Origin of the sequence: Lactobacillus sp. UMNPBX12 (assembly GCF_002553955.1) — a bacterium.
GTDB lineage: Bacteria > Bacillota > Bacilli > Lactobacillales > Lactobacillaceae > Lactobacillus > Lactobacillus crispatus.
Map to the genome: position 1 here is coordinate 1 of NZ_PCYY01000013.1, position 57,671 is coordinate 57,671.

Genomic DNA, 57,671 nt, shown 5'->3' on the forward strand with positions numbered 1-57,671 from the left:
CCTTACATGTCTGTTTTTAAGCTCTCGTCGCATCTCTCGAAGCGACTTTATTAATATATAATACTTGAATATTAATTGCAAGTATTTTTTTCAATAAAGAATTATGCTCGCTCTTAAAAAGGCGACTTCAATAATATACCTTAAAATTCATTTTTTGACAAGCTTATTTTTAAATGAATATTTACAAAATTCATGTTAAAGTTGATACATCACTACTTTGAGGAGGTCATTAAAATTAAAAAATTTGATTTAACTATTATCGGTGGCGGACCTGTTGGCCTATTTGCCGCGCGATTTGCCCATCTTCATGGACTCAAGACCGTACTGTTTGATTCATTATCTGAAACAGGCGGACAGCCACAAATGCTTTATCCTTTTAAGAAAATCAAAGATATTCCTGCTTACGACTCTATTACAGGAACTGAACTAATCGACAATTTACGACATAATTTAACGGATACAACTATTTTTACTAACCATAAAGTTGAAAATGTCACTAAACAAAAAGACGGCTTTATTATCGATGATATAGTTGCATCCCACAGCATATTGATTACCACTGGTGCCGGTGCCTTTAAACCTAAAGCTTTACCATTATCTATGGATGATGATACTCAAAAAAGGATTCATTACTTTATTAAAGATCCCCAAAAATTTGTCGGACAAACAGTTGGCGTCTTTGGTGGCGGCGATTCAGCATTAGACCTGGCACTAGAATTAGCTAATTATGCCAATGTCAAAATCATTCATCGCCGTAATCAATTTCGCGGTCTTGAATCTAATGTCAAAAAACTTAAGTCTTTAAAAAATGTTGAAATTTTAACTCCCTATCTTCCTAAACAAATCAATTTGGTTGATAATCAACTGAACGTTAATTTAAAAGAAATGGGAAAAGATAGTTTAACTAATATCAAGTTAGACCAAGCAGTCGTTGCATATGGCTTTAAAGCTAATAATCGCTTTGTCAAAAAATGGGGAATCGATTTAGCTGGCGCACAAATTAAGGTGAATTCAACAATGCAAACTAATATCGCCGGTGTTTATGCAGCTGGCGATGTTGTTACCTATCCTGGACGCGTCCCTTTAATCGCTCTCGGTTTTGGCGAAGCCCAGATTGCAATCACCGCGATTATGCGTGATCTTTTCCCTGAAAAAACTTTGACAATTCATTCAACTAGTTTTTAGGAGTTCCAGATGAGTTTAATCGATTTTATTTTGCACATTGATGACCATTTGATCACGATTGTTAACCAATTCGGTGGTTGGTCCTATTTAATCTTATTCGCTATCATTTTTATTGAAACAGGCTTAGTCGTTTTTCCATTTCTTCCAGGCGATTCGTTGATTTTTGCTGCGAGTGCAATGGCTGCTAATCCTAAGTATGGCTTAAATATTTGGCTAGTTTATCTTATAGTAGCATTCGCCGCCATAATCGGTGACAGTATCAACTATGAAATTGGTGCCTGGTCAACCAGAGCTGGTGAAAAACATAGCTGGTTCAATAAATTAATTAATCAAAATAATCGGTTGGCCGCTGAAAAGTTCTTTGAGCGCCACGGACCAATTACGATCGTTATAGGTAGATTTATACCATTTATTCGTACTTTTGTCCCATTCATTTCCGGCGGCAGTAAGATGCATTATGGTAAATTTATCACCTACAACATCTTGGGTGGCTTGCTTTGGACAGGATTGTTCACAATCATCGGTTTCTTCTTTGGCAATATTCCATTTGTAAAGGACCATTTTTCAATGATCGTAATTGCTATCATTTTAGTATCAGTTGTGCCAATCGCAATTGTCGCAATCAAGAAAAAAATATCACTCAAAAAAGAGTTCCACTAAGGAACTCTTTTTTACTTACGTAATAATTTTTCAGCAAAATATAATTCATAAATAACCCCAGCAACGGCAAAACAAGAAGCAAAGAAGCCTTCCGTTAGCACATTGATAATTGGGTCAGTATTAGGATCAAACAGCCAATCACTATTGTTAAACAAAATATGGTGAAAAATCACAAAGAAACTGTCGAAATTGGTTACTGCAAATGGAAAAATAATAATTGGCAATAATAGCAAAATAAGGGCTACTGATTTATCCAAATTAAGCAGTAGCTTTTTCTTTTGTCGTTTAAAAACAAAGTGCACTATGATGCAGATAATAAAAACTAATAGAGTCAGAATAAATAAATGCTTACATTCCGCAAAATGTTCTGCCGCATTAGCAGATGTAGGGAAATTATCCATTTTAAGCTGCTTTTTAAAGGGCCAGAGCAAATAAAACATCAGCTGGTTATAATTATGCATTACCTTAAACAAAGACATGTGAACCGTCTCATATGTCTTTTGTACGATCATAAAAATAAACAATAATGGCCAACTAGCCACAATTGCCCCAATTACACTGCTAGAAACAGCAAACAAAAAATGATAAATCAGCGAAAAAATATTGTTTTTAGTAATCATAATTCAAATTCATCTAGGTTATTAACTAAAATTGTTGGTTGACGTTTATCTGCAATATCCACTTTGGTCGTCACACCTGTCAAAGTCAACAACTGATCTACTCCACTATTAAAGCCAGCTTTAATATCGGTATCGTAATTATCACCTACCAAAAGTGCCTCATCTTTGCTATAGCCAACTTTATCCAAAGCCATTTTTACAATAATTGATTCAGGCTTACCAATATACAGTGGCTCTACTCCACTTGCTGCAGCAACGAATGCACATTGTGAACCATTGCCTGGAATTAGCTCATCCTCTGCTGGTAAATTCATATCGGCATTAGTCCCAATAAAAGTGGCTCCACGTCTAATCGCCCGTGAAGCTACTCGTACTTTATGATAAGTCAGATCTGTATCCATACCGACAATTACATAATCGGGATTTTCTTCATTAATTTCAAACTCTGGATGTTGCAATAATTCACGCCAAAGACCAATCTGCCCAATAATATACAAGCCGATCTTTTCCTTGTGTTCTCTTTGTAAAATATAGCTAGCTGTGGCCATACTTGGCGTATAAACATGGTCCGTATCAGTTTCGATACCGTGTCCCTTTAGTTTATCAACTACCATTTGCGGTGTTCTGGTCGTATTGTTGGTTAAAAACAAATAGTCTTTCCCTGCTTGAACTAAACGATGAACAAATCTTACTCCTGATTCAACTGTTTCCTTACCACGATAAACAGTTCCGTCTAAGTCAATTAAAAATACCCGGTAATCTTTCACTAGTTTCCCTTTCTCTTTTTAATAATAAATGAATGATGCCGTCCAAATTCTTTTTTCACTGCAATTGATTGTTTTTTCTTAAATTTAGTTTGATGAACACGCCGCTTCTTAAACGGATTATTTTCATTTTTATTCTTCCGATAATTTCGACGTCGTGCATGATAACGCTCATTTTTACCAAAATCGCGCTCGCGTCGTTCACGTGATCGCCGTATTTTAGTACGTTGATGCTGATAATAATGTACTGGATGCGTTAATTCCAAGATAAAATAAGGTCCGCCGGGATTACAATATTCCGTTAAATAATCCACGATCGCCATTTCTTTTTTATCAATTGCGGTTCTAGCACCGTCTTTATAAAAGCCTTTCAAGCGTAAATGTTCACTAGAAACGTCCCCCACCAGATAATCATACTGGTCAAGATAAGGATCATATTTTTTACGCAAAGATTCTAAATCAAGTGCGTCTCGCTCATTGACAATGATGCTATAAAGCTGCGCACCAATCTTAATGCTCTTACCATCTTGCACCACGTCAGCAAGTGGGTGTCTAATTGGCTGTTCTTGTTCAAATTTATTTTCTTCAGTCATCTTTTTCACTTCTCGCTGTTAAAGGATATTTTTCAGCCAAATATTTACCAACAACTTCACGTAAAAATTGTGGGAATAAAAACTCATTTTCACCGACAATAGCCAAAGTTGGGAAAAATGGAACTAAGACATAATGATCCAAACAGGCAATTTTATATTCTTTTTGTGGATCAATTTCATGCCCATTGACGTAAACTACACGTCTACGCATATCAACCTTGATCCCTTTGTAATACATCTGACCAAAAATTTTTCCTCGAAAACTCATCCCTTGCAGTGGAAAATGGTCTAGGTAATGCCGATTCTTTTCAATTTCCATCACTAGTCGCCACAAATCATAACCTTTCAAGGTTGAACGAACAACGTGCATTGGATGCGGTAAGGCATTTTGTAAATCATATTGAGTAATTATTCCACTCTTAAACGGGGTCAAGAATAGGCCTGAGCTTAAAATGGCTAAATCTGTTTTAGCAAAATCAGCAATCGCATCAAGAGAAACTTGAACGGCTGCTACTTTATCATCCGCAAATTTTTCAGGTAAATTAGCCACTTTTCGTTCTGATAAAAGTCGCTTACCTTCATCATAGTAGCCCTGAATTACTGCCTTATCTTCCGGTTCTTCTGGCATCGAAGCAGTAGAAATAGTGCGAGGTACTACCTTAATCACGTGATGATCTTCAAGTTCTAGATGAATATCACCCACATAGTTTCCCCATTTACCTGTTTGCGTAATCCAAGTATGCCCCACTTTTTCACCATGTTCAATCAGATCATGGCTGTGGCCTCCTACAATTAAATTAATTTGAGGATAATGTTTAGCTAACCAGCGATCCATTTTTAATCCAACATGAGTCAATAAAATTAAGACATCATACTTGCCTTCAATTTGAGCTAATTCGTGATCCATACTGTCACCTAACATCTTGACATGCCAATGATTAGGACCATAAGTCATTGGATAAGCTGCAGTCAGGCCAATTAAAGCAATTCGCGTCTTTTTCTTAGTAGTTAAAAACATATGGCCGACTGCCCATTTAGGCATTGATTCATCTTCTTCACGCAAATTTGCTAAAACTGTCGGAAAGTCCGCATGATCAAATAAATGTTCCAATACCCAATGTGGATTAGAAATTCCCTCATTATTGCCAATCGTAATTGCATCATAGTTAAACCCATTCATCAATTTGATGTTGGCTTGACCTTCCGTAGCATCAGTTAAAGGATGAGACCGATCCATAAAGTCTCCTGCATCAAAAGTGTAGATATCATCAACCGATTGATCAGCCTGCGCTTTTTTCAAGTAACGTCCGATTTTAGGGAAATGTTCAAAATGTGAATGAAGATCATTGGTATGTAAAATTCGCAGTTGTTCCATTTTTTATGCCACTTTCTAACCAATTCGATTGGCTTTTAAGATCATATTATATGCGTCTAAAATTTTTCCCTTAGGTTTATCCCATTCTACCCATTTTGGATTTTTCCAATCACTTTCATTAGTCAAAGTCTGCAAGTCATAAGTATCATTGATATATTTTTCATAAGCAATCAGTGCCTTAGTTCGAGGAATATTCAGCTGCAGTATTTTGACTTTTTTAATTAAGCCATGATCTGCAGCTAATTCTGCAATTCCATTTTGGTCAATATTAGAGATTTCATAATATCGACTGCCATCATTTCTGGTAACTTCTTCAATTAAGTCCAATTGTTCCATTAAATCTCATCCTTTAGATTTCAATCATACCGATTACTGATAAAAGAATAGTACTATAAATAGAAAAAAATGTGTAACCATGCTATTGTTAAGTATGCGATAGAGGTGTACACATGAAATTTAAAAGCCGACTCGTTTGGGTTCTTTTTTTTAGCTTAGTCTTTTTCATAAATAGTGGTTTTACAGTTGTAGGGCACCGTGGTGATCCCATCAAATATCCTGAAGAAACAATTCAGGCTGACGATTCCGCCTTTAATTCTGGTGCTGATTACGTTGAACTCGATCTCCAGCTCTCAAAGGATGGAGTTCCGGTCATTGCACATGATGATGACCTCTTCCGAGTTACTCATACACATGCAATTGTATCACAAAATAATTTTACAGCACTTAAACAACTGCAATATGACAATGGCGAACACGTTATGTCACTCAGTGAGCTTTTTAAGCATTATCAAAATAAACCAAACACTAAATTTGTCTTAGAGACTAAAATTGATCATGGATTAAATCCGTCCTATGAGTTAGAGGATAGAATCGCACAAATAGTTAAAAAATACCATATGCAGAAAAGAATCATGATTCATTCATTTTCCGCTGCTAGTCTCTTTCACTTTAGAAAAATTATGCCTGAAGCTTATCTAATTTTGATCGTTGGCAGCCTGAAACGCATTAATTTCAGTAATTTACCTCAAGTTAATGCTATCAATGCTTCTTCTGATATTGTGCAAGAGCATCCCTTTTTAATTCACTGGCTTCACAAATTACATAAGCAACTGTTTGTCTGGGCCGAAATGGACGAATCGCCTGCCCTATGGCATTGGCTAATTAATCGGAATGTTGATGGCGTGGTTACCAACTATCCCGCTACTGGTTTTAAATATAAATTAGCCAAAAGTGGCACTAAAAAGTACGCTATTAATAGAACTGGAATTTATTTTGGTAAAACTAAAGCCGCTACAATGATGAATCCGTATGTTCGCATCAAAGAAAAGAAGTACGTGCAACCAGGTCAAAAAGTCAATGTCACTTATGGCGTCCGTGTAGATGATCGCTTATTTTATCAAATTGCTGAAAAAACTTTTATTTCGGCAGAATTCGTTAATTTTGACTTAACAAAGCGAGATATTGCTCCTTATCAAAATAAGAAAATTATCGCTAAACCTAACCAAAAAGTTACAATTTATCGTTATCCTGATAACCAAGCCAAAACGCAGCAAAAATTACCCGCAAATCAATTATTAAAAATTCAAAATTTTAATGGTAGTCCTAAAAACATGTGGATTTATACCAAACTAGGTTGGGTTAAGGCAAAAGATATCTTGTTCTATGGCTTCTTTAGTCAAGACGATTTCAGAGATTATCAGTCCTTACCACGGGTCAGTCAGTACACTAATCTCGTGCTTTTGCCCTATAATCCTAATCAAGCAATTGCGCCAACCACTTTTACACAAAAGCTTCAACAGATTAACAAAATTATCTACTAAAACAAAAAGACCAGTAAACTGGTCTTTTTTGCTTCACTTAATTATTGATTTAAAGTACTTTGCTTTTTAACTAATTCATATGGCAAAACAATATGAGTATCATCTACTTCTTCATTGTTCATCAACTTAGTCAACATTCTCATTGCTACGGCACCCATATCATAAAGTGGCTGCTTAATCGTAGTCAAAGCTGGACGAACAACAGAAGCTAACTGCGTAGCACTGGCGGTCACGATTTCCAAATCTTCTGGCACTTTCTTACCTGCATCCATCGCAGAATTCAAAATACCAACTGATGAAATATCGCGAGTAACAATTACACCATCAACGCCATCTTTAACTAATTGTGGGTATAAATTATAACCATCTGAATAGTCTTTAATATCAGTATAGATTCGAGGAGTGCCCAAATCATTTTCTTCCATGAATTCTTCATAAGCAGGGATTCTGTTTTCGCTGTTAACTACAGCATCTTGATCACCAACTACGATTCCCAAATGCTTCTTACCATCATGGTACATCAAATTTAATGCTTCAGTATCAGCCTTCTTATAGTCAATTGTGACAGAAGCAAAATCATCACGATTATCTTTAGTACCTGCTAAAACCACAGGAGTATCAGTCCGCTTAAAGGCATCAGCTGCTTCATCTGATAAACGGTTAGACATATAAATTACACCGTCAACTTGCTTATTCAGCAAACTTTGAATAACTTGGTCTTCCTTCATCAAGCGGTTTTCAATACTAGTAATAATGATGTTGTATTTATATAAAAGTGCAATATCATCAATACCCTTAGATAATTCTGCAAAGTATAAATTAGTTAAATCTGGGACAATTAACCCTACTGTAGTAGTCCGCTTAGAAGCTAAACCTTGAGCTACAGCGTTTGGTTGATAGTGCAGTCTTTTAATAACTTCGAGAACACGGTCACGTGTCTCTTTTCTAACATTACTATTACCATTCACAACACGAGAAACCGTAGCCATTGAAACCTTAGCTTCCCGAGCGACGTCATAGATTGTAACTTCTTGTTTATGCATCTCTTATCTCAGTCCTTCCAAAAAATTCTTCACTTAAAGATATCACGATGCTGCATAAAATGCAAACGTTTACAGATTTTCTTTCATTTTTTCATTAAGAAATCATGATATACTACAGTCAACATAATTTGCAAGAAAAGAGGACAATATGAACTTAGATAAATTACAACAATGGTTGCAAGACTCCAATAATGATCTTGCTTACATTTCTAATCCAATTACCATTTCCTACTTCACTGGCTACTCAATGGAGCCCCATGAAAGAATCTTTGCTTTAATTGTTTTAAAGGATGCAGAACCTTTTATCTTCTGTCCTGCCTTAAATGTAGAAGAAGCAAAAGCTTCCGCATGGGATGGCGACGTTATTGGCTACCTTGATTCCGAAAATCCTTGGAACATCATAGCAACTAATGTCAAAAAGAGAACTCACGATACCCATAATTGGGCAATTGAAAAAGATGATTTGTCTGTTGCCCACTACCAGCTCTTACGTGGTGAATTTCCTAACGCTAGTTTCACTAACGATGTTTCACCTTTTATTGAAAAACTTCGTCTTTACAAGACACCTGAAGAAATCAAGAAGTTGCAAGGCGCTGGTGCAGAAGCAGACTTCGCTTTTAAGATTGGCTTTGACGCAATTAGAACTGGCGTCACCGAAAGAAGCATCGCTGGACAAATTGATTACCAACTAAAAATTCAAAAAGGTGTTATGCATGAAAGTTTTGAAACCATCGTACAAGCTGGTAAAAACGCCGCTAATCCTCACCTTGGTCCAACTATGAACACTGTTCAACCAAATGAATTAGTTTTATTCGACTTAGGTACCATGCACGATGGTTACGCATCAGATTCTAGTCGAACTGTTGCTTACGGTGAACCTACTGCTAAGCAACGCGAAATTTATGAAGTTGATCGTGAAGCTCAACAAGCCGCAATCGAAGCTGCTAAGCCAGGAATCACCGCTGAAGAATTAGATAGCGTGGCTCGTGACATCATTACTAAGGCTGGCTATGGTGAATACTTCATTCACCGCCTAGGTCACGGCATTGGTAAAAACGTTCATGAATATCCATCAATCGTACAAGGTAACGACTTAGTTCTTGAAGAAGGAATGTGCTTCTCCATTGAACCAGGTATCTACATCCCTGGCTTTGCTGGTGTCAGAATTGAAGATTGTGGTGTCGTTACTAAGGACGGCTTTGAAACCTTTACTCACACTGACAAAGACTTAAAAGTTTTACCACTTAAAGACTAATTTTAGTCATAAAAAAGGAGCTGATCATCACGACCAGCTCCTTTTCTTTTTGACTTTAATTAAGCTTGTGGTTTTTCTGAAGTAGATGCTGCATCAGTATCATCTTTTTCAGCATTGTTCAAATCGTTAACTGACTCTTCAGCATTTTCACTGTCATCGTCATCTTTATTTGAGTCATCGATTACGATGTCGTCAAAATCCTTCAATTCTGAATCATCTTCAACATTCTTAGGGAATGATGCTAATTGATTCTTAACGATTTCAGTACCATTGTCATACTTCTTCTTCAAATCTTGAAGCTTGTCATTATCTTTAATCTTGTTCTTAACGTCATCAACTTGTTCATCACTAACAAGAAGTGAACCTGCGAGAAAACCTGCTGCACATCCTGCAACGGCACCTAATAAGAAACTTGCGAATTTTTTCATGGTGAATTCCTCCTTTATTAATTTTCACCTCTGCGACGCTTGCGTCTTGCAAATGCCGTCGCAGCTATTGAAGAAATAAGACCCGTACGGCTTAAATGATTGCTGCTAAAGCGTTTAGCGATCTTTTTAGATGAATCGTTTAATTCTGATACGCTTTCGCCTAAATCTGCAGCAGCTTTAACAACTGGATCTAACGTCTTCATTTTACCATTAACATCGGTCATTAGGTCATTAGTTTTATCTAACAAATCCGAAGTTTGATCCATCAAGCCATCCATATCTTCAGAAATTTTCTTCATTGACTCGTTAGTTGTTTGAATAGTTGCACTAGTTTCTTTCAACAACTTCGCGGTCCGAATTAGCATTGGAATCGTAAATAATACTAAAATTAAGAATGCAATCGCCGCAATTAAGCCTGCTAAAGCACCATAAGAAATTGTCATTTTCTACCTCCATCAACATCTAAAAAAAGTTTAGCATGAATATCCTTTATTCTCAATTAATGTCTTGTTATTCTTAATTATACCCGTAAGCAATAGAAAGGACACCAAATGAAGATTCCTACTCACATAAATATACAGAAAATTGAAATTGATTGGAGTAAAATTAGCCAAAATTTATTGTCAATTATTTGGCAATTAGCTATTACTTCACTCATTTTTTACCTTTTATCCCATTTTGGTCATAAAATAATTAATAATTACTTAGCCAAGCATAACACAGTTAAGAATAAAAGAACTCGAACTATCACAGCTTTGATTAACAGCGTTTTTCAATATACCCTTATCTTCTTCTATTTATTCGGTATTCTCTCTATTCTAGGTGTACCAGTTGGCACCTTGTTAGCCAGTGCTGGAATTTTTTCCCTAGCTTTAGGAATGGGCGCACAAGGCTTTGTTAGTGATTTGGTCAACGGTTTCTTTATTCTAAGTGAAGACCAATTTGATGTTGGAGATTTAGTTCAGATTGGCACTAATGTTGGTACCGTCGTGCAACTAGGCCTCAGAACTACTCGTCTCAAGGGTTCAGATGGCTCAATTATTTTCATCCCTAACCGCAACATTACCATTGTGCAAAACCTAGCCCATGGCGGTGTAGCACTAGACATCAATTTGGATCTTGATACTAAAAATGATATTGATGAAGTTAACAAGTTAATCAAAGAATGCAATCGCAAGATTCAGCCAGAAAAAAAGACGATTGTTTCTGGACCTACTATCGTTGGTGTGACTGAGCAAACAGGAAAGAAATTTGTTTATTCAATTCACTTTCAAGTTAAACCTGGTAAACAAGCCGCTGTGAGAAATTTGTATTTAAGTAAATATATTCAAATTTTACGAGAAAATAATATTGTTTTTGCAAGTACAGAACGACCTGCAAAAACTACTGCAAAATAAGTAAAAAATAGCTCAGTTCAAATCATACGAATGACCCGAACTGAGCTATTTTTATCTAATCAAACTGTTCTAACCAAGCTGGCAATTCTTGGAGCAATTTTCGCACTGCATTACCACGATGAGAAATCTCATTCTTTTCATCAGTAGTCATCTGTGCAAAAGTTTTTTCTTTTTCTGGAATATAAAACAATGGATCATACCCAAAACCATCTTCACCACGTGGTGCGGCCAAAATACGACCACTGCAAGTACCTGACACAACCAAGTCTTTATCAAATTCACCTGGCATTGAAACCACAATCGTAGTCCAAAACTTGGCCGTTCTTTTTTCATCTGGCACACCGCCTAAATTAGCTAATAACTTTGCGTTATTCTTTGCGTCATTGTGAGCTTCGCCTGCATACCGTGCACTTCTAACACCAGGCTCCCCATTTAAGGCATCAACTATTAAGCCCGAATCATCTGCAATCGTTGGCGACTTGCTAAAGTTAGCTAATTCATGGGCCTTAATCTTGGCATTAGCTTCAAACGTATGGCCACTTTCAATCGGATGAGGCGGATTGTCTAAGTCAGCATTCGTCTTAATCTCGATATCTACCCCAGCTTGTTTAAAGGCTTCTTTTAGTTCTTTTGCTTTACCTTGATTACCAGTCGCAAATAAAATTTCTTTAACCATTATTCATTCTCCGTATCCACATGCTTAGAAGTTAAAGTAGCATCATCCATGAATGTTCTTGCTAAACGATCAAAGCTAGTTGGATCGCCTGTAGTATAATATTCATGACTGACTTTTTCATTACCATCACTAAACAAACCATCGCGCCGCATCACATTAAACGTATACTGTGCAACTTGATCTGCAGGATCCAAGATAGTAACATTTTTATCATTAATTGCTTCTTTAAATTCTTTCTGAATCAATGGATAATGCGTACAGCCCATAATTAAAGTGTCAAAGTCTTTTCCTTGTAAGGGGGTCAAACTCTCTTTAACTACTTTTAAGTTGGTTTCATGATCTTTTTGAGCCTCCACAAGTGGTGCAAGTTTAGGGGCAGCTAATTCCGTTACCTGAATTTCTGGATCACGGAAACGGATCTCTTTAGCATAAGCATGTGATTCTGCTGTTGCTTTAGTTGAAACTACCGCAACTTTTTTATTCTTAGTTGTCCGTGAAGCGGCCAAACTCCCCGACTGAATAACTCCGATAATTTGTGGATCGATTTCTGTTTGAATCGTACTCATAGCCATTGCTGTCGCAGTATTGCAGGCAAAAATTATCAGCTTAACATTTTTCTCTAACAAAAATTGGACTGATTTTCTAACTAGTTCAATAATCTCTTCTTTAGTTCGATCGCCATACGGCATATGAGCGTTATCACCAATAAAAACAGTTGATTCATTAGGCAATTTTTCAATTACTTTTTTTGCAACAGATAGGCCACCTAGCCCTGAATCCAATAATCCAATCGGACGATTATCCATAATAAAACCCTCTTAAAATCAAAAATTTATTTTCTACTTATACTAGTTTACGGTAAAATAAAAAAGAATAAAAGGGATGAACAAGTTTATGACAGAAAACACAGAAAACACAAACGAGCACGTATATTTTATTAACCAACTTTACCGCGATTTCCTTTTGCCAACTATTTTAGGCGATGATGACGCCTCAATTCTTTATTGGGCTGGCAAGAGAATCGCGCGAAAATATGATTTAAGTGATTATGATGATTTAGTTGAATTCTTCAACATGGCTGAATTTGGTAAGCTAGAAAAAGTTAAAGAAAGACGATCATTTACTACTTACGAATTAAGTGGCCAAACTGTCACTGATCGTTTGAATAGCGCCAGCAAGGAATTCTCCCTTGAAGGCGGAATGATCGCGGAAGCATTTCAAAAATCAACTGGTCGAACCACCGAATGTGAAATTAATATTTTAGATAAAGAAAAGAAAGTTCAATTTATCGCTCGCTTCGGTTAAAAGCAAATTGATAGACTATAAATAACCACTCATATATACTTTAGTTAAAATCGCATTTATATATATATTAGATATAGGAGTAGAGCATGATTAAAGAATTTAAAGAGTTTATTTCACGTGGCAATGTAATGGACATGGCAGTTGGTGTAATCATTGGTGCTGCCTTCACTGCTATCGTACAATCTTTAGTAAAAAACTTGATCAACCCCCTACTTGGGATCTTTGCCGGCAAAATTGATTTTTCTAACCTCGTTTTTAAGGTTGGGGATGCTACATTTAAATATGGCAGCTTCATCAATTCTGTCATTAACTTCTTGATCATTTCATTTGTGGTATTTTTAATGATCAAGGCTTTAAATAGAGTAATGCCCAAGAAAGAAAAAGAAGCTGGTCCAACTGAGGCCGACTATTTAGAAGAAATTCGTGACTTGCTAAAAAAGCAAGTAAATCAAAATAAGTGATATATCAAAAAAGCTTGAGGCAACATCGTCTCAAGCTTTTTTTGATTTTTAAATTAATCAGTATATTGATCCAAAATTTGGTTTAACTTTTCTTTTGGAGTGTAACCAGTAATTCGGTCTACAATATTGCCATCCTTCTTTACGATTAAAGTAGGAATAGCCATAATACCCAAATTCTTAGCTGTATCTTGATTTTGGTCAACATCCATCTTGTAGAAGTTAACGTCTTGACGTTCTTCAGATAATTGATCAATTACTGGTGATTGCATCTTACATGGACCACACCAAGTTGCCCAAAAGTCTACTAATGCTACACCATTCTTAGTTTCTTCTTCAAAATTTTGATCATTAATTGCTTCAACCATAATTATTACCTCACATTTTTTCAATTCATTTATTTATATTATAAGTATATTCTATTATACTTACTTTTTGCAAGTAAGACGCTTACTTTAATTGTACAATTGTGGCACCATTGCCACCTTCATTAGCTGGTGCATAATTAAAGTTCTTTACATGATTGCTGCTGCGGAGATATTGCCAAACACCTTTTCTAATCGCACCAGTACCAATACCGTGAATAATCGTAACCGTATCAAGTCCTGCCAGTAAAACAGAATCAATATATCGATCCAAATTAGTCATTGCTTCATCATAGCGTTGACCTCGCAAATCCAGCTCGCTATGAGCATTACTTCTTCTAACCGCACTGGTTGCTCTAACAGTTTGTCTAGGCTTAGTACTTTCGCCCTTTTCAATTCTCTCAATATCGCGATCACTAACCTTAACTTTGATAATTCCCATCTGAACCTCATATTCATGTTCAGATAATTTCTTAGTAATCGTACCTGTCTGACCATATGAGAGGACCTTTACTCGATCGCCTACACTTACATGGTGACGACGTTTTTCACGCTGTAAGACCTTATTATGAGCCAAATTATTAGCCTGACGCTCTAAACTGTTGAGTTCGCCTTTAGCTTCAATAATCTTATTTTCCTTGACGCCCATGTTCTTTTGTTTTTCAAGTTGGGCAATAATCTCATCAGCTTTTTTACGGCGTTTGGCAACAACTTCATTAGCTCGCTCTTGTGCAAAATCAAGCTGTTTTTGTACACGTTGGTTATACCAATCAAGTGCTTGTTGCAACTTTTGCTCCAATTTTTGGCTCCGATCCAAACTGGTTTGCAGACGATTGCGAGCCACAGCAGCTGCCTTGGTTTGCGTATTCAACTTGGTGATCATCTTATTAATATCAGAATCTTCATCTGACATTAAGTTCTGGGCATTTTTGACAACATCTTCACGCATCCCTAGCTTGCGGGCAATGGCAAAGGCATTACTATGACCAGGAATACCAATCTGCAAATGATAAGTTGGCGACAAGGTCTTTAAGTCAAATTCCATTGAGGCATTAGTCGTCCGTGGCCGATTATAACCATAAAGCTTCAATTCAGGATAGTGCGTTGTCACCATGATCTTAGCATCTTTTTTACGCAAAAAGTCTAAGATACTAATTGCCAAACTAGCACCCTCTTCTGGATCAGTCCCTGCACCAATTTCATCAATTAAAACTAAGGTCTCAGAATCAACATTCTTCATGATCGCAATAATATCATTGATATGTGATGAAAAAGTACTTAACGATTGTTCAATTGACTGTTCATCGCCAATATCAGCATAAACTTGCTTAAAGACGCCAACCTTGCTACCTTCTTCAGCCGGGATAAATAATCCAGACTGTGCCATCAATTGAAGCAATCCTGCTGTTTTTAAGGTAATTGTCTTACCACCGGTGTTAGGCCCCGTGATCAGCATAGTATCAAATTCACCACCTAAACGAATGTCATTAGGTACTACCTTTTCTGGGTCAATCAATGGGTGACGCGCTTTTAATAAGTTCAAAGAATGGTCTTGTGTCAGACGAGGCTCACTTGCCTTCATTTCTTTTGCTAACTTGGCTTTAGCCTGCAAGAAATCTAGTTCAGTTAATGCAGCCGCAATATTATTCAAACTAGTAATTTCTTCACGAGCCAAATTAGATAAGTGCTTCAAAATATTACGAATTTCTTGTTTTTCTTGAGCAATTAAATTCTGTTGGCGGTTATTAAGGTTTAAAACGGCTTCCGGCTCTATAAACAGTGTTTGACCACTGGCACTTTGATCATGAACTACCCCACCAAATTTTGCCCGATATTCTTGCTTAACTGGAATAACATAGCGTTCATCACGAATAGTCACAATTTGCTCAGATAAATACTTACTACTATTGCCCTTAGTATAAGCATCCATCTTATTCTTAATTTCCTCTTCATTAGAACGTATATCATGACGCAAACGAGCTAGTTCATGTGAGGCTGTATCTAATACCTCACCATCATAATCAACTGATTTCTTTAATTCTCTAAATAAAAGATCCGGCACATCTAATTGATCTAAAATTTCATCAATTGCAGTTAAATCCAGTTTGTTTGGATCTATTTCTGCCAAAAAGTCATTAATTTCATGAGCTAAACTTAATACTAATAATAAATTACCTAATTCCTTAGCATTTAAATTAGCTTTCACGCTTAAACGTTTAGTACTTGGACGTACGTCCTGAAAGTCCGTTAAAGGAAGTTGTCCCTTAATTCGTAGCAAATTAGTCAAAGCTAAAGTCTGCTTTAACTCATTTTGTACTTGTTCAAAATCACCACTAGGTAATAATTCCTCCGCTTCTTTTTTAGCGGGACCAGTAATCGCTAATTTACTCAAGCGCTTAGTAATTTCGCCAAATTCTAAAATCTCTAATATTTTCTTGTTCATTTTTATCTTTTTTCTAAAACTAACAAAAAGGACCAGCCACAGCCAGTCCTCTTTTTATTATTTACCACTCAAGCGATCATCATCTAAGAAAGTATTTAAAACTCCCTGGACCATGTCCCACTCATCATCAGATTCAATCTCATGCAAATCGCTACTTGTTACATCGCCGGCATCATCGGCATCATAACTGAAAGCTTGCACCTCAATATCTTCATCATCGCCAACAGCGGCTGGATAAAGAAGCACGTAAGATTTGTCATAATCATCTGAATGAAAAGTAAATAATATCTCATACAATTCTTCATTACCTTGATCATCAATCAAAGTAATTTGACGATCTTGATCGTCACCATTAACTTGTGCTGCCATTTTAATCCTTTCGGTGTAAATCTAAATAATTTTGCAAGATGAGCACCGCTGCCATCTGATCAATTACTTGTTTACGCTTCTTGCGATCATGGATCCCTGCATCCTCAACAAGTACTCGTCGTGATTCAATTGTTGTCAATCTCTCATCAGAATAATGTACAGGTAAACCAAACTTTTCCTCTAGTCGTTTGCCGTATGCCTTACTTCTAGCTACGGAACTACCAGAAGTACCATCCATATTCTTAGGTAAACCTAATACGAAACCGTCAACTTCATATTGTCTGACTAGCTTCTTCAATGGACGCATACCAAAGTTATATCTGCTTTCATCAATCTGGATAGTCTCCAACTTCTGGGCAGTAATTCCTAGCTCATCGCTAATTGCTACTCCCACAGTTTTAGAACCTACATCTAAACCTAATAAACGCATTATTTATTCTTACCAAGATAACTCTTAACAAGTTCTTCAATAATCTCGTCACGTTCGTGCTTAAGAATCAAATTACGGGCATCGTTATGCCGTGGAATATAAGCAGGATCGCCAGAAAGTAAGTAACCTACAATCTGGTTAATAGGATTATAGCCCTTTTCTTCAAGCGCATTGTAAACATCTTGCAGAGTATCATAAACATTTTTTCCTTTGTTCTGATTAAAGTCAAAATGCATAGTCTTATCTAGCGAACTCATATTTATTCCTCCTGTCAACAATTTTACTTGAAAAAAAGCTTAAACACAATTAATTAATTCTTAGTTCTTAGAAATTTCGTCAATAACTGCCTTAATAGCATCATTCAAGCCTGCTGGATTCTTACCACCGGCTTGAGCCATGTTTGGACGGCCGCCACCGCCACCGCCAAAGATTGGGGCAGCGATCTTGATTAAGTTACCTGCTTTAAGGCCCTTGTCTAATGCCTTTTGGCCTAAGGCAATAATCATATTAGCCTTGCCAGCATTTTCAGCAGCTAAAACTAAAACATCAGACTTGTTGCCGCTCTTCCAGTTATCAGCAAGTTCACGCAAGTCATTCATCCCGTTAACATCTGCAGTAGCAGCAATGACAGTCAAGTCACCAGCTTGTTTAACGTCATTAAAGATTTGACCAGCCTTAGCAGCATTGATCTTCTTGTTCAAAGTTTCAACTTGCTTTTGAGCATCGTGCAAATCACTTTCAAGTGAATCAATCTTATCGACAATGTTATCTGGCTTGGTTGCCTTAACTTCTTCTTGAATATCATCAAGTAAGTCTGAACGGTTTGCCAAGTATTCATAAGCCTTCTTAGAAGTTACAGCTTCAATTCTACGCATACCAGCACCGACAGCTGATTCTGAAGTAATCTTGAAGATTCCAATTTGGTTAGTATTGTCCACGTGAGTACCACCACAGAATTCACTTGAGAAGTCACCCATTTGAACAACACGAACCTTATCACCGTACTTGCTATCAAAGAGGGCTAAAGCACCCATCTTTTCACCCTCTTCAGGGGTAGTGATAGTAGTCTTAACTTGAATAGCTTCCCAAATCTTTTGGTTAACCAATTCTTCAACGGTCTTAAGCTCACGCTTGGTCATTGGTTCCATTGCAGTAAAGTCAAATCTTAAGTAGTCAGGATCAACTAATGAACCAGCTTGGTGAGTGTGTTCACCTAAGACTTGACGAAGAGCAGCGTGAAGAAGGTGAGTTGCTGAGTGAGAGTGACGTAACCCTTCACGACGTTCCTTATCTAACTTCAATACGTATTCTTGACCCTTTTCAACTGGCAAAATAAGGTCAACAAAGTGTAAGTTTTGGTCGTTAGGTGCGTGTTGGACGTCAGTAACTTCAGCTACTAATTCGCCATTTTGGTTATAAATCTTACCATGATCAGCAACTTGACCACCACGTTCTGCGTAAAATGGAGTCTTGTCAAAGACCAAAGTAGCATGTTCGCCATCGGCCTTATCAACCAACTTATCATCAACAACAATGTCAACTAGCTTTGCATGTGGTTCTTCGTAAGTATCACGTTCAAAGACTGACTTATCCTTAATGTTCATTAAAGTTACATCTTGACGTCCCATTGATTGAAGGTCACCACGAGCTTTACGTGCACGCTCTTTTTGAGCAGCCATTTCTGCGTCAAAGCCCTTCTTGTCAACCTTAAGGCCAGCATCTTGTGCTGATTCAAAAGTCAATTCATATGGGAAGCCGTAAGTATCGAACATCTTGAAGGCATCTTTACCTGAGATAGTCTTGTCCTTTGACTTCTTAGCCTTGTCAATCAAGTCATCAAGCAAAGTCAAACCAGTATCAAGAGTTGATTGGAATCTTTCTTCTTCGTTTTGGATTACGTTTTCGATAAAGCCACGTTGGTCCATTACTTCTGGGTAGTGACTTTCCATAATCTTACCTACAACTGGAACAAGCTTGTAAAGGAAGGCACCCTTGATGCCCAAACGTTGACCGTTCAAGTCAGCACGACGGATCAAACGACGTAAAACGTAACCACGGCCTGAGTTTGATGGAAGAGCACCGTCAGCAATCGCAAAACTTACGGCACGAACGTGGTCAGCGATAATCTTGAAAGCAGTAGTGTCTTCCTTGTTAACGCCGTACTTCTTGTCATCAGTCATTTCTTCAGTGGCGTGAATAATTGGCAAGAACAAGTCGGTTTCGAAGTTTGTTGGAGCATCTTGCAAAATTGAAAGAACACGTTCTAGTCCCATACCAGTATCGATGTTCTTATGTGGTTGATCGACATATTTGCCATTTGGCAAGTGGTTGTATTGTGAAAATACGATGTTCCAAATTTCAAGGTAACGTGCATTTTCACCACCAGGGAAGTTTTCTGGATCATCTTCAGCAACGTCGTTGTTTTCTTGACCACGATCGTAGAAAATTTCGGTATCAGGACCACATGGACCTTCACCAATATCCCAGAAGTTATCTTCCAACTTAACAATATGATCAGCTGGCATCCCTGCCTTTACCCAAACATTAAATGAGTCTTCATCTTTTGGATAAACAGTACAGTAAAGCTTTTCCTTTGGCAAGCCAAGCCAATCAGGACTAGTTAAGAATTCCCATGCCCAAGGAATAGCTTCATCTCTAAAGTAGTCACCAACTGAGAAGTTACCAAGCATTTCAAAGAAAGTTTGGTGACGTGCAGTCTTACCAACATTTTCAATATCGTTGGTTCTGATTGACTTTTGAGATGAAGTAATTCTGTGATTCTTTGGTACAACTGAGCCATCAAAGTACTTCTTCATGGTAGCAACACCTGAGTTAATCCAAAGAAGAGTTGGGTCATCTTGTGGGATTAATGATGCACTTGGCATAATCATGTGACCATGATCCTTGAAGAAGTCTAAAAACATTTGGCGAAACTCTGAACTATTTAGTTTCTTCATTAAAATAAATCTCCCTAAAAATAAATAAAAAACACTATTGCTTTCTTCAAGGACGCTCCACGCGCGGTACCACCTTGATTGCAACAGTGTTTGTTACCTCTTGATATTCTTAATTATGAAACTTAAAGGAGCATTTTTTGACTATTATTAAGCCATTCTCATCTAACTGGCTCTCTCTTTGAAATAATTGATCAAAAAACATATCTTAAGCTGAAATAATTGTACTACAAAATCCGCTTCTGTCAAAGCCCTTGTTCACGCTTGCGCTTTCTCAAACGTTTTGCCTTACGAACCTCATGACGCTGTTCCAACTTACGTTTTTGACGATTATCCTCTTGAATCGCACGCTTAATCTTCTTCTTGTAACCTGGCTTACGCTTTCTCTTCTCTTTTTTAACGTAACCCACCAGCTTGGTATCAAGCTTACGATTCTTGCTTTGACGATTTTCACGACTGCGATAGTGTTTACGTGGCACTAATTCACCATTTTTAATTTCAACGAAGTCAAAATGAACACCCATCTTTTCCAATTCTTCAATTCGGTTCATTTCTTCTTCACGAATTAAAGTTATCGCATGACCAGATAAGCCATTACGCCCCGTCCGGCCAATCCGGTGAATCACGAACTCAATATCACGTGGTATTTCATAATTGACAACCAGACTAACACCATCAATATCTAAGCCACGAGCAGCTAGGTCACTAGCTACCACATATTGATACTGTCCTTGCTCAACCTGACGCAGAGTACGCTTTCTTTCACGTTCAGTTACCCCACCGTGAATTTTAGCTACCTTCAAACCCTGATCTTGCAAATAATTAGTCAACTCATCAACCTTTTGCTTAGTGTTAGCAAAAACCAACGCCAAATATGGTTGTCCCATAGTTAACAATTTGTACAAGACATTCTTGCGATCCTTTGAGCCAATATCAAGCAAATCGTTTTTAATCGTTGGCGCAATAACACTAGGATTATCAATAACGATCTCATCAGGATGAGCCATATATTTGCGTAAAAAGTTAGACAATTTAACTGGAATAGTTGCTGAAAAGGCAGCAATTTGGACATCCTTCGGCAATTTAGCAGCAACTTGATCAATGTCGTTCAAAAAGCCCATGTCCAAGGTCATGTCAGCTTCGTCGATAACAAAAGTTTTTACTTGATCAACTGCAAAAACCTTCTTTTGAACAAAGTCTAACAAACGTCCTGGAGTTGCAATCACCAATTGTGGAGTATTATTTTGATACTTTTCTAATTGACGTTCACGATCAGTTCCGCCCGCAAGATGTGCAATTGAAAAATGCATCCCTGCCGCATCACGGAGCTGCCGTGCTACTTGATAAAGCTGATCGGCTAATTCACGACTAGGCAAAGTAACGATTGCTTGAACATAGCGTTTATCTTCTTCAATTTCATTAAAAATTGGTACTAAATAAGCATGCGTTTTTCCTGAACCAGTTGCTGCTTGCACTACTACACTCAAGTCAGACAACATAGCAGGAATAACTTTCTCCTGCACCTTAGTTGGCTTTTCAAAATGGATCTTCTTTAAACCAGCCTGAATAGCTGGTTTAATTCTTGAATCTATAAAAATATTATTCATGATCTTCTTTAAACTTCTTAGTTACTTCAACGACTTCCGCAAATACCTGCTTTACTTCGTCCATATCCTTAGCGTTAGCACCACTAGCTAATGCATGACCACCACCATCATGCTTAGCAGCTAATTCATTGATTACAGGACCCTTTGAACGGTAATGTACGCGGAAAGTACCATCTGGTTTTTCAACAAAAACATTCCAAGCAAGCACATCTTTAATACGTCCTGGAGTAGATACAGCAACATTTGCTTGATCATCAGTCAAACCTAACTTCTTCAAGTCTGACTGCATCAAAATTGTATAAGCTGCACCAACGGGATCAATTTCCATCTTGTCCATTGCCAAGGCTTGCAATTTTGCCTCATCAAAAGTTACATCAGCAATATTACGAGCGATTTCAGTAATGTTAATTCCAGTAGAAGCTAATTGAGCAGCCACCTTAAAAGTATGCTCTGAAGTTTCTGGATACATGAAACGACCGGTATCGCCTACAATTCCAGCATAAAGTGGGTAAGCAACTTCCTTGGTAATCTTAAAGCCCTCTTCATTCAAGAAGTCTACAATGATTTGGCATGCTGCTGGAGCATCTGGATCTACGTAACTCATATCAGCATATGGATCAACATCTGGGTGGTGGTCAATCTTAATTAAAAAGTCACCCTTATCATACAACTTATTAGAAATTCTTGGTGTATTAGCGGTATCAGTAGTAATTACCAAAGCACCTTCGTAATCAGTTGCCTTGACTTGATCCATGTGGTTAATCCAAGCTAAGTCGCCTTCATCGTTTTCCCCAGCACAAAGAATGCGCTTGTCCGGGAATTTTTCCATTAATGCTCTAGCTAAACCAGCTTGTGAACCAATTGCGTCTGGATCAGGACTAGTGTGGCGGTGCAAGATAATTGTAGGATATTGCAAGATTTTTTCATAAATGTCATCAAAACTACTCATTTTTAATCTCCTCATCTTGTAAAAATATCTGTATCTAGTTTACCAGAAAAATAGCTTTATTTATTAGTCGAACAAACTGATTGATTGATATTTTTTCTTTTCAAAGTCAGTTACAGTGACTCCCAATAAACGAATTCCATCATCTAAAAAGGAACTTGTTGCTTCGAACAAGTCACGAGCCACATCATAAAAATCTAAGTGACTATCAGAAGGTGTTTTCAACTTTTTTCTCTTGGTTACCGTATCAAAATTATTATTTCTTACTTTAATAACAACAGTACCTGCCTTAAAATTGCGTTTTTTTAATGCTGCTTCCAAATGATTGCAATAGTTACGAATATTGGTTAGGGCTTCATCCTCAGTATAAATTGCAGGCTCGTAAGTCCGCTCCATGCCAATTGATTTTCGATTAGCCTCTGAGTCTGTAACAACAGGTCTTAAATCTATTCCACGTGCATGTTGGGCTAAAATATACCCCATTTTCTTAAATTTTTTAATTAAGGTTAAAACCTCAACTTTTTGTAAATCTGCCCCAGTATAAACACCTATCTGATGCAGCTCTTCTTGCGTCTTCGGTCCAATACCAGGAAACTTCTCAATCTTTTGCATTGCTAAAAAGTTCTGCACTTCACTAGGCAAAATTACGGTTCGACCAAACGGTTTGGCGTATTCTGATCCCATTTTAGCTAAAAACTTATTATAGGAAACGCCAAAAGACGAGTTTAAGCCTACTTCTTGCCGAATCCTTTTCTGTAAATCTAAAGCAATTTGAACTGCAGACTCCTGCTCTATCTTTGGATGTGTCACGTCTAGATAAGCTTCATCTAAAGCCACTGATTCAACCTGATCTGTCACATCATGCATAAAAGAATGGATTTTAGCTGACACTGCACGATATTTATCAAATCGTGGTCTAGTAAAAACTATTAGCTCCTTGGGAACCAAACGTACTGCTTGAATTGCGGCCATAGCTGAATGAACGCCATACTTACGAGCTACATAATTGCAAGTAGCCACTACTCCATGTCCACCATTTTGTCGTGGATCTTGCCCAACAATCAATGCCTTATTTTTCCATTCGGGATGCTCCTGCATTTCAACCGAAGCGTAAAAAGCATCCATGTCCAGATGAATAATCCGACGATGGATGTCATTTTGCGGTAATAAATTTTCTTTATTCATAAATCCAATGTTCAGTTGGTGACTCAAAGATTGTATTAGCTTCCTTTGGCCCCATTCTGTATGGCAAATATTGTGCAATGGCCGGATTGCCTGCTTCATTTTCCTTCTGCCAAGCATCTTCAACTGCATCGATAAATTCCCAATAACGCTTCAATTCGCTCCAGTGCGTAAAGTTAGTTGAATCATTGACAAAAACATCATGAAGCAATCTTTCATAACCATCAGGTACCTTAGCCATTTCGGCTTTTGAAAATTCATAAGTTAAGTTTTCACGGCGAATTCCTGGTTGGTCAATTCGTTTGCCATTAATAGTAAAGTAAATTTCACTAGTTGGGTCAATCACGATCGTAATATTGTTAGAATGAGCTTGCCCATATGGATTATTAATATGCTTTAAAACAATGTCAATCCGGTTCTTCTTTTCTTTGAATTCCTTACCCGTTCTAAAATAAATTGGTACGCCAGCAATTGGTCCCTCATTAAACTTAGCTTTACCTGCAACGAAGGTTTCAGTAGTTGACTCTGGATCAACATTTGGCTCTTGCTTATAAGCAAAAGTAGTATCACTACCCAAATATTGACCACGAACAAAGTATTTCTTGACATCATCTGGCGTAGGAATAATTAAACTCTTAAGCAAATCTTGCTTGGCTTGGTGAACACTAGCAGAAGAAAGATCCTTAGGTTCTGGCATTGCTAGCAGAGTAATAATTTGAAAAATATGGTTTTGTACCATATCACGTAAAGCACCTGAAGTATCATAGTAACCTCCACGTGCTTCCACGCCAAGACGTTCTGCCAAGGTAACTTGGATATTCTTAATATACTTGCTGCACCAAATATTTTGAACCATTGGGTTAGTAAAACGCATTGGCATGATATTTTGAACCATTTCTTTACCTAAATAGTGGTCAATTCTAAAAATATCATTTTCATCAAATGAAGCCGTGATTTGCTTATTTAATTCCTCTGCTGAAGCCAAATCATGACCAAATGGCTTTTCAACTACAATTCGATTAAAGCCACTACCAGTCAAGTCTTGGTCATTAATATGCGTTGCTATTGTGCCAAAGAATCTTGGTGCCATAGCCATGTAGAAGAGACGATTGCCTTGTGCACTATAACGATCATCGAGCTCTTGTGCCAAGTTTTTCAAAATCTCATAGTGTTCCACATTAGTTACATCATGTGATTGATAATAAAAATGACTTGCAAAAGCTTTCAACTCATTTTCATCAACAGTATCGTGCGTTTCATGAATAGCATCACTAACCTGCTCACGCAAATACTCATGTGACCAAGGACGACGAGCAGTTCCAATTACTGCAAAGTTATCGTGAATTAAGCCTTGTTCATACAAATTAAACAAAGCTGGATAAAGCTTGCGGTGAGCCAAATCACCACTACCACCAAAAATAATCATTACAACGGGAATATTCTTCATTTCAGATCCCTTTCTTTGAACTAAAATTGTCACTTCTATTTTACAACAAGGATTTTTTTAGCAAAACAAAAAGCGCCTAAAATGACGCTCTTAAGTAATATGATTACTTATCCTCTTTTTTAGTTTCGTATGCTTTTTCTTCCGGCTTTTCTGCTGGAGCTTCAGCCTTAGTTTCAGCTGCAGGAGTTGCTGGTGCAGCAACTGGAATCACACGACGGACAGCCATTCTTTCAAAAGTTAAGTAAATGCCATCTGCATCAACCACGATAGTCTTATCACTGTTGATCTTGTCAACCTTACCATGCAAACCATCAACTAAGATGACTTCGTCACCCTTCTTCAATTTGTCCATCATTTGCATTCTTTGTTGTTGTTGCTTCTTTTGAGGACGAATCATACCAAAGTAAGTGAAAGCGATCAAAATAATAAATAAACCGATCATCATCCAGTTGCTACTTGCTGCAGCACCGGCATTTGCTAAAAATAAAATGTTCAAAATTTCCACCTCATTAAAATTATTTTCTAGATATTATAACCATTATACAGAAAATGGGACTATTTATCACCTGGAATTGGTAATCCTAACTGTAAATATGCTTTATCCGTCACCATTCTGCCACGCGGCGTGAGTAAAATAAAACCATGCTGCAACAAATATGGCTCATATAGTGACTCAATCGTTTCCATATCTTCACCAACATTAGCTGCCAAAGTCCGAATACCAACAGGACCACCATTATATCCTTCGATCATCGTTCTCAATAATCTGCGGTCTGTCTGATCAAGTCCCTCATCGTCAACCTGCAATTGTTTTAACGCGCCTTCAGTAGTCTCGAGCGAAATTGTTTTTTCTCCCTTAACTTCCGCAAAATCACGCACCCGCTTAAGTAAGCGATTGGCAACACGAGGTGTACCACGCGAGCGTCGTGCCAATTCATGGGCCGCCTCAGGCGCAATTGAAGTGTGAAAAACATCACTTGAACGCAAAACAATTTGTTCTAGCTCATCGATAGTGTAATACTGCATGTGCTCTACGATGCCAAAGCGATCACGCAAAGGTGCTGACAATTGCCCAGCCAAAGTCGTTGCCCCAATTAGAGTAAATGGTGGCAGCGGCACGTGAACTGCATGAGTAGTCTGCCCCTCGCCAATCACAATATCGATATAGTAGTCTTCCATTGCAGAGTAGAGTACTTCTTCTACTGGTTTAGCTAAACGGTGAATTTCATCAATGAACAAAACATCCCCAGGATCTAAGTCGGACAAAAGTGCCACCAAGTCGCCTGACTTTTCAATGGCCGGACCACTTGTACTCTTTAAATGAACTCCCAATTCATTAGCAATTACGAAAGCCAAAGTTGTCTTTCCTAACCCCGGTGGTCCATAAAGCAAAACGTGATCTAATGCTTCATCACGTTGGCGCGCCGCCTTAATATAAATGCTCATTTCTTTTTTGACCCGCTTTTGACCTAAGTACTGGTCGAGCGTTTGCGGCCGCAAAGAAAGTTCCATTTGTTGTTCTTCAGGATTCTCAATATCACCTGAAGTTACTTGATCTTCTGCCACCAGTTTCACTTCCTTAAAAAATAATCATCTGTTCTATTATACCAAGATCTACTTTTTAAGCAGTAATGCTAAGCCCTTTTTAATATATTGATCTGCAGTATTTGCAGCAACTTTCTCCAGTTTAGGCGTGATCCGATCCACTTCTTTTTGGGTATAACCCAAAGCAATTAAAGCAAGCAGTGCATCATTTAATGCTGGCGGCACATCCTCACCATTGTCTGGACGATCAAGCCGAGCAACATAATCACCTAATTTACCCTTTAAATCAAGCACAATTTGTGAAGCCGTCTTTTTACCCACACCTGGAAAACGAGTTAGGTACTTAACTTCACCTTGTTCAATCGCTTCCGCCAAAGAATTACTATCCTCAGCTGCCATGATTGCCATTGCACTCTTAGGACCAATCCCGCTAACACTAAGTAGTTTTAAGAACAAGCCCTTATCATCTTGACTTTGAAAACCATATAAAGTAATGCCAGTATCACGCACCACTTGCTCAATAAAGACCTTAGCTTTTTGGCCTTGAGTATAGGCAAAGGGTGTAGGACTATAGACCTTGTAGCCAACGCCCCCGACATCAACTACAACATAGCTTGGTGTAACCACAGTAATCACACCTTCAAAATATTCGTACATTATTCATCCTTCTTAAACATTTTTCTCAATTCATTTTGGCTCATTCTAACTAAAATTATCCGTCCATCTGCATCATGATATGGATCAGTACACTTGCGTAAATCAAGTAAAATTTGCTCAGCTTCAGCTGCAGATAATTTAATCTTGCCAGTAATTTCTCGCTTAGCTTGCATTGCTGCTATCCGGCTAAACAGGTTCTTTGCCTTTCCTTTATCCACATTCAAATAACCATCTAAAATCTTCCGAATTGAATCTTCGACATTATCGTGAATCCAAGTTGGATACGAACGAACAATAAAACTATTTTGTCCAAAATCTTCCAAATAGATTCCAACCTGCTTAATCTGTTCTACTTGATCCTTAATTTGCATAAAATCAAGATTACCAAATTCTAAAATAATTGGTGTTAACAAACCTTGTTGTACTACTTTTTTGGCAGTTATCATGTGAAAAATTTGCTCAAATTTTAACCTTCGTCTAGCAGCAACCTGATCAATTAAAAATAGGTCGCCATTATGTTGGGCAAGTAAATAAGTATCGGTCTGTCCAACATAAACCAAGCGAGGCAGATTATTAGCTAAAGTTTCATCCCCACTTGAAATGACTTCCTGATTAGTCCTAGTTGTAGGAAATGGCGTTAGTGCTTGCTGCAGAGCAACATTTTGTTCCCAGGTCTTAGTAACGATATATTGATCATCTTCACGTGGCTGATTAAGATCAACATATTTCTTTTCACTATCATGCTTTACCGCCTCATTTTGAATATTATCTTCTGAATCATCAGATTCAATCGTTAAAAATTTTGGCTTTTCTTGTTCGCAAATTTCCGGTTCTTTTTTACGAGCTGTATTTACAACATCTTGATTTAAGTTAAAACTAAGCTGATCAACTAGCGTATCACGTTTATTTTCCAAATTAGCAAAAGCGCTAATTTGTTCAACTTTTTCCACAAGTGTATTACTAATTGCACTGGTGATTAAACGACCCAGTTCTTTTTCCTTGGATAAACGAACTTCCTGCTTAGTGGGATGCACGTTAACGTCCACTAACAAAGGATCTACTTTAATTGCTAACACAATAATCGGATAATGCCGCGCTGCTAATTTTGAGCCATAGCCATCCAGAATCGCAGTATTTAATTGAAAATTTTTAATATAGCGGCCGTTTAAGAGAATCGAAATAAAATTGCGTGTAGAACGTGTTAATTCCGGTTTAGACATCAGACCTGTAATCTTAAAATCGCTGTCTTTTGCCTCAAATTTTTCCATTTTTTCTGCGATATGACGGCCATACACGTTAGCAACTGTTTGCTTTAAATTATTATTTCCTGGCGTTCTTAATAAAATTTTGCCAGTATTTGACAAAGTGAAAGACACATGTGGATAACCTAACGCAAGTCGATTAATAATATCCACAATCTTCATAATTTCAGTTCTTGGACTACGCAAATACTTTAATCTGGCTGGCGTGTTAAAGAACAAATCCTTGACTGTAATTTTTGTTCCCTTACGAGCCGCTGCATCTTCTTGGCCTTTTTTATTGCCTCCACTATAGTTAGCTCGAATACCAATTGCGTTTTCAGTTGCAGTCAGAATTTCCACATGGCTAACAGCAGAAATCGAAGCTAATGCTTCTCCGCGGAAGCCTAAAGTGGAAACTTTAAATAAATCGTGTTCATTGGCAATCTTGCTTGTCGCATGTCGGGTAAAGGCTAGATCAACTTGATCACGTGCAATCCCCATCCCATTGTCTTGAACTACAATCTGTTTCAAACCAGCATCTACAAAATCAACGCGAATTCGAGTAGCACCAGCATCTAACGAGTTTTCTACTAATTCCTTAACTACGCTAGCTGGGCGCTCAATTACTTCTCCGGCTGCAATCTGATTAGTTAAAGTTTCCGATAACTCATGAATTTTGCTCATTAATCGTCATCCTTTAAATCTTTTTGCCAATCAGCTACCATTTGCATAACCTGCAACGGTGTCTTATCTGCTAAATAAAGATTAGAAATATCATCAAGTATATCTTGTTGTGCATCAGTTATTGCGGGCTTGTCATTTTGTGTTTCAGTTTCTTCAACACTGTTTTCCACAGGCTCTGCAAATAAATCTAATTGCTGCGAAACTGGTGCTAGTTCACTGCCTTGTGCTTCAAGCCGCTTTAATAATTTAGTTGCCTCTCGCAAAACGTTGCGCGGCAAACCTGCTAATTGAGCTACATGAATTCCGTAACTTTGATCAGCAGGTCCAGGTAGGATTTTATGCAAGAAGATTAACTTGCCATTTTCTTCGGTAGCACCAACGTGAATATTTTTCAGATGATCCAGAGTCTCATCCATCACTGTCAATTCATGATAGTGCGTAGCAAATAATGCCTTAGCACCAACTTTGTCGTGTAAGTACTTAACAATTGCACCAGCTAAAGCCATTCCATCGTAAGTAGCCGTACCACGACCAATTTCGTCAAAGAGAACCAAACTGCGCTTAGTAGCATACTGCAAGGCTTCATTAGCTTCACTCATCTCTACCATAAAGGTACTTTGACCTGAAATTAAGTCATCAGCTGCTCCAATTCTTGTAAAAATTTGATCAAAAATTGGCAAATCAGCACTATCAGCTGGCACAAAGGAACCTACTTGAGCCATGATCGCAATCAAAGCCATTTGTCTCATATAGGTACTCTTACCAGACATGTTAGGACCTGTAATTAAATAAATGTTGGTTCCTTCATCCATTTTGACATCGTTAGGAATATATGAACCAGCCGTCATTACTTTTTCCACAACTGGATGACGGCCGTTAGTCACATTAATATCTTGATTATCTGCGTGAAAAGTTGGCCGGCAATAATTATTTTGTTCAGCTACTGTCGCAAAACCACAATAAACATCCAGCGCTGCTAGTTGCCCACCTAATTTTTGTAAAGCAGGGATATACTTCTTAACGTCCTCACGCAGCTTAACAAATAAATCATATTCCAAGTCAGTTGACCGTGTCTGTGCCTCAAGAATTAGATTCTCATGTTCCTTGAGTTCCGGTGTGATATAACGCTCAGCGTTAGTCAAAGTTTGTTTACGCGTATAACGATCAAGTGGCACCTTAGACTTGTTACCGTTAGAAACCTGAATATAATAGCCAAAGACCTTGTTATAACCGACCTTTAAGTTATCAATACCTGTCTTTTGCCGCTCATCTGCTTCCATCTCAGCCAACCATTTTTTTCCATTGTTCATGGCATCCCGATAGCGATCAAGCTGCGGATCAACCCCACCTTGAATCAGGCCACCTTCAGTAGTCAACACAGGTGGATCCTTCACGATAGTGGAAGTAATCATTTCGGCAACGCCCTTTAATGGATCAATTTTTTTAGCAAAATCGACCAAGATATCTGAATCTGATTGCTCTAAAGCATCTAAAATAACTGGAACGGCCTGCAAAGAACGTGATAATTGTAGTAATTCGCGCGCATTAACGTTACCAAAAGCAATTCGACCAGTTAAACGTTCCAAGTCGTAAACACCTTTTAAGGCATCAACTGCATTTTCTCGTGTAAAGTAGCCATCAAGCAAGGCCTGCACCATTTCTTCACGATGGTTAATTTCATCCATGTTTAATAATGGACGAGCTAGCCACTGCTTAAGCAAGCGTCCACCCATGGCAGTGTGTGTTTTATCCAAAACCCAGAAAAGTGAACCCATTTTTTTGCCAGTTTTGGCAGAAGCAACCAATTCCAAATTATTCTGCACAGTATGTGACATCTGCAAATATTGATTTACTTCATAGCTTTTGGCAATCTGCAAGTGCGCTAAACTTCTCTTTTGAGTTGAAAGCAAATAGCCAACTAACTGACGGGTAGCCTCTTTTTCAGCCCCATTAGTCAAATTCTGTTCAACATAAGAAATTTCAGCATGTTCACCTTCAATTGGAGTAGGACGAGAAATCGTAATGTTGGCCTTGTGCATAAAGTCTTTATTTTGTTCAGATAATGACCCGTTATACACAACTTCACGAGTACGAAGTGACAAGAGCTCATTGGAAACAGCATCGAAACTCTTTAAATGAGTAGCATAAATTTCACCAGTGGATAAATCACTGTAGGCTAAACCAAAGCCACTCTTAGTGGTAATTACTGATGTTAAGTAATTTGAATCTTTAGCATCATTTGGGCCTTCATTCATCATGGTTCCCGGCGTCACTAATTGAATAATTCCCCGTTTAACCATGCCTTTGGCCTTTTTAGGATCCTCAAGTTGTTCACAAAGTGCTACTTTATAACCCTTTTCAACTAAAGTATTTACATAAGTATCCACAGCCATATGAGGCACACCTGCCATTGGAATTGGATTCTTAGTTCTATTTGATCGGTGCGTTAAAGTCAATTCAAGAATCTGTGCACCTTTAACTGCGTCATCTTCAAACAGTTCGTAAAAGTCTCCGACGCGATAAAAAAGAAAGGCATCAGGATATTGTTTTTTAATTTCGTAATATTGCTCCATCATTGGAGTTGTTTTTTCCGTCATTTATGTCTCTTTCCTATTTCGTATTTTAGATAGAGTTACGTACAATATTATACGCTACAAAAAGAAAAACTTCGAAGCTGAACTGATTGTTTAACTTCGAAGTCATTTTAATTATATTTGTTTTTGAACTAGAGTGAGAGTTTGTGCATAAGTTTAGTGCTAAAGCACTGTAAATGAACTTGATTACTTCGTAATCAAGAATTATATATCTAAATGCTAAAGCATTAAGATATATAATTACATACCCATTCCTGGTGCACCAGCTTGTGGAGCTGGGTTAGCTGGCTTTTCTTCAGGAATTTCTGCAACAACAGCTTCAGTAGTAAGCAGAAGAGCGGCAATTGAAGCAGCATTTTGCAAAGCGGTTCTGGTTACCTTGGTTGGGTCAATGATACCAGCATCTACCATGTTTTCCCAAGTATCAGTAGCAGCATTGTAGCCAATTTCGTTTTCTTGCTTGAGTAAGTGGTTCAAAACAACTTCACCATTCTTACCTGCGTTTTCAGCAATTTGACGAACTGGTGCTGACAAAGCTCTTAATACGATTTGGATACCAGTATTTTCATCTGCAGTATCAGCCTTAAGATCATTGATAGCCTTCTCAACGTCTACTAAAGCAGTACCACCACCAGCAACGTAACCTTCATCAACAGCGGCACGAGTTGAGTTCAAAGCGTCTTCAATTCTGTAACGACGTTCCTTCAATTCGGTTTCAGTAGCAGCACCTACGTGGATAACAGCTACACCACCAGTTAACTTAGCAAGACGTTCTTGAAGCTTCTTCTTGTCAAAGTCTGAAGTTGATTCTTCAATTTGCTTTCTGATTGAATCTTCACGTTCTTGAATAGCATCCTTTGAACCAGCACCGTCAACAATAGTAGTTGAGTCCTTGGTTACAGTTACACGACGAGCTTGACCTAATTGATCAATCTTAGTGTCCTTTAATTCAAGACCTAAGTCATCAGTAATCACAGTACCACCAGTCAAAGCAGCAATATCTTGTAACTGAGCCTTACGACGGTCACCAAAGCCAGGAGCCTTAACAGCTACAACGTTGAAGGTACCACGAATCTTGTTCAATACAAGTGTTGGAAGAGCTTCACCAGTAACGTCATCAGCAATGATCAATAATGACTTACCTTGTTGAACAATTTCTTGAAGAAGTGGCAAGATATCTTGAATGTTTGAGATCTTCTTGTCAGTGATCAAAATGTAAGGATTATCAAGATCTGCTTCCATCTTATCGTTGTCAGTTACCATGTATTGTGATAAGTAACCACGATCAAATTGCATACCTTCAACTACTGAAAGTTCAGTATTGATACCACGTGAATCTTCAATAGTGATAACGCCATCGTGACCAACCTTTTCCATAGCGTCAGCGATTAAGTTACCAACTTCCTTTGAAGATGATGAAACTGCAGCTACGTTAGCAATTTGGTCTCTTGATTCAACCTTGTGGCTAATCTTGTGCAATTCATTAACAGCAGCTTCAGTAGCTTTTTCAATACCACGACGAATGCCAACTGGGTTAGCACCAGCAGTTACGTTCTTCATACCTTCATTAGTAATTGCTTGAGTCAAAACAGTTGCGGTAGTAGTACCGTCACCAGCAATATCATTAGTCTTTTGAGCAGCTTCAGCAACAAGTTTAGCACCCATGTTTTCGTAGTGGTCCTTTAACTCGATGGATTTTGCAATGGTAACACCATCGTTAGTGATGTCAGGGTTGCCGTAACTTTGTTCCAAAACAACGTTTCTACCCTTAGGACCAATAGTAGTCTTAACAGTATCAGCTAACTTATTAACACCCTTTAAAAGAGAACGTCTTGCATTTTCTGAGAATTTAATATCTTTTGCCATAGATTATCTATGCTCCTTAATTTACTTAATTATCGTTGGAAATTTTAACTAAATTACTTAGCAATAGCTAAAATGTCTTTTTCGTGAAGGACTAAGTACTTTTCACCTTCGTATTCAACGTCAGTGCCTGAGTATTTATCGTAAAGAACTACGTCACCCTTCTTAACAGCCATTGGAATCTTTTCACCGTTTGATGCGTAAGCACCTTCACCAACAGCTACAACTTCGCCTTCAGTTGGCTTCTTCTTAGCATTTGATGCTAAAACGATGCCACCAACAGTTTCTTCTTCTTCTTTCTTAACTTTAACGATCACGCGATCACCAATTGGTTGTAACACGTTTAGTCCCCCTTATGTTTAATTTTCTTCATTATATTTTTTATTACTTTATTAATCATTAGCACTCTTATTTGCTAAGTGCTAACTTACAAATATGATAATAAACTGTTTTGTGAAAAAAAGCAAGAAAAAATTAGCACTTTTTTCAATTGAGTGCTAATTTTGATTTTTCTTAACTTTTTTAACTAATTACAGTAATCAAACCATCAATAATGCCGTAAGTTAATCCCATTACATAGTACTTCTTATAAGCATCCCAGAAATCATGGCATTCTTTCTTATCTTTACCATCAATAAAAAAATATTTACCACTTTTTCTGCTGCTAAAAGTCTTAACCAAAGCATAGAAAACAGCAACTAGCGCCATAATAATGAAGAGAATGATTGGGATGAAGTAGCCAATAATATTTTGTAAGTTATATGCTACACCTGCTGCAATTACCACTAATAGATAAATTACAGCAACTAGTGGATTGCAGATCAAACGTGGCATTTTTACTTTAACCGACAATAACAGCGATAAAAGTAGCGGCAAGCTTAAGATAATTATTAAAACTAACACGTAAATATTATTGATCTCTTTTAATTGAGACGCAAAAGTATGATCAAGCTTACCCCAGAAAATACTTAGAATACCTACTACCCAATAGACAGCCGTCATAATCCAGACATGTTTAAGCGTGCTGTTCTTTTTCATTCTTATTATCCTTTATTGATTAGCAAAATTATAGCATAGAGCATACTATTTAACGGGGCGAGCATAAGTGATTCGACCTTTGGCCAGCTTATCGCTCAGTGAGCTACCTAAACTAGAGCGGTGCACATCATCTACACCTAAGTTGCCGCCCTCTTCAATAATTTGCGTGTCCCAACCATCATATTTGCCATCAACAATTGCTGCATGTCCGTTTTGACCAACACCATTGCCAGTATTAACAATCACAATATCACCTGGGCGAATATTCTTGGCAGAAATTTTCTTCAAATAGCCATGCGTACTTTTAGCATCTCGTTCCATTGGCAGAGTAAAAAATGGAGCATTTCCTACACGATATCCTGCTCTCTTCATTACGATCCACACAAATCCTGAACAATCAGTTGAACCGTTTTTATTAGGATGACGCCAACTGCCAAAATTAGTTCGGTATGCACCTGTTCCATAAGTGAAATAGCCTAATAATTTACGAGCATTCTTAATCACTCTATTATGATATCCTGAATCATCGAACATCGCTGGAGATGGATCCTCATTAATATTGTCATACCAAGCTATGTCAAAATTCACATCATCAGAGCTTAATTCTGTTGACTGATCTGAATCATCATTCACATCATCTTGTGCCTGATATGCCTCAAGCTTTGCTTTTTCTTGAGCATAATTTAAAACATTATTTTGTTTAATGTATGCGTTAGGACCGATCTTATAATAAGCAGTACCATTAATCGTCTTAGTTCCTTGCACATTAATGAACTTGCCTTCATATAGTTGTGATTCAATTACTGGAACATTACCGGTTTGTATCTGACCACGTGTCTTAAAACTGGTCCTCTTACCATTACTCTTATACACATTAGAAGTAGTTTTAACTACATAATCTGTCTTAGGATTAGGCACTGTTATCGCTGCCTTTATTTTAGAGCTAGTTAGATTAATGCTAAAGACAGTTAATCCAGTTACTAATACTCCAATAACTCCACTTTTTAACTTCATAAAACATACCCTCACTTTGTTTTTCTTTATAGAGAACATTTTACTCAAACTTAAAATTGAAGTGCAACACTTAGTACTAAAAAACGCCAAGAAACAATCTTTCTTAGCGTCTTTTATTCTAATTGTTTTAATTTTTTCTAGAGGAGTAGAAGAAACTAATTGTGTGCAGTAACAGCAATCAACTTGTCGCCGTGCTTGTCACCCGCATCAGTAATTCTTGAAACATTTGCATAGTTGGCAGTGTTAGTAATTACTACCATGACAGTAGTATCATAGCCTGCCTTCTTCACAGCATCTAAGTCAACTGTGCCGAGCTTATCGCCCTTGTTAACTCTTTGACCTTGCTTAACGAAACTTTCGAAGTGCTCGCCCTTAAGGTTTACAGTATCAAGACCAATGTGAATCAATACTTCTGCACCATCGTCTGACTTAATGCCATAAGCATGCTTAGTTTCATAAGCAATAGTCACAGTACCAGTAACTGGTGAATAGATCGTACCATCACTTGGAATAACGGCTGCACCATCACCCATTAACTTAGCAGAGAATACTTGATCATTAACTTTAGTTAAACTCTCAGGAGTACCATCAACTGGTGAAGCAATAACTTCATCCTTTAATGCCATTTGTTCCTTACCAAGCTTTTCAGCCTTTTGAGTTTCTTCAGCATAATCAGTTGCGTCGTTTACTGGAACATCTTGTTCAGCAACTTCTTCCTTCAAATGACCCTTACCATAAACATAAGTAAGGATGAAGGCAACAGCAAAACTAATTAATACGGAAACAACCCACATTGGAATAGTCTTAGGATAAATTGAAAGGAAGCCTAAGAAACCAGCTGAACCAAGAGCGGCTGCAGTAACATGCATCAAGCCCGCAAAAGCAGCAGCTACACCTGAACCAATTAAGGCACAGAAGAATGGGAATTTATACTTCAAGTTAACACCGAAAAGTGCTGGTTCAGTAATACCAAGAAGTGCTGAAACACCTGATGAACTAGCCAAGCCCTTCATCTTCTTGTTCTTAGTTAAGAAGTAAACAGCGAAAGTTGCGGCACCTTGAGCTACGTTAGCCATACATGCGGTAACAAAGATAAAGTCACCAGAGCTGGCTGGATTCTTAGCAAAGGCTGCTAAAAGCTGAGTTTCAACCGCTGGAAAACTTTGATGAAGCCCAGTAGTAACAATAGCTGAATAGGTAAGACCAAAGACACCCATCCCAAAGGCACCAGTAGTGTCATATAGCCAAACGATAACATTGGTAATACCATCTGATACGCCTTTGAAGACTGGCCCAATAATTGTAAAAGTCAAAAAGCCAGTAATCATAATTGAAAGAAGTGGCGTAAAGGTAAAGTCAACAGCTGATGGCAAGTGCTTGTGGAAGTACTTTTCCAAAATTGACAATACCCAAACAGCTACTAAAACTGGAATAACCTGGTATTGATAGTTAGTTTGCGCAACATGCAAGCCAAAAATGTCCCAGAAGTGATTTGCACCAAGGAGTCCAGGTGTCGTCATAATCATTCCGATTGTAGCACCCAAGAATTGGTTAGCACCGAACCGTTTAGCTGCCGACATTCCGACTAGAATTGGCATAAAAATAAACGGAGCTGCTGACATAACTTGAATCATACTTGAAATACCAGCAACATTCGGTACCATCTGAACAACTGACTTTGGTCCAAACAGACCTGGTGAAGTCAAGAAGTTGTTCAAAGCCATCAACAAACCACCAGCAACTAAGGCTGGAATGATTGGAACAAAGATGTCAGACAAAAGTTTAATGAAATCCATTACTGGATTCTTCTTTTTACCTTCAGCTGCAACCTTCTTTAAGTCATCAGTTGATAATTCTTTTAAACCAGTGATTTTAATGAACTCATCGTAAACGTCATTAACATCCCCTGGCCCAATAATTACTTGATATTGACCATTGGTTTTAAAAGTACCCTTAACATCTGGATCATTATCCAATGCTTTTTGGTCGACTTTTGAATCATCTTTTAATACTAAACGCAGACGAGTAGCACAGTGGGCACCGGCAATAATATTGTCACGGCCGACGTCTTTAATTACTCGTTCAGCCACTTTTCTGTGGTCCATATTGATTCCTCCTATGTAAACGTTTTATTCTCAATTCACTAATTATGATAACGCATTCAAAAAATATGTCAATCGTTTGACATAAAATTCTTTATTTCTTTTATTTACTTATGAATTAATAAGTATTTTCCTTTCTGTTAAACGTTTGACATATTTTTCAGACTAACTTAAAATACATGTAAAAAGACAACGCTTTCATGGAGGTATATTTATGGAATGGACAAGAGAAAAACGTTACTTACCTTATCAAGATTGGGACGCTGATACATTAATGCATTTGCAAGCACAAGCCGCAAACTCCCCTTACCAAATGCGCTATCATTTGCATCCTATTTCTGGCTTAATTAATGACCCTAATGGATTTTCCTACTTTGATGGTGCTTACCACCTCTTCTATCAATCATATCCATTCGGTGCAGTTCACGGTCTAAAGTCATGGTGGCACTTCAAATCAACTGACATGGTTCACTGGGAAAACTTAGGCTTAGGTATTGAACCAGACACAATGGCTGATTCACATGGAGCTTATTCTGGCTCTGCTCGCGAAATCGATGGTAAGCTTTTCATCATGTATACCGGTAACCACCGCGATGAAAATTGGGTACGTACTCCTTATCAAATCGGTGCTTGGATGGATAAAAATAATAAAGTTTCAGACAAAACCATCCTATTTAAGAATCCAGATCACATCACCGAACATTTTCGCGATCCCCAAATTATCAAAGAAAATGACACTTACTACGCAATTTTAGGTGCCCAAGATAAAAAGGAAAAACACGGTCACATTGACGTTTGGAAGTCTCAGGATCTAAAGAACTGGGAAGAATTGGGCTTCTTAGACTTTACCAACGAAGACATGGGCTACATGATCGAGTGTCCCAACATCGTCCGTGTTGATGGCAAAGTCGTGGTCATTTTCTGTCCTCAGGGTTTAGACAAAAAAGTAGCAGCTTATGATGACATTTACCCAAATATGTACGTTATTGCTGATGATATTGACTGGGAAAATCATAAGTTAATTAATCCAGGTAAATTACACAATTTGGATCACGGGTTCGATGTTTATGCCACTCAGGCCTTTAACGCCCCAGATGGTAATGCCTACGAAGTCAGTTGGGTTGGCTTGCCTGACACTACTTACCCTACTGATGATGAAAACTGGGCTAACTGCTTGAGTCAAGTGAAGGAACTCCACCTAAAGAGTGACAAGTTAATTCAAACGCCAGTTAAGGCAATAAGCAGTATCCGCAAAAACGAAGCAAGCATATCTAATCAAGTAGTCAGCGATCAAGCCGGCCAACAATTTGAACTTGAATTAACAATTAAGGCTAACCAAAGTGGCACTTTACATTTAGCTGCAAATAATGACTTAAGTAACAGTTTACAGCTCAATTTCAATACCAAAAATGGTAAATTAGTATTAGATCGTGCTCATGCTGGGCAAAAAGTAGCAGTTGATTATGGCGAAAGTCGAGCTATTACGCTTTCACCAAATCATGACCTCAAGCTTGATATCTTTGTTGATCATTCATTAATTGAAGTATTCGTTAATGATGGTGAAAAGGTATTGACTGGACGCTACTTTGCCGATCAGACCAACAAAAAAATTGCGTTTGCTCAAGACATTGACTACACTGGCAAGCTTTGGCAAATGCAAACAATTCTTTAAACGTCAGGTGATACTATGGCAGCAAAATTAAGCGACGTTGCCAAAAAAGCCGGTTGCTCTGTAACTACCGTTTCGCGGGTAATCAACAACCATGGCTATTTAAGTCAAAAAACTAAAGATAAAGTTTTTGCCGCAATGCGGGAATTAAATTATCGTCCCAATTCTATTGCCCGCTCATTACAAGGAAAGAAAATGAAATTAGTCGGTTTGATTTTTCCTGAGATCACTAATCCTTTTTTTGCGGAATTAGTACAGGATATCGAAACCACTTTATTCCAACAAAACTATAAAGTAATCCTATGCAATGCAGGACAAAACAAAGAAAAAGAACGCGAATATCTGCGCATGCTTCAGGCTAATCAAGTTGATGGCATTATCGCTGGTGCGCACAATCTAGGTATCAATGAATACCAACAACTAGGTTTGCCAATTGTCTCTTTCGACCGAAAGCTATCTGATAATGTTCCAATTGTTAGTTGTGATAATTATCAAGGCATCAAGTTGGCAGTACATGACTTGGTTCAAGCTGGTTGTCACAAAATTTACTTTCTGGGCAATGAACACAGAAAAGGTAATCCGACTGACGAACGACTAGCAGCTTATCTTGATGAAGCAAAGGAATGTCACTTTTCAGCCCACATTCGTTCAGTTGCTTTTTCTGATTCTTCCAACATTAAAAATATGAAAATTCATGACATGTTAGTCAATGATCATCCTGATGGCGTCGTCTGCACAGATGATTTAACTGCAGTTTTAGTTTTACAAGAAGCAAAAAAATTAGGCATTAAAGTGCCTAAGGAATTAAAAGTGATTGGTTTTGACGGAACAAAGCAAATTCAAACTTACCATTCGGAACTATCCACAATTGCTCAGCCAATTCATGATATTGCAACTTTATTGGTTAAGTTATTGCTTACCCGAATTTCCAATCCTGACGAAAAATTGCGCCAAAAGAATTATATTTTGCCTGTCAAATTAATCAAGAGTGAAACAACTGCATGAAAAAAAGCCGAAAATCGGCTTTTTCTTTTACTCAAATTTAGTTTTCTTTGTCACTATCTAAGAAATAGATCAACGTTTGCAATTCGGTTGCTAAGTCTACATTTTGTACTCGCACATCAGCTGGAGCTGATAAACGAATCGGAGTAAAGTTCATAATTCCCTTTACACCCGCATCAACCATTTCATCTGTAGTTTTCTGAGCAGCTGTTGAAGGAACTGTCAAAATTGCAATTGTAATCTGTTGATCACTTAGTTGTTGCTTTAAGTCGTCCATGTCATAAACGGGGACACCACTTAAGATACGACCAGTAATCTCCTTATTGATATCAAAAGCACAGGAAATTCGAATATTATTACTGCGCTTAAAGTTGTAATTAAGCAGCGCCCGTCCCAGATTACCTACACCTATTAAAGCAACATTAGTTAAAGTATCTTGATTCAAAATTTTCTTGAAGAAGCTCAATAAATTCTTTACATCATATCCATAGCCACGTTTTCCCAACGCACCAAAGTATGAAAAATCTCTTCTAATTGAAGCACTATCTACTTGAACTGCCTCTGACAGCTCAGTTGAAGAAACCTTATCTTTGCCTTCTTCATTTAAAATAATCAAATAACGGTAATATAATGGTAATCTTTTTGCCGTTGCTTTTGGGATTTTTATTTTTTCCATATAGGAACCCTCCAAACTTAAATGTTTGTGAATGTACAATCAAGCACTTCTATCATACCTGCTATGATAGTACTTATGCAAGTATCTTTTTCACAAATTATCATTTTTTTCACATATTTAACTTAAAAACAAACAATTTGCGCTATATGGTAGAATAGTGGTTAGGTGAAAAATTATGATTATTGCACAAGGACACGATTTAGAACAACAATTTGGGGCCAACACATTATTCAAAAATGTTAATTTTTCAATCGATTACAATGCCAGAATCGGATTGGTTGGCCCTAACGGGGTTGGTAAAACCACCCTGTTAAAAATAATGACTGGTGAGCAAGAACCAACTCACGGCGAATTTACAGTTAATAAAGGCATTGATGTTGGTTATATCGCTCAGGAAAATGCATTAGATGAAAATAAAACCATTTGGGATGAAATGGAAACCGTTTTCGCTCCTTTAATAAAGGAAGGAAAAAGCTTAGTTCAACTACAAGAAAAAATTGCAGATCATCCTGAAGATCAAGAATTGCTTAAGCAATACGATCAAAAGCAATTCAACTTTGAACAAAAAGGCGGTTATACTTATCAATCTGATATCAAGAGTATCTTAAATGGATTTAAGTTTCCTGAAGGTACTTGGCAGAAAAAGATTGGTAGTTTATCTGGTGGTGAAAAAACACGGTTAGCTTTCGTTAAATTACTTTTACGCAAACCTGCTCTGTTGTTATTGGACGAGCCAACTAACTACTTAGATTTAGATACCCTAGATTGGTTGGAAGGATTTTTAAAGAATTACAGTGGTGCAATCCTCGTGGTTTCCCACGACCAATATTTCTTAGATCATTTAGCAACCCAAATTTTTGAACTAGAATTTGGTAAATTAACTGCTTTTAAGGGCAACTATTCAGCCTATGTCATGCAGCGCGAGCAACGTGATAAGGACCAAGAAGCCGCTTATGAAAAGCAACAAGCTGAAATCAAAAAAGATGAAGAATTTATCCAAAAAAACTTGGTTCGAGCAACTACCACTAAGCGTGCACAAAGTCGGCGTAAAAAACTAGAAAAAATTGAGCGGATTACTCCACCTAAACATAAAAATAAGGTACGGATTCATTTTTCAAGCGATCATCCTTCTGGCAAGGAAGTATTAATTTTCAACGATTTGACGATTGGTTATCCCGATAAAACCATGGTTAAAGATATTTCCTTCCAGATTAATAAAGGAGATCGCGTCGCGATTATTGGACCAAATGGAATCGGTAAATCTACTCTGCTTAAGACTATTATGAAGCAATTAACGCCCAAGAGTGGCTCAATTAAGTATGGCGCATCCCTTGAGATTGGTTATTACGACCAAGAATTACAAGGACTAGATCCATCTAAGACTGTATTGGATACTGTTTGGGATCGTCACAAAACCATGCCTGAACGCGATGTACGGTCAATCTTAGCCAGCTTTTTATTCACAGCTAAAGACATTGATAAAACGGTAGGTCAATTATCTGGTGGACAAAAAGCACGGTTAACTTTAACTGTTTTATCACTTGAACATGATAACTTCTTACTGATGGATGAACCAACTAACCACTTAGATATCGAAGCAAAAGAAGTACTAGAAAAAGCTTTAAAAGACTTTGATGGTACCCTGCTCTTTGTTTCCCACGACCGTTACTTTATTAATCAACTAGCTAATAAGATTGTTTTAGTTCGCGATGGGCATGCTAAAGTCTACGATGGCAATTATTCTTATTATCTTGATGAGAAGGCAAAACAAGCAGCTATGGCTGAAAATAGTGCCGCTGAGCCAGAAGTCGAGCCAAGCAAACAAATTAGCCAGCAAAAACTTTCTTACCAAGAGCAAAAGCAACGTGATTCTCAAAAGAGAAAGTTGCAGCGTGCAATTGATAATGCAGAAAAACAAATTGAACAGCTTGAAGAACGAGAGCAAGAAATCCAAACCGAAATGGCCAATCCAGAAATTGCTTCAAGCTTTGATAAATTGGGGCCACTGCAAGAACAGCTTTCTGATGTACAACAGAAATTAGATGAAGCAAATTCTGCCTGGGAAAAGGCAATCGAAGAAATGGACAATTTTGAATAAAAGTATAATAAGTAAGTTCTATGTACTGAGACGTAAAAAGTAGACAATTAAAATATTGGATTAATACAGGCTTGACTTCGATACTCTTTCGGGGTTAAGCCTTTTAATCTGCTCTTTATCCTTTCGTTGTTACAGTATTCGATATATTCCTCGATTGCTTGAGTTAATTCTTGAAGATTATGATACTTGTATTCTTGATCATAGAACATTTCAGTTTTGAGCAGGCCAAAGAAGTTCTCCATTAGCCCATCATCCATGGAGTTGCCCTTTCTGGACATGCTTTGAGTAATACCATGGAGTTTTAAAGCTCGCTGATAACGAGGGCTTTGATACTGACAGCCCTGATCAGTATGAAAAATGCTGTTATTAAGAGCTGTTTCTTTGGCAAAAGCCTTGTCAAGCATTGTCATTACTAAATCCATATCTGGATGTTTGGAGATAGTATAAGAAACTATATCGCCACCGCAGCCGTCTAGAATAGGCGATAAATAAAGCTTTTCATTATTAAGATGAAATTCAGTGATATCAGTATACCATTTTGTGTTAGGCAGGGCTGCGAAGAAATCACGATGAATTAAATTTGGAGCTATTTTGCCAATAGTACCTTTATAGCTTGAATATTTGCGCTTATTGCGCCTGATGCCTTTAAGACCTAATTTATGCATCCAATAGCGAACGGTTTTCTCCGTAACTTTCCAGCCCTTTCTGATTAACTGCAAAGCTACTCTGCGATATCCATAGCGGCCCTGATGATGATTAAAAATCCCATGGATTCTAGCAATAAGCTTTGACCGTTTAGGCTTGGCGGGCTGTCGTTTGATAATCTTGTAGTATGAGCTTCTGGCAATTATAGGTAGCTCAGGGTGCTCTGCAATCGCAGCTAATACATAATTTAAACTAACTTTGAATTCTTGCCTTAGATCCGTAATCACCCTAGCTATTTCTTCTGATCTTCTTGATCCAAGGCACTTAGTTTTTTTACGTATTCGTTCACAATACGCAATCGCAAGTTTTCTTCTTTCAGCTGCTGGATCTCTTTGGAATAGCTTTGGTTTTTAGTAGTTAAAATTTCTATTCCGTGCATATCAATTAATCTAAGCATATAGTCTAAATTAGCTAGATTCATTCTGTACGCTTTAGCCAATTGACTGATTGAGATATTTTCATCTTTCCATTTATGATAAATTTCTATTTTTTGTTCTTTATTAAATTTAGACATAGTAAACATTCTAAGCTAAATAGTGAATTAGTTATCCGACGGGATAATTGATTCACTATTTTTATTCTTTTGTAGAATTAAAGTAGTAGTAAAACGATATGCCCTGAGGTCTTTAGACACTTGATGTCGCATAATAAACTGGCAGTTTTACTTAAGTTTTCAATAGTCTCTTCGAAGAATGTGGAGACTTAGATGTCGAGTTTAGAAAATTAGATCTGATTTCTTAAGTAAATACGTTTTACTACTAAGTTTTGGAGGTTTTTATTATGCAAGTTACTTTTGGAATTGATGTAAGCAAGTCTACTTCTACTGTTTGTGAACTAATTGGTGAAAGCAAAAATGAACTAACCATTACTAATAATCGTCCTGGTTTTATTCAATTACTTCATGAGCTGGCTGCTTTTTCTAAACATCCACAAATTATTTTTGAAGCTACCGGTGTTTATTCACGCAGACTGCAGGCTTTTCTTGAAGACTACGGCTATGAATATGTAATTCTTAATCCTCTTAAAGCTAAAAAAGAAATGGATATGGGACTACGTCATAATAAGACTGATAAAACTGATGCTTATCATTTAGCCTTAATTCAAAGACTATATCATCATCCAATTAATCAACTTCAATCTCAAACTTATAAGCAGCTTAATGCTTTGAGCCGCTTCTATGACCAGTTAACAGCTGACTTAGTAATGGCTAAAAATCGACTTCACCAAGCTCTACAATCGACTTTTCCTGAAATTGAAAATTTATTTTCTTCTGCTAAAGGTAAAAATTACTGGCAAATAGTTGTGCGATATCCTCATTGTGACTTAGTAAGAAGAGAAGATAAAAAACAGCTTATTAACTGGTTAATGAGCTTAAAGGGGATTGCTTTTAAACACGCTCTAAGGACTGCAGATAAATTAATTGAATTAGCTTATCAAGCTTATCCAGTTGTATCTTGCTCTAGCATAGAAGTCGAGCAAGTGCAGTATTATGCACACAGATTGCTTAATTTAAGTGATCAAAGAGAAAATTTAATCGCAAGAATGGTTAAGTTAGCGAAGTCTTTGCCTAATCATGATTTAGAAAACCTAGAAAGCATTCCAGGCTTTGCACAGACCACTGCTGTCAGAGTTTTAGCAGAGTTAGGAGATTTACGCAGATTTAGTAATCCTAATAAAATCAATGCTTTTATCGGAATTGATCCAGGCAGATATCAGTCAGGAGAAATGGACTCTAATTTAAGTATTACTAAACATGGCAATGCAGTCGCACGTAAGTTGCTTTATCGAGCTATTGGACAAATTGATAATGCAGCTAAGACAAATCCGTGTCATATAGCAGATTATTATGAAAGCAAAAAGCTATCCTCTCAAACCAAAGGGTTCAAAAAGATAGCTATTGCTTCAATTCATAAACTAATCAGAACCATTTATGCCCTGATTATCAATGATCAACCATATGATTACAACGTAGCCACACATAACCAAAAAGACTTTAGTCGTAATTAATTGATCAAGTACATTATAACGCTAAGCCCATAAATTAAATATAGAGGTGGGCTTATTTAGTATGCTTTCTAAAAAAATAAATCGCCACTAAAAGATACTCATGACAAAATTTAGGTAAAAAATAAAGCCAAACACCTTATTGCGCTTGACTTTACGTAGAAAAAAATACCTAGAAATAATCGTTCTAGGTATTTGATTTAAAAAGTTATTCTATTTAATTCAACATGCTCTTAGCATATGGCAATTCAAGTGATGGATCAGCATTCAAAGTCAAATCCGCAAATTGACCATTATTATAAAGATTATACGCAGCAGCCCCAATCATTGCAGCATTATCACCACACAACTTAATATCTGGCAAAATCACCTTAGGTTGGTCTGCTTTAGGCAACTTAGCAATTTCTGCACTCATGCGATCACGTAAGCCATGGTTGGCAGCTACCCCACCACCCATGATAAAGGTCTTGGGCTTATATTGCTTAATTGCGCGAATTGTTTTATGAGCCAAAACATCAATTACTGCTGCTTGAAAACTTGCAGCCAGATCATACTTATTCAACTTTTCATGAATCTGATCAGCATGATGACAAGTGTTAATAAAAGCTGACTTGAGTCCTGAGAATGAGAAGTCATAGTCATCATCTTCCATCATTGCTCGTGGGAAGTTAAAGGTATCCTTGCCTTCATGAGCCCAGGCATCGATAGTTTTACCTGCTGGATAGTTTACCCCAAGAACACGACCAATCTTATCGTATGCTTCGCCAGCAGCATCATCGCGCGTATCACCGATAATTTCAAAATGAACAGGATCCTTAAGTAAAACTATTTCAGTATGTCCACCTGAAACCTGTAATGCAAGAGCTGGATATTCAATCTCATCTTTTAGTTGAGCTGCCATAATGTGCCCCATAATATGATCAACACCAATCAAAGGAATACCCGTTGCCATTGAAGCAGCCTTAGCTGCACTTACACCAATTAAAAGAGCACCAACTAAGCCAGGGCCATAAGTCACAGCAATTGCATCGATATCTTTCCAAGTACAATTAGCTTCAGCCAAAGCTTCTTTAGTAATCTGACTAACCACTTCAATATGATGACGACTAGCAACTTCAGGGACTACACCACCAAAGCGTTGATGACTCTTAATCTGCGTTGCTACGATTAAGCTTTCAATCTCACGCCCATTTTTAATGACAGCAGTGGAAGTTTCATCACAAGAACTCTCATAAGCTAAAATGCGAACATCTTTTTTTTCACTCAAAACGTAAACTTCTTTCTTTTAATCTGATGTGGTTTTAACCATAAAACCATGTTCATAGCATCGGTATGAGTATCATGGTAATAGTTTTTACGAATGAAGGTACCTTCAAAACCTAAGGAACGATATAGCTTTTGGGCAATCTCATTATCTACTCTTACCTCTAGACTAACGCAATCACTGTCATTTTCACGCGCCCGATCAATAATCAATTGCATTAAGTAACGACCAATATGCATATTTTGAAAAGCCGGCGCTACTGCAATATTAGTAATATGCGTCTCTTCTGGAGTAAAACGCGCACCAATAAATGCAACTAGCATCGATTCATAATACACTACCAAATAAAGACAATTATGCCGCTTCTCTAGTTCTCGCTCAAATGAAAACTTATTCCACGGTGTCCGACCTGAATAAACTTGCTCCTCTAATACAAGCAGGTCAGGAATATTGTCATCTGTAGCTTGCATAATTTGTAGTCTCTTACCGTTTACATTCGCAATAAACGGGGTAAAACTCATATCAATCCGATTTAACTGTTGATGGAAAAATTGATTAAACTTCTTCAACATAATGACTATCTGGCTCGAATGGTTTGCCTGTCTTTTTATGCCAGTCTACTTCAGCCTGAGTTCGACGCAAGTAACGTGGCAATAATTTATCTGGATCAACTGGAACCGCATTTTCAGCTAATTGTCCAATTAGCCCAGCATGGATGACATTCTCTTCTTCAGTTCCATAAATATATGGAATATTCAAAGCTTTAAATTTTTCATCTTGCTTTTCAAGACCTGAGCCCACAAAAACAATTTTCTTAACTTCATGCTTGGCCGCATAATCTTGAATTGCCTTAATTAAAACGTCGATATTGTAATGACCGTCTGGAATGACATTCTCTGGTACAGCACCGCTTAAATAACCGGCCGCAAAATAATTGTCATTTCTTGCATCTAAACCAGTAATTACCAAAGCGTCTTCTTGAACGCCTTTAGCCAAAGCTTGTAAAGTTGAGATTCCTACAACCTCTTTATCTAAAATGCTGGCAAACATCTTAACAGTAGTGATTCCAATTCTTAGTCCAGTATAAGAACCTGGCCCAATAGCAACTGCAAAACGATCAATATCTTTTAAGCTTAAATCATTATCTTTTAAAATTTCATCAATCAAAGGATCAAGATGTTCGCTATGATTACGCTCATCTCGTTCATTTTTCTCAACAATAATTTGTTGACCATCATTCAAGGCCACGCTCAAATGATTAGTAGCTGTCGAAACACTTAAAATTTTCATTTTATATATTTTTCTCTTTTCGCTTTAAATCACTTTTTTATTTTAACACGAGAAACGGCTTGTAAAACAAAGTAGCTGATAACCATTTGAATCCAAGGAACGATCGTCTCCTTAGGTAAACGTTGGATCAAAGCCGCATTGAAATTCATACCATACATAATATGTAGCCATAAGGTATTCATGCCAATATTGACAATTACAGTCACCAGAATAGTAGAAGCAATGATCCGCCAAATTTTAACTGGCTTATTATATAAAAACAGGGCGTAGATAAATGGGCCTGCCATTGCTGTTAAAGTAAAACCAATGAAAAAGCCACCTTGATTGCCAAAAAGTGCAGATGAAATTAAATCACTAATTCCGCCGCCAATGGTTCCCCAGAGTGGACCAAAAAGATATCCTAGTAAAACGCTTCCGATAAAACCCAGTCCTACTTTAACCATGACTGGACCAAAAGAAAATTGACTTAGAATAATTTTCATTGCAACAACAATACCTAAAAAGACTAGTTGCTGTAAATCCGTTCGTAAAATTTTCTTTGTATTCATTCGACCGATTCCTCCTACTAATTAAAAAAGCATGACTAATAGCGTCATGTTATTACTATATCTTACGCCAACTTAATTCACAGACGGCCTTAACTGTCCCATCTTCTGCTTCAATTGCATGATATGTAGTAACAATATCATCTTGAACCAAGTCCATGCAAGAATTTATACTCTCACCATAATGAACTTCTTTATCAAATTTAATATCAATTGCTGTAACGATATGTTCTTTTAAAAAGTTACGATCCAACATATCAACAAACCAACTGAAATAATGACTATTAGTTACATGATGATTGGTATCCAAATCATCATAGCGTGCGCGATACGGACGAATATGTTCATAATTGTCGCGCGCACGCAAACGTGGAAAACGCGGCATCTTTTTAAGTAGTAGTGCACCCCAATCTTCCATCATTTTAGTATCGGCTGGCACCATATGCCGTTTCTTCAAGTCAAGCATTACCCACTGACTTTTTACAGTTACTAATGGCTTGCCGTCTGCCGTACTAACGCCAAAATCACGATATTCAAAAAAGCGGTTATAGCCACTAGCTTCAGTACTCAAGATAACTTGATCACCGGGTTTAGGTAGGTCACTAATCTCAAAATGATATTGCGTTACGACCCAGCCGAGACCGCGCTTGACCAAATCATCGGTCCCGGCACCGCCTTGACTTAATTGATGCTCAGAAACCTGCATCATTAACTCAACTAGTGCTGGTAATTTTAAACGCCGATTTTCGTCACAATCTTTAAATTCAATTTGATATTCTTCGGTATACTTCATAATTAATCCTGGTGATATTGATCATACAATTCATTCTTAGAAACATGATGCTGCTTGGCTACCTGTTTAATTGCATCTTTCTTGGATTCACCTTTTTCAACCAAGTCATTAACTAAGTCAATTAATTCTGTCCAAGATAGTTGCTGAGGCGCTTCTGTATTAGGTGAAACTAGAATCACAAATTCCCCGCGTGGAGCATTCTCACTGAAGTAATTCGTGACTTCTTCCACACTACCCCGGATAAACTCTTCGTGGATTTTGGTCAATTCACGTGCAGCAACAATTTGACGATCTTTTGGTAGCACACTAGCCAATGTTTTGAGGGTTTTTGCTAGACGGTGCGGGGCTTCATAAAAAATTGATGTTGCTCTATTATCGCGCATCTGTGCAAAATATGTCTTCTGTTCCGACGATTTTCTTGGTAAAAAGCCATAATAAGTAAATGGCTGATTAAAACCGGAAGCAATCAAAGCAGTTGAAAAAGCATTTGGACCAGGAAGTGGTACAACCGGAATATCATGCTTAATGCATTCTTGCACCAACACATAACCTGGATCAGAAATCACTGGCATCCCCGCATCACTAATCTCGGCAATCACAGCCCCTTCCTTCATCAACTTGATCAATTCCGGCGCCCGCTCTTTGGAATTATACTTATGAAAAGAGATCATTTTATTATGAACCCCAATTTTTTCCAGTAAAATCCCACTAGTTCTTGTATCTTCTGCGGCTACATAATCTGCATCGGTTAAAACTTTTTTAGCACGAATAGTAATATCTTCCAAGTTACCAATCGGAGTTGGCACTAAATAAAGCTTTCCTTCATCTTTTGCATAACTGCTTTGACGTTTCATTATCTACCGTCCTTTTTCTTGCCCTTTTTTTCGCCAAAATTGTCCAAAATATCAAGACAAAACATACAATCTGCACTTGGATCACGATGCGAGCCATAGTACATATTGCAAATGTGATACCCTGAATCATAAATCTTCTTCAATGATTCCAAGCCACTCTGCGTTTTAGTCTCAGGTGCAGGCTGATTTGCCGTTAACTTGTCCAGCTTCTCATGGAGTAATTGATTTTCTACCTTCAATTCCGTGTTTTCTTTTAATGTTTCTAAAATATCATTTTCCAAGCTGGCAATCGTCTTGGTCATATTTTCTGTTGTTTCTTCAATCTTTTTCAGTTTTGAATATGGATCCAATCTAAACACCTACTTCCATTTTAAGGCGAGATAATCTAACGCATTTTGTAAATTTACGTTACTCAAACGCATTTTGTCTATTTCAATTAAATTCTTAAGCATTGTCGCCGCCATTATTCTTTTAGCAGGATTACGCAAATCTTGCTCGGCCAATAATTTTAACTGAAGCAAGATGTAACCCTGCTCTGACACTAGCTTAGCATCAGCAGCTAGCTTGTGTGCACTGACAAGTGCTAAGCTGTTGTGTTCCAGCATTTCTTGATAAAAATATTTAATTGCCTGATTCCATTTATCAAGATTACCCAGTTCCTCAATTTCTGCTTTTGAAAAACCATTCTCCAGTAAGACTGCAGTCCTACCACTAGCCCTCTCACCATTGTCAAAATTAATGATCTGGGTCCGTGAACGCACCGTTGGTAAAATCTGATCACTATTGTTAGTAATCAAAATCGTAACTACTGGCGCTACTGGTTCTTCTAGTAAGTTTAATAAGCCGTTTGCTGCAGCTAAAGTTAACTTTTGTGCTTCATTAATAAAGAAGAAACGGCGAGTACTTTCAACTGGGCTTTTGGCTAATTCTTCTTTTAAGGGACGAATTTGATCAATCCCTAGAGTCTGTTTTCCATCAGGCGCTACTAGCAATACATCTGGGTGGTTACCTGACAAAATTTGCCGACAATTTTGACAGCTGCCATCCGGCTTATTTTCACCAGTACAATTAAACAAACAAGCTAGCCAGTGTGCAGTATTCAATGCCCGTGCCTCATCGCTATCAACAAAAAGATAACTATGAGCTAACTTTTTTTGGTCATATGCTCTTTTTAAAAATTGGGTTTGCTTTTTCCCAACATTACTAAGATCAATCATCAGAAGCGTTTAAACTCATCAACTGGAACAACAAAACAAGTTGCACCACCGACTGTCACTTTCAAAGGCTGTGTAATTTCATACCCAGTTGAAACCATATGTGGTGTTGCAATTTCCTCTCTTGCTCGGGACTGTTCCTTAATAATCTTTAATACATCGTCTACTTTATCGTCATCACAACCTACTAAAAAGGTAGTATTTCCTTGACTTAAAAAACCACCTGAAGTTGCTAACTTAGTAGCACGAAAATCATTTTGAACAAAGGCCCGTTGTAAATCATTAGAGTCTTCTTTTTGCACAATTGCAATTACTAACTTCATCTAAATCAATCCTTAAAATAACTCTGGCATTCTTTGCTTTAATGTTGCAATAACTTGAGCAACTACCTGATCAATTGGCTGCGTAGCATCAACAGTTACGAAGCGTTCAGGATACGTCTCTTTTACCTTGAGAAAACCGGCATAAACCTTTTTATGAAAGGCAAGATTTTCTTGTTCCAAACGATCTTCCTGACCCGGACGCAGCTTTTCAATTCGTTTTAACCCTACTTCAGGATCAAGATCTAAGAAAAAAGTAAGATCAGGATCTAATTTATCCGTTGCAAAATCATTAATTTGCTTAACTTCCTGAATTCCTAAATCACGTCCCGCTCCTTGATAAGCTAAAGAACTATCGACATAGCGATCTGAAAATACGACTTTGCCTTCCTTTAAAGCTGGACGAATAATCTCTTCCACATGCTGACTACGTGATGCAGCATATAAAAGCGCTTCGGTCTTATTGTCCATCTTGTCGTTAGCAGGATCTAAAATAATGTCGCGAATTTTTTCTGCAATTTTTGAACCGCCTGGTTCACGCGTCACAAGATATTGTGTCTTAAGCTCTGAACCAATTTGGTTCAATACTTCTTTTAAAACTGTACTTTTCCCGGCGCCATCAGGGCCTTCAAAACTAACAAAATAACCTCTCATAAAATCCTCCATATGTCTATTCTACAGAAGTTTCATAGAGATTAACAGTCCTACTATTTTTTATTTATTCAAAATAAAAAAAGACCAATATTCGGTCTTTTTCTACTGGGTAATAGCATTAGTAATACCACTAAATCTTGTGCCTCGATGACGAGCTTCATTATACAAAAAAGTATACTTTGCCTTTAAGATTCGATTTTGCACATAATTATCTTCGGATAAATCTAAAGTTGTTTGATCGAGATCTTGCTCTAATGCAATTTGATTTTGTAGCTTTTCAATCTCGGCTACCAACTTTTGATCACCCATTGCTTTGATCTTTGCTTGCTTTTTATTAGCCATTATAATGCCGTTCTTCCTTGCACTGCGCGCTTTAAAGTAATGGAATTAGCATATTCAATGTCACTACCAACTGACAAACCAGCGGCCAATCTGGTTACCTTAATACCAGCTGGCTTAATTAATTTGCTGATATACATCGCAGTTGATTCGCCTTCTGGAGTTGAATTAAGCGCCAAAATCACTTCTTTAACAGCATCATTTTTTTGCAAACGCGTAATTAAAGACTTGATATTGATCTCTTCTGGTCCAATTCCATCCATTGGTGAAAGAACACCATGAAGCACGTGATAAAGTCCGTCATATTCGCCCATTTCCTCAAAAGCCATCAAATCCTTTGGTTGTTCAACTACCATAATAGTTGTTTGATCGCGATTAGGATTAGAGCAAATATCACAGACATCTTTTTCGGTAATATTGCCACAGATCGGACATTGATGAATGTCTTTTTTTACTTGAACTAAAGACTTAGCAAAATCATCGACATCCTGATCAGGCATATCCATCGTATAAAAAGCCAACCGAGTCGCCGTTTTTTCACCGATTCCAGGTAGCTTCATATAAGCATCAATTAAATGAGCAATTGGTAATGGATATTGCAATTACATCAAACCTTTCGTGTATTTACCTAAGCTTGCCTGAGTTGCCTCATCAATTTTGGCCAAGCCCTTGTTAACCGCATCAATTACCAAATCTTGTAACATATCTGGGTCGTCTGGATCAATTGCTTCCTTATCAATCTTGATGTCCTTCAACTTGCGGTCACCAGTAAAGGTAGCTACTACTAAATCATCGGCAGACTTACCAGTAAATTCTTGAGCAGTAATGTTTTCCTGCTCTTCTGCCATTTGTGCTTGCAACTTCTTAGCTTGCTTCATCATTTGTTGCATGTTCATGCCGCCCATGCCCATACCACCAAAATTAGGTCTTCTACTCATAATTTTTCTCCTTTATTATTCTATTATACTAATAATCTGCTTATCAAAATTGTCGTCTTTCTCTAGTTTAACTTGTTTATCATCAAAATTAAACTCAGCAGTATGCTTATGCGGTATCTTCACCTTATTAGTTACGCCCATTTTCATCCATTCATATTCTGAATCGATGTGCCCTATATCAATCATTTGATTATTAAGCTGAGCTATCAAATCAGCCACAATCACTTTTGCAGTAGGACTTAACATCAGTAAAATCAACCTATTAGCTGCATTTTTAATAATTTCATCTTCAATAACTTTTTTGCGACTATATGCATTAGTTGGCGGACAAATGAGTCTACTAATTGATCTAGCATTAGAAAACAAGTCATGCCTTCGCCTGAGCGACTATATTTACCTTCTACAATTAAAAGATCATGATCCTGCCAAAGCTGTTTCATTTTAGCAAAATAATCTTTAGCGTGACTTTTATCTACTAAATCAATATATGGCCGTGAAAAGAAAGTAGAAACGTATACATTGTATTGCAATTCAACTTCTCTTAACAAGTCATGATTATTCGGGAAGAAACTATTTTGATAAAAATTACGGCAATAATCATTATAGCGATCTAACTTTTCAAAAACATCAGATAATCCTACTAATAAACGGCGATTGCTGTCTTCTAACAGGAGCTCTTTTAGCGAACCAGCTAATTCCGGTTGATAATCTTGATACGGAATACTTGCTCCTCTAATTAAATCTAATTCTCCATCTCCAAAACGAATCAAAGAATTATGATCTTCTAGTAAGATCTGTAATGTTGTTTCTTTATTTAAAACTTTAATATTATAATCATTGCTCATAGTACTTTAGTCTTTAATATTGACTGCATCCCCAAAAAGATCCTTTGCCTTATTAATCACTTCTGAATCAACTTCTGGTTCATCTGACTTTTCTTCTTGAATCTCAATCTGTTGCTTTTTCTTAGCAAGTAGCTCATCCTTATGGCTTTCAACAAATTCTTTTCTAACTGCCAGCCAATCGTTATCTGGCACCAAGACAATGCCGTAAGAATGTTTAGCAAACTTTTCAATATAGTCCGTTAAGCGCCCTAACAGATCATTATCTGCGCTCGCATTTTCAAACCATAAAGTATATTTGCATTTCATGACAACTTGTTCAGGACTAGCAGCCACTGGTTCTAATACATCAAGCAGTGCTTTTTCAGAGACAGCTAAAACAGATTGTAAATCAGGCCAGACATTCTTAATTGTCTCTAAATCGTTTCGAGTAGCATTTTCAAGAACATGATATACTTGTTTGCGATTTTCTGCCGTAGTTTTTTTGACTTTTCTAACCGGCTTTTTAGTTTGCTTCTCTTTTGGTTTAACAGCAGGCTTAGGAGCCACTTTAGGTACCGCAGTATCCAAGTGAAATACCTGATTTGTTGATAAACTTGGCTTATTGGATACTTCACTAAGTTTTTGTGTTAAATCAACGACTTGCTTCTTCAGCGCTGCTAGTTCAGCCTGCAAATCAGTATTACCTTGTGCAGGTTGAGCTGGTGTTGTCTTAGCTGGGGCAGCGCTTGTCTGCACTGATGCAGGACTACTTGCTTCTACTAAGAACACTTCCAGTGGTATCTGTTGCTGATTAGTATAGCGTAAATCATTCAAGGCATTATTAGCCAAATTAATCAATCGATAATAACTATCTGTAGAAACGCTCTTTATTTTTTCAATAAAGTCTTTTGTTAAAAAAGTTTCCTGTTTATTTTCATCGGTTTTGACGATTAATAAACTCTTAGTAGTTAGATCGATGATTTCATCTAAAATGTTTTTTGAACTAGCTCCTTTAGCCAACTCATCTTGTGTAAGCTGCAAGGCTTGACCTGCATCCTGATTTAACAAAGCTAAAAGAATTTTTTCAATATTTTCTCGATCTGCAAAGCCTGTAATCTGCAAAGCATCATCATAGTTGACGCTTTCCTTCTCGTAACTCAACAGTTGATCCAAAATGCTAAGAGCATCCCGCATCCCACCATCGGCTACTTGAGCAATGACTGCTAAAGCTTTATCTTCATATTTAATATTTTCTTGATCAAGAATGTATTTCATTCTCTTCTCAAGGTCTTCTTTGGAAATTCGCTTAAAATTATAGCGCTGCGTTCTAGAAATAATTGTCGCAGGCACTTTTTGCAATTCAGTCGTTGCTAAAATAAATACTACATGCTCTGGTGGCTCTTCTAATGTCTTCAGCAAAGCATTAAAAGCTCCCATCGACAACATATGAACTTCGTCGATGATATATACCTTGTATTTACCTTCCGTTGGAGCATATTTTACCTTATCGCGAATTTCACGAATTTCATCAACCCCATTATTTGAAGCGGCATCAATTTCCATGATATCTGGCATTGAACCTTGATCAGCTGCAATACAGTTAGCACACTCATTGCATGGTTCACCATCTTGCAAATTAGTACAATTCAATGCCTTAGCAAAAATCTTAGCACAAGATGTTTTACCAGTTCCGCGGGGTCCTGCGAAAAGAAACGCATGGGAAACCTTACCACGTTTAATCGCATTTTTTAAGGTATCGGTAATCGCTTCTTGACCAATCACACTGTCAAAAGTCCGCGGCCGCCACTTACGATATAGCGCTTGATAAGCCATAAATTCTCTTTCCTAAGTAAAAAAGCTCCTAGCTCTCGAAGAGCTAAGAGCTGTTAATATTCTAACAAAAAAGGCACATGCCTGAACAACCTTAGTGCTGCTACCTTCCGGTCCTGACACAATTCAGAGGTCAAACATTGCCCAACAACTATGTTAACGTATTTCAGTAAATATTACCAGCATCTTGTTTTAAAAATTACTGATTTTATACTTCTTTTTGAGCTAATTTAGCTGCTTTTTGTTTCTCACGAATCGCTCTGAAAAAATCTTTTAGCATTTGTGCACATTGATCACGATACAGTCCACGAATTGCATGCGGATGATGATTAAATTTTTCTACGCTAAATAAATCCACAACTGATCCACAAGCTCCGGCTTTTGGATCAAGTGCACCGAAATAAACGTCTTTTATTCTAGAATTAATAATTGCCCCTGCACACATCGGGCATGGTTCCAAAGTCACGAATAAGCTGCAGTCAATTAAGCGCCACATGCCTAACTTACTGCAAGCTTCTTTAATCGCAATCATTTCTGCATGTTGGGTAGCATCTTCATCAAGTTCACGCCTGTTATATCCAGTACCAACTAC

57 protein-coding genes, 1 other RNA gene and 2 pseudogenes (1 of these 60 running past the window's edge) are annotated in these 57,671 nt (G+C 37.5%); 11 read left to right on the forward strand and 49 right to left on the reverse strand.

Features of this window, described 5'->3' with window-relative positions; genetic code table 11:
• Positions 1-192: 192 nt before the first annotated feature.
• Entirely contained in the window at positions 193-1,185 is a 993-nt protein-coding gene (locus tag CP363_RS06370; RefSeq protein ID WP_065989990.1) for an NAD(P)/FAD-dependent oxidoreductase, read from the forward strand.
• 9 nt (positions 1,186-1,194) lie between these two features.
• On the forward strand, positions 1,195-1,845 hold the full coding sequence (locus CP363_RS06375) for a VTT domain-containing protein (protein ID WP_005724245.1): 651 nt from the start codon (positions 1,195-1,197) through the stop codon (positions 1,843-1,845).
• Positions 1,846-1,856: 11 nt separating this feature from the next.
• Here the strand turns inward: CP363_RS06375 and CP363_RS06380 are convergent, their stop codons facing one another.
• The 5 genes from CP363_RS06380 to CP363_RS06400 are packed head-to-tail and all read right to left on the reverse strand — an operon-like array spanning position 1,857 to position 5,533.
• Complete coding sequence (locus tag CP363_RS06380) at positions 1,857-2,465, reverse strand: TIGR01906 family membrane protein (protein ID WP_005721551.1); 609 nt, start codon at positions 2,463-2,465, stop codon at positions 1,857-1,859.
• Complete coding sequence (locus CP363_RS06385) at positions 2,462-3,232, reverse strand: TIGR01457 family HAD-type hydrolase (RefSeq protein ID WP_013085888.1); 771 nt, start codon at positions 3,230-3,232, stop codon at positions 2,462-2,464. Before CP363_RS06385 ends, CP363_RS06380 begins: the two co-directional genes overlap by 4 nt.
• On the reverse strand, positions 3,232-3,822 hold the full coding sequence (locus tag CP363_RS06390; protein ID WP_005720505.1) for a YutD family protein: 591 nt from the start codon (positions 3,820-3,822) through the stop codon (positions 3,232-3,234). The genes CP363_RS06385 and CP363_RS06390 overlap by 1 nt, the downstream gene beginning before the upstream one ends.
• On the reverse strand, positions 3,815-5,197 hold the full coding sequence (locus CP363_RS06395; RefSeq protein WP_089147385.1) for a bifunctional UDP-sugar hydrolase/5'-nucleotidase: 1,383 nt from the start codon (positions 5,195-5,197) through the stop codon (positions 3,815-3,817). Before CP363_RS06395 ends, CP363_RS06390 begins: the two co-directional genes overlap by 8 nt.
• Before the next feature lie 15 nt (positions 5,198-5,212).
• Positions 5,213-5,533, reverse strand: coding sequence for a hypothetical protein (locus CP363_RS06400; RefSeq protein ID WP_005720507.1), 321 nt, complete (start codon positions 5,531-5,533; stop codon positions 5,213-5,215).
• Between the two features lie 113 nt (positions 5,534-5,646).
• On the opposite strand from CP363_RS06400, the gene CP363_RS06405 reads away from it, so the two are divergent.
• Complete coding sequence (locus CP363_RS06405; protein WP_089142867.1) at positions 5,647-7,017, forward strand: glycerophosphodiester phosphodiesterase; 1,371 nt, start codon at positions 5,647-5,649, stop codon at positions 7,015-7,017.
• A gap of 41 nt (positions 7,018-7,058) precedes the next feature.
• On the opposite strand, the gene CP363_RS06410 is transcribed toward CP363_RS06405, so the two are convergent.
• On the reverse strand, positions 7,059-8,060 hold the full coding sequence (locus tag CP363_RS06410) for a substrate-binding domain-containing protein (protein ID WP_013085886.1): 1,002 nt from the start codon (positions 8,058-8,060) through the stop codon (positions 7,059-7,061).
• A 148-nt stretch (positions 8,061-8,208) separates the two neighbouring features.
• On the opposite strand from CP363_RS06410, the gene CP363_RS06415 reads away from it, so the two are divergent.
• Positions 8,209-9,315 carry a Xaa-Pro peptidase family protein gene (locus CP363_RS06415; RefSeq protein WP_005725547.1) on the forward strand — a complete coding sequence of 369 codons (1,107 nt, stop codon included), beginning with the start codon at positions 8,209-8,211 and terminating at the stop codon, positions 9,313-9,315.
• A 59-nt stretch (positions 9,316-9,374) separates the two neighbouring features.
• On the opposite strand, the gene CP363_RS06420 is transcribed toward CP363_RS06415, so the two are convergent.
• Together CP363_RS06420 and CP363_RS06425 are read right to left on the reverse strand one after the other, a co-directional pair.
• Complete coding sequence (locus tag CP363_RS06420) at positions 9,375-9,743, reverse strand: hypothetical protein (RefSeq protein ID WP_005720511.1); 369 nt, start codon at positions 9,741-9,743, stop codon at positions 9,375-9,377.
• Between the two features lie 17 nt (positions 9,744-9,760).
• The gene (locus CP363_RS06425; RefSeq protein WP_005720512.1) at positions 9,761-10,186 is read right to left on the reverse strand and encodes a DUF948 domain-containing protein; all 426 of its coding nucleotides are present in this window, start codon (positions 10,184-10,186) and stop codon (positions 9,761-9,763) included.
• A 108-nt stretch (positions 10,187-10,294) separates the two neighbouring features.
• On the opposite strand from CP363_RS06425, the gene CP363_RS06430 reads away from it, so the two are divergent.
• Positions 10,295-11,140 (forward strand): mechanosensitive ion channel family protein, encoded by an 846-nt coding sequence (locus CP363_RS06430; RefSeq protein WP_065989992.1) that lies wholly within the window; start codon positions 10,295-10,297, stop codon positions 11,138-11,140.
• A 55-nt stretch (positions 11,141-11,195) separates the two neighbouring features.
• Here CP363_RS06430 and CP363_RS06435 read toward each other — a convergent pair whose 3' ends face one another.
• Both CP363_RS06435 and murI read right to left on the reverse strand, forming a co-directional pair.
• Positions 11,196-11,816: an XTP/dITP diphosphatase gene (locus tag CP363_RS06435; protein ID WP_089146245.1), complete on the reverse strand. Its 621-nt coding sequence runs from the start codon at positions 11,814-11,816 to the stop codon at positions 11,196-11,198.
• Positions 11,816-12,622 carry a glutamate racemase gene (murI, locus tag CP363_RS06440; protein WP_089147183.1) on the reverse strand — a complete coding sequence of 269 codons (807 nt, stop codon included), beginning with the start codon at positions 12,620-12,622 and terminating at the stop codon, positions 11,816-11,818. The genes CP363_RS06435 and murI overlap by 1 nt, the downstream gene beginning before the upstream one ends.
• Positions 12,623-12,698: 76 nt before the next feature.
• Here murI and CP363_RS06445 point away from each other — a divergent pair, with 76 nt between their 5' ends.
• Complete coding sequence (locus CP363_RS06445; RefSeq protein WP_005720527.1) at positions 12,699-13,121, forward strand: YslB family protein; 423 nt, start codon at positions 12,699-12,701, stop codon at positions 13,119-13,121.
• Between the two features lie 86 nt (positions 13,122-13,207).
• Positions 13,208-13,582, forward strand: coding sequence for a large-conductance mechanosensitive channel protein MscL (mscL, locus tag CP363_RS06450; protein ID WP_005720528.1), 375 nt, complete (start codon positions 13,208-13,210; stop codon positions 13,580-13,582).
• 53 nt (positions 13,583-13,635) lie between these two features.
• Here mscL and trxA read toward each other — a convergent pair whose 3' ends face one another.
• From trxA to CP363_RS06550, 20 genes are all read right to left on the reverse strand, one after another.
• On the reverse strand, positions 13,636-13,947 hold the full coding sequence (trxA, locus tag CP363_RS06455) for a thioredoxin (RefSeq protein ID WP_005720529.1): 312 nt from the start codon (positions 13,945-13,947) through the stop codon (positions 13,636-13,638).
• A gap of 82 nt (positions 13,948-14,029) precedes the next feature.
• Entirely contained in the window at positions 14,030-16,387 is a 2,358-nt protein-coding gene (locus CP363_RS06460; protein WP_098036019.1) for an endonuclease MutS2, read from the reverse strand.
• A 57-nt stretch (positions 16,388-16,444) separates the two neighbouring features.
• Complete coding sequence (locus CP363_RS06465; RefSeq protein ID WP_005720531.1) at positions 16,445-16,756, reverse strand: DUF1292 domain-containing protein; 312 nt, start codon at positions 16,754-16,756, stop codon at positions 16,445-16,447.
• Between the two features lies 1 nt (position 16,757).
• Complete coding sequence (ruvX, locus tag CP363_RS06470; protein WP_005720532.1) at positions 16,758-17,186, reverse strand: Holliday junction resolvase RuvX; 429 nt, start codon at positions 17,184-17,186, stop codon at positions 16,758-16,760.
• Positions 17,186-17,443, reverse strand: coding sequence for an IreB family regulatory phosphoprotein (locus tag CP363_RS06475; RefSeq protein WP_003549189.1), 258 nt, complete (start codon positions 17,441-17,443; stop codon positions 17,186-17,188). The genes ruvX and CP363_RS06475 overlap by 1 nt, the downstream gene beginning before the upstream one ends.
• A 60-nt stretch (positions 17,444-17,503) precedes the next feature.
• Complete coding sequence (gene alaS / locus CP363_RS06480) at positions 17,504-20,143, reverse strand: alanine--tRNA ligase (protein WP_061204454.1); 2,640 nt, start codon at positions 20,141-20,143, stop codon at positions 17,504-17,506.
• A gap of 242 nt (positions 20,144-20,385) precedes the next feature.
• Positions 20,386-21,747 (reverse strand): DEAD/DEAH box helicase, encoded by a 1,362-nt coding sequence (locus CP363_RS06485; protein WP_005720540.1) that lies wholly within the window; start codon positions 21,745-21,747, stop codon positions 20,386-20,388.
• On the reverse strand, positions 21,740-22,696 hold the full coding sequence (locus tag CP363_RS06490; RefSeq protein WP_023488881.1) for a bifunctional oligoribonuclease/PAP phosphatase NrnA: 957 nt from the start codon (positions 22,694-22,696) through the stop codon (positions 21,740-21,742). The genes CP363_RS06485 and CP363_RS06490 overlap by 8 nt, the downstream gene beginning before the upstream one ends.
• Positions 22,697-22,759: 63 nt before the next feature.
• Positions 22,760-23,878 carry a DNA polymerase IV gene (gene dinB / locus CP363_RS06495; protein WP_023488880.1) on the reverse strand — a complete coding sequence of 373 codons (1,119 nt, stop codon included), beginning with the start codon at positions 23,876-23,878 and terminating at the stop codon, positions 22,760-22,762.
• Entirely contained in the window at positions 23,871-25,322 is a 1,452-nt protein-coding gene (gene zwf, locus CP363_RS06500) for a glucose-6-phosphate dehydrogenase (protein WP_098036020.1), read from the reverse strand. Before zwf ends, dinB begins: the two co-directional genes overlap by 8 nt.
• 103 nt (positions 25,323-25,425) lie before the next feature.
• Entirely contained in the window at positions 25,426-25,818 is a 393-nt protein-coding gene (gene yajC / locus CP363_RS06505; RefSeq protein ID WP_198995783.1) for a preprotein translocase subunit YajC, read from the reverse strand.
• Between the two features lie 59 nt (positions 25,819-25,877).
• Positions 25,878-26,897, reverse strand: coding sequence for a Holliday junction branch migration DNA helicase RuvB (gene ruvB / locus CP363_RS06510; protein ID WP_013085871.1), 1,020 nt, complete (start codon positions 26,895-26,897; stop codon positions 25,878-25,880).
• A 39-nt stretch (positions 26,898-26,936) separates the two neighbouring features.
• Entirely contained in the window at positions 26,937-27,524 is a 588-nt protein-coding gene (gene ruvA, locus CP363_RS06515) for a Holliday junction branch migration protein RuvA (protein ID WP_013085870.1), read from the reverse strand.
• Positions 27,524-29,449, reverse strand: a complete 1,926-nt coding sequence (gene mutL, locus CP363_RS06520) for a DNA mismatch repair endonuclease MutL (protein ID WP_098036022.1) — start codon at positions 29,447-29,449, stop codon at positions 27,524-27,526. Before mutL ends, ruvA begins: the two co-directional genes overlap by 1 nt.
• A complete protein-coding gene (mutS, locus tag CP363_RS06525) occupies positions 29,449-32,025 on the reverse strand; it encodes a DNA mismatch repair protein MutS (RefSeq protein WP_089145334.1) in 2,577 nt (858 codons plus the stop codon). The genes mutL and mutS overlap by 1 nt, the downstream gene beginning before the upstream one ends.
• A 258-nt stretch (positions 32,026-32,283) precedes the next feature.
• Positions 32,284-33,909: a chaperonin GroEL gene (gene groL, locus CP363_RS06530; RefSeq protein ID WP_005720558.1), complete on the reverse strand. Its 1,626-nt coding sequence runs from the start codon at positions 33,907-33,909 to the stop codon at positions 32,284-32,286.
• A gap of 53 nt (positions 33,910-33,962) precedes the next feature.
• On the reverse strand, positions 33,963-34,247 hold the full coding sequence (gene groES, locus CP363_RS06535; protein ID WP_005720560.1) for a co-chaperone GroES: 285 nt from the start codon (positions 34,245-34,247) through the stop codon (positions 33,963-33,965).
• Between the two features lie 181 nt (positions 34,248-34,428).
• Positions 34,429-34,944, reverse strand: coding sequence for a hypothetical protein (locus tag CP363_RS06540; protein WP_098036023.1), 516 nt, complete (start codon positions 34,942-34,944; stop codon positions 34,429-34,431).
• 45 nt (positions 34,945-34,989) lie between these two features.
• On the reverse strand, positions 34,990-35,958 hold the full coding sequence (locus CP363_RS06545) for an NlpC/P60 family protein (protein WP_005728606.1): 969 nt from the start codon (positions 35,956-35,958) through the stop codon (positions 34,990-34,992).
• Positions 35,959-36,113: 155 nt separating this feature from the next.
• The gene (locus tag CP363_RS06550) at positions 36,114-38,063 is read right to left on the reverse strand and encodes a sucrose-specific PTS transporter subunit IIBC (RefSeq protein ID WP_089147180.1); all 1,950 of its coding nucleotides are present in this window, start codon (positions 38,061-38,063) and stop codon (positions 36,114-36,116) included.
• 211 nt (positions 38,064-38,274) lie between these two features.
• Between CP363_RS06550 and CP363_RS06555 the strand changes: the two genes are divergently transcribed.
• Entirely contained in the window at positions 38,275-39,732 is a 1,458-nt protein-coding gene (locus CP363_RS06555; RefSeq protein WP_089145331.1) for a sucrose-6-phosphate hydrolase, read from the forward strand.
• 15 nt (positions 39,733-39,747) lie between these two features.
• A complete protein-coding gene (locus tag CP363_RS06560) occupies positions 39,748-40,734 on the forward strand; it encodes a LacI family DNA-binding transcriptional regulator (RefSeq protein WP_013085865.1) in 987 nt (328 codons plus the stop codon).
• Between the two features lie 37 nt (positions 40,735-40,771).
• On the opposite strand, the gene CP363_RS06565 is transcribed toward CP363_RS06560, so the two are convergent.
• Positions 40,772-41,407, reverse strand: coding sequence for a redox-sensing transcriptional repressor Rex (locus CP363_RS06565; RefSeq protein WP_005720571.1), 636 nt, complete (start codon positions 41,405-41,407; stop codon positions 40,772-40,774).
• 175 nt (positions 41,408-41,582) lie between these two features.
• Here CP363_RS06565 and CP363_RS06570 point away from each other — a divergent pair, with 175 nt between their 5' ends.
• Positions 41,583-43,505 carry an ABC-F family ATP-binding cassette domain-containing protein gene (locus CP363_RS06570; RefSeq protein ID WP_089146055.1) on the forward strand — a complete coding sequence of 641 codons (1,923 nt, stop codon included), beginning with the start codon at positions 41,583-41,585 and terminating at the stop codon, positions 43,503-43,505.
• A 47-nt stretch (positions 43,506-43,552) separates the two neighbouring features.
• Here the strand turns inward: CP363_RS06570 and CP363_RS06575 are convergent.
• A pseudogene (locus CP363_RS06575) lies at positions 43,553-44,724 on the reverse strand (IS3 family transposase).
• Positions 44,725-44,990: 266 nt separating this feature from the next.
• On the opposite strand from CP363_RS06575, the gene CP363_RS06580 reads away from it, so the two are divergent.
• Positions 44,991-46,217: an IS110 family transposase gene (locus tag CP363_RS06580; protein ID WP_098036024.1), complete on the forward strand. Its 1,227-nt coding sequence runs from the start codon at positions 44,991-44,993 to the stop codon at positions 46,215-46,217.
• A 214-nt stretch (positions 46,218-46,431) separates the two neighbouring features.
• On the opposite strand, the gene tsaD is transcribed toward CP363_RS06580, so the two are convergent.
• From tsaD to tadA, 17 genes and pseudogenes are all read right to left on the reverse strand, one after another.
• Positions 46,432-47,481 carry a tRNA (adenosine(37)-N6)-threonylcarbamoyltransferase complex transferase subunit TsaD gene (tsaD, locus tag CP363_RS06585; protein ID WP_098036025.1) on the reverse strand — a complete coding sequence of 350 codons (1,050 nt, stop codon included), beginning with the start codon at positions 47,479-47,481 and terminating at the stop codon, positions 46,432-46,434.
• Positions 47,478-48,050, reverse strand: a complete 573-nt coding sequence (gene rimI / locus CP363_RS06590) for a ribosomal protein S18-alanine N-acetyltransferase (protein ID WP_013085858.1) — start codon at positions 48,048-48,050, stop codon at positions 47,478-47,480. The genes tsaD and rimI overlap by 4 nt, the downstream gene beginning before the upstream one ends.
• Complete coding sequence (tsaB, locus tag CP363_RS06595; protein ID WP_013085857.1) at positions 48,034-48,768, reverse strand: tRNA (adenosine(37)-N6)-threonylcarbamoyltransferase complex dimerization subunit type 1 TsaB; 735 nt, start codon at positions 48,766-48,768, stop codon at positions 48,034-48,036. The genes rimI and tsaB overlap by 17 nt, the downstream gene beginning before the upstream one ends.
• A 29-nt stretch (positions 48,769-48,797) precedes the next feature.
• Entirely contained in the window at positions 48,798-49,316 is a 519-nt protein-coding gene (locus CP363_RS06600) for a folate family ECF transporter S component (RefSeq protein WP_013085856.1), read from the reverse strand.
• Positions 49,317-49,371: 55 nt separating this feature from the next.
• Positions 49,372-50,106 carry an acyl-[acyl-carrier-protein] thioesterase gene (locus CP363_RS06605; RefSeq protein ID WP_061204444.1) on the reverse strand — a complete coding sequence of 245 codons (735 nt, stop codon included), beginning with the start codon at positions 50,104-50,106 and terminating at the stop codon, positions 49,372-49,374.
• A 2-nt stretch (positions 50,107-50,108) separates the two neighbouring features.
• Positions 50,109-50,960 (reverse strand): 16S rRNA (cytidine(1402)-2'-O)-methyltransferase, encoded by an 852-nt coding sequence (rsmI, locus tag CP363_RS06610; RefSeq protein WP_013085854.1) that lies wholly within the window; start codon positions 50,958-50,960, stop codon positions 50,109-50,111.
• Positions 50,960-51,310, reverse strand: a complete 351-nt coding sequence (yabA, locus tag CP363_RS06615) for a DNA replication initiation control protein YabA (RefSeq protein ID WP_005721578.1) — start codon at positions 51,308-51,310, stop codon at positions 50,960-50,962. The genes rsmI and yabA overlap by 1 nt, the downstream gene beginning before the upstream one ends.
• A gap of 9 nt (positions 51,311-51,319) precedes the next feature.
• The gene (locus CP363_RS06620) at positions 51,320-52,177 is read right to left on the reverse strand and encodes a DNA polymerase III subunit delta (protein ID WP_098036026.1); all 858 of its coding nucleotides are present in this window, start codon (positions 52,175-52,177) and stop codon (positions 51,320-51,322) included.
• Positions 52,177-52,497, reverse strand: coding sequence for a cyclic-di-AMP receptor (locus CP363_RS06625; protein WP_005728615.1), 321 nt, complete (start codon positions 52,495-52,497; stop codon positions 52,177-52,179). The genes CP363_RS06620 and CP363_RS06625 overlap by 1 nt, the downstream gene beginning before the upstream one ends.
• A gap of 12 nt (positions 52,498-52,509) precedes the next feature.
• Complete coding sequence (tmk, locus tag CP363_RS06630; protein ID WP_005728616.1) at positions 52,510-53,148, reverse strand: dTMP kinase; 639 nt, start codon at positions 53,146-53,148, stop codon at positions 52,510-52,512.
• A gap of 102 nt (positions 53,149-53,250) precedes the next feature.
• Positions 53,251-53,490, reverse strand: coding sequence for a YaaL family protein (locus CP363_RS06635; protein ID WP_005720594.1), 240 nt, complete (start codon positions 53,488-53,490; stop codon positions 53,251-53,253).
• Positions 53,490-54,089, reverse strand: a complete 600-nt coding sequence (recR, locus tag CP363_RS06640) for a recombination mediator RecR (protein WP_005728617.1) — start codon at positions 54,087-54,089, stop codon at positions 53,490-53,492. The genes CP363_RS06635 and recR overlap by 1 nt, the downstream gene beginning before the upstream one ends.
• On the reverse strand, positions 54,090-54,425 hold the full coding sequence (locus CP363_RS06645; protein WP_005720596.1) for a YbaB/EbfC family nucleoid-associated protein: 336 nt from the start codon (positions 54,423-54,425) through the stop codon (positions 54,090-54,092).
• 15 nt (positions 54,426-54,440) lie between these two features.
• Positions 54,441-55,270, reverse strand: a pseudogene (locus CP363_RS06655) (SP_1767 family glycosyltransferase).
• A gap of 6 nt (positions 55,271-55,276) precedes the next feature.
• Complete coding sequence (dnaX, locus tag CP363_RS06660; protein ID WP_098036028.1) at positions 55,277-57,082, reverse strand: DNA polymerase III subunit gamma/tau; 1,806 nt, start codon at positions 57,080-57,082, stop codon at positions 55,277-55,279.
• Between the two features lie 56 nt (positions 57,083-57,138).
• An RNA gene (ffs, locus tag CP363_RS06665) (signal recognition particle sRNA small type) lies at positions 57,139-57,236 on the reverse strand.
• A gap of 51 nt (positions 57,237-57,287) precedes the next feature.
• A protein-coding gene (tadA, locus tag CP363_RS06670) for a tRNA adenosine(34) deaminase TadA (RefSeq protein WP_005728621.1) crosses the window boundary here: on the reverse strand, positions 57,288-57,671 show its 3' portion. It continues 117 nt past the right edge of the window; 384 of the gene's 501 nt are visible here — the last part of the coding sequence; the start codon falls outside the window, past its right edge — the gene reads right to left on this strand; the stop codon is at positions 57,288-57,290.

Bases quoted from the DNA above. Each gene is read 5' to 3' on its own strand.
- CP363_RS06400 (WP_005720507.1), bottom strand. From the start codon at position 5,533: ATGGAACAATTGGACTTAATTGAAGAAGTTACCAGAAATGATGGCAGT.
- CP363_RS06425 (WP_005720512.1), bottom strand. From the start codon at position 10,186: ATGACAATTTCTTATGGTGCTTTAGCAGGCTTAATTGCGGCGATTGCA.
- CP363_RS06415 (WP_005725547.1), top strand. From the start codon at position 8,209: ATGAACTTAGATAAATTACAACAATGGTTGCAAGACTCCAATAATGAT.
- CP363_RS06645 (WP_005720596.1), bottom strand. From the start codon at position 54,425: ATGAGTAGAAGACCTAATTTTGGTGGTATGGGCATGGGCGGCATGAAC.
- CP363_RS06460 (WP_098036019.1), bottom strand. From the start codon at position 16,387: ATGAACAAGAAAATATTAGAGATTTTAGAATTTGGCGAAATTACTAAG.
- alaS (WP_061204454.1), bottom strand. From the start codon at position 20,143: ATGAAGAAACTAAATAGTTCAGAGTTTCGCCAAATGTTTTTAGACTTC.
- CP363_RS06420 (WP_005720511.1), bottom strand. From the start codon at position 9,743: ATGAAAAAATTCGCAAGTTTCTTATTAGGTGCCGTTGCAGGATGTGCA.
- ruvA (WP_013085870.1), bottom strand. From the start codon at position 27,524: ATGTACGAATATTTTGAAGGTGTGATTACTGTGGTTACACCAAGCTAT.
- CP363_RS06555 (WP_089145331.1), top strand. From the start codon at position 38,275: ATGGAATGGACAAGAGAAAAACGTTACTTACCTTATCAAGATTGGGAC.
- dinB (WP_023488880.1), bottom strand. From the start codon at position 23,878: ATGAATAAAGAAAATTTATTACCGCAAAATGACATCCATCGTCGGATT.
- CP363_RS06545 (WP_005728606.1), bottom strand. From the start codon at position 35,958: ATGAAGTTAAAAAGTGGAGTTATTGGAGTATTAGTAACTGGATTAACT.
- CP363_RS06635 (WP_005720594.1), bottom strand. From the start codon at position 53,490: ATGGCTAATAAAAAGCAAGCAAAGATCAAAGCAATGGGTGATCAAAAG.
- CP363_RS06485 (WP_005720540.1), bottom strand. From the start codon at position 21,747: ATGAATAATATTTTTATAGATTCAAGAATTAAACCAGCTATTCAGGCT.
- rimI (WP_013085858.1), bottom strand. From the start codon at position 48,050: ATGTTGAAGAAGTTTAATCAATTTTTCCATCAACAGTTAAATCGGATT.
- CP363_RS06550 (WP_089147180.1), bottom strand. From the start codon at position 38,063: ATGGACCACAGAAAAGTGGCTGAACGAGTAATTAAAGACGTCGGCCGT.
- murI (WP_089147183.1), bottom strand. From the start codon at position 12,622: ATGGATAATCGTCCGATTGGATTATTGGATTCAGGGCTAGGTGGCCTA.
- zwf (WP_098036020.1), bottom strand. From the start codon at position 25,322: ATGAAGAATATTCCCGTTGTAATGATTATTTTTGGTGGTAGTGGTGAT.
- tmk (WP_005728616.1), bottom strand. From the start codon at position 53,148: ATGAGAGGTTATTTTGTTAGTTTTGAAGGCCCTGATGGCGCCGGGAAA.
- mutL (WP_098036022.1), bottom strand. From the start codon at position 29,449: ATGAGCAAAATTCATGAGTTATCGGAAACTTTAACTAATCAGATTGCA.
- CP363_RS06380 (WP_005721551.1), bottom strand. From the start codon at position 2,465: ATGATTACTAAAAACAATATTTTTTCGCTGATTTATCATTTTTTGTTT.
- CP363_RS06435 (WP_089146245.1), bottom strand. From the start codon at position 11,816: ATGGTTAAAGAAATTTTATTTGCGACTGGTAATCAAGGTAAAGCAAAA.
- groL (WP_005720558.1), bottom strand. From the start codon at position 33,909: ATGGCAAAAGATATTAAATTCTCAGAAAATGCAAGACGTTCTCTTTTA.
- CP363_RS06605 (WP_061204444.1), bottom strand. From the start codon at position 50,106: ATGAAGTATACCGAAGAATATCAAATTGAATTTAAAGATTGTGACGAA.
- CP363_RS06375 (WP_005724245.1), top strand. From the start codon at position 1,195: ATGAGTTTAATCGATTTTATTTTGCACATTGATGACCATTTGATCACG.
- mscL (WP_005720528.1), top strand. From the start codon at position 13,208: ATGATTAAAGAATTTAAAGAGTTTATTTCACGTGGCAATGTAATGGAC.
- CP363_RS06490 (WP_023488881.1), bottom strand. From the start codon at position 22,696: ATGAGTAGTTTTGATGACATTTATGAAAAAATCTTGCAATATCCTACA.
- tsaB (WP_013085857.1), bottom strand. From the start codon at position 48,768: ATGAAAATTTTAAGTGTTTCGACAGCTACTAATCATTTGAGCGTGGCC.
- CP363_RS06390 (WP_005720505.1), bottom strand. From the start codon at position 3,822: ATGACTGAAGAAAATAAATTTGAACAAGAACAGCCAATTAGACACCCA.
- ruvX (WP_005720532.1), bottom strand. From the start codon at position 17,186: ATGCGTTTATTAGGTTTAGATGTAGGTTCTAAAACTGTGGGAGTAGCA.
- CP363_RS06600 (WP_013085856.1), bottom strand. From the start codon at position 49,316: ATGAATACAAAGAAAATTTTACGAACGGATTTACAGCAACTAGTCTTT.
- CP363_RS06475 (WP_003549189.1), bottom strand. From the start codon at position 17,443: ATGAGTTCGCTAGATAAGACTATGCATTTTGACTTTAATCAGAACAAA.
- trxA (WP_005720529.1), bottom strand. From the start codon at position 13,947: ATGGTTGAAGCAATTAATGATCAAAATTTTGAAGAAGAAACTAAGAAT.
- CP363_RS06370 (WP_065989990.1), top strand. From the start codon at position 193: ATGTTAAAGTTGATACATCACTACTTTGAGGAGGTCATTAAAATTAAA.
- CP363_RS06620 (WP_098036026.1), bottom strand. From the start codon at position 52,177: ATGATTGATCTTAGTAATGTTGGGAAAAAGCAAACCCAATTTTTAAAA.
- CP363_RS06465 (WP_005720531.1), bottom strand. From the start codon at position 16,756: ATGGCAGCACAAGTTAATGGTGACGATCAAGATCGTCAAATTACTTTG.
- rsmI (WP_013085854.1), bottom strand. From the start codon at position 50,960: ATGAAACGTCAAAGCAGTTATGCAAAAGATGAAGGAAAGCTTTATTTA.
- CP363_RS06580 (WP_098036024.1), top strand. From the start codon at position 44,991: ATGCAAGTTACTTTTGGAATTGATGTAAGCAAGTCTACTTCTACTGTT.
- CP363_RS06410 (WP_013085886.1), bottom strand. From the start codon at position 8,060: ATGCATAAACAAGAAGTTACAATCTATGACGTCGCTCGGGAAGCTAAG.
- CP363_RS06570 (WP_089146055.1), top strand. From the start codon at position 41,583: ATGATTATTGCACAAGGACACGATTTAGAACAACAATTTGGGGCCAAC.
- dnaX (WP_098036028.1), bottom strand. From the start codon at position 57,082: ATGGCTTATCAAGCGCTATATCGTAAGTGGCGGCCGCGGACTTTTGAC.
- CP363_RS06560 (WP_013085865.1), top strand. From the start codon at position 39,748: ATGGCAGCAAAATTAAGCGACGTTGCCAAAAAAGCCGGTTGCTCTGTA.
- CP363_RS06625 (WP_005728615.1), bottom strand. From the start codon at position 52,497: ATGAAGTTAGTAATTGCAATTGTGCAAAAAGAAGACTCTAATGATTTA.
- CP363_RS06540 (WP_098036023.1), bottom strand. From the start codon at position 34,944: ATGAAAAAGAACAGCACGCTTAAACATGTCTGGATTATGACGGCTGTC.
- CP363_RS06445 (WP_005720527.1), top strand. From the start codon at position 12,699: ATGAACAAGTTTATGACAGAAAACACAGAAAACACAAACGAGCACGTA.
- CP363_RS06565 (WP_005720571.1), bottom strand. From the start codon at position 41,407: ATGGAAAAAATAAAAATCCCAAAAGCAACGGCAAAAAGATTACCATTA.
- CP363_RS06430 (WP_065989992.1), top strand. From the start codon at position 10,295: ATGAAGATTCCTACTCACATAAATATACAGAAAATTGAAATTGATTGG.
- CP363_RS06395 (WP_089147385.1), bottom strand. From the start codon at position 5,197: ATGGAACAACTGCGAATTTTACATACCAATGATCTTCATTCACATTTT.
- CP363_RS06405 (WP_089142867.1), top strand. From the start codon at position 5,647: ATGAAATTTAAAAGCCGACTCGTTTGGGTTCTTTTTTTTAGCTTAGTC.
- mutS (WP_089145334.1), bottom strand. From the start codon at position 32,025: ATGATGGAGCAATATTACGAAATTAAAAAACAATATCCTGATGCCTTT.